This is a genomic window from Streptomyces yerevanensis, from assembly GCF_000716805.1.
Classification (GTDB): domain Bacteria; phylum Actinomycetota; class Actinomycetes; order Streptomycetales; family Streptomycetaceae; genus Streptomyces; species Streptomyces flaveus.
Map to the genome: position 1 here is coordinate 115,344 of NZ_JNWJ01000026.1, position 51,830 is coordinate 167,173.

At 69.8% G+C, this 51,830-nt stretch carries 44 protein-coding genes and 3 pseudogenes (1 of these 47 only partly in view); 23 read left to right on the forward strand and 24 right to left on the reverse strand.

Annotated features, from left to right (window positions below; translation table 11 throughout):
* Positions 1-350, reverse strand: partial view of a sensor histidine kinase gene (locus tag OP79_RS26265; RefSeq protein ID WP_106972478.1) — the beginning only. The gene continues 898 nt to the left of window position 1, outside the view; only the first 350 of its 1,248 coding nucleotides appear in the window; its start codon is at positions 348-350; its stop codon lies beyond the left edge, outside the window.
* Positions 351-528: 178 nt separating this feature from the next.
* Between OP79_RS26265 and lgt the strand changes: the two genes are divergently transcribed.
* Together lgt and OP79_RS26275 are read left to right on the forward strand one after the other, a co-directional pair.
* The gene (lgt, locus tag OP79_RS26270) at positions 529-1,395 is read left to right on the forward strand and encodes a prolipoprotein diacylglyceryl transferase (protein WP_078492015.1); all 867 of its coding nucleotides are present in this window, start codon (positions 529-531) and stop codon (positions 1,393-1,395) included.
* Positions 1,396-1,425: 30 nt separating this feature from the next.
* Positions 1,426-1,848: a DUF6069 family protein gene (locus OP79_RS26275; RefSeq protein ID WP_033323458.1), complete on the forward strand. Its 423-nt coding sequence runs from the start codon at positions 1,426-1,428 to the stop codon at positions 1,846-1,848.
* Positions 1,849-2,067: 219 nt separating this feature from the next.
* Here the strand turns inward: OP79_RS26275 and OP79_RS26280 are convergent, their stop codons facing one another.
* Entirely contained in the window at positions 2,068-2,667 is a 600-nt protein-coding gene (locus tag OP79_RS26280) for a TetR/AcrR family transcriptional regulator (RefSeq protein WP_033323459.1), read from the reverse strand.
* 490 nt (positions 2,668-3,157) lie between these two features.
* Here OP79_RS26280 and OP79_RS26285 point away from each other — a divergent pair, with 490 nt between their 5' ends.
* Together OP79_RS26285 and OP79_RS58875 are read left to right on the forward strand one after the other, a co-directional pair.
* The gene (locus tag OP79_RS26285) at positions 3,158-4,603 is read left to right on the forward strand and encodes a pyridoxal phosphate-dependent decarboxylase family protein (RefSeq protein WP_033323460.1); all 1,446 of its coding nucleotides are present in this window, start codon (positions 3,158-3,160) and stop codon (positions 4,601-4,603) included.
* 410 nt (positions 4,604-5,013) lie between these two features.
* A pseudogene (locus OP79_RS58875) lies at positions 5,014-5,196 on the forward strand (hypothetical protein); the annotation flags it as partial.
* A gap of 8 nt (positions 5,197-5,204) precedes the next feature.
* Here the strand turns inward: OP79_RS58875 and OP79_RS57145 are convergent.
* Positions 5,205-5,384 (reverse strand): annotated as a pseudogene (locus OP79_RS57145) (DUF1918 domain-containing protein); the annotation flags it as partial.
* 98 nt (positions 5,385-5,482) lie between these two features.
* Positions 5,483-6,424: a DMT family transporter gene (locus OP79_RS26295; protein WP_033323462.1), complete on the reverse strand. Its 942-nt coding sequence runs from the start codon at positions 6,422-6,424 to the stop codon at positions 5,483-5,485.
* Here OP79_RS26295 and OP79_RS26300 point away from each other — a divergent pair.
* Together OP79_RS26300 and OP79_RS26305 are read left to right on the forward strand one after the other, a co-directional pair.
* The gene (locus OP79_RS26300; RefSeq protein WP_033323463.1) at positions 6,423-7,856 is read left to right on the forward strand and encodes an aminotransferase-like domain-containing protein; all 1,434 of its coding nucleotides are present in this window, start codon (positions 6,423-6,425) and stop codon (positions 7,854-7,856) included. The two genes, OP79_RS26295 and OP79_RS26300, sit on opposite strands and share 2 nt — an antisense overlap.
* A 63-nt stretch (positions 7,857-7,919) precedes the next feature.
* The gene (locus OP79_RS26305) at positions 7,920-8,504 is read left to right on the forward strand and encodes a histidine phosphatase family protein (RefSeq protein WP_033323464.1); all 585 of its coding nucleotides are present in this window, start codon (positions 7,920-7,922) and stop codon (positions 8,502-8,504) included.
* On the opposite strand, the gene OP79_RS26310 is transcribed toward OP79_RS26305, so the two are convergent.
* Positions 8,486-8,929 (reverse strand): DUF6314 family protein, encoded by a 444-nt coding sequence (locus OP79_RS26310; protein WP_033323466.1) that lies wholly within the window; start codon positions 8,927-8,929, stop codon positions 8,486-8,488. The genes OP79_RS26305 and OP79_RS26310 overlap by 19 nt on opposite strands.
* A 159-nt stretch (positions 8,930-9,088) precedes the next feature.
* On the opposite strand from OP79_RS26310, the gene OP79_RS26315 reads away from it, so the two are divergent.
* The 3 genes from OP79_RS26315 to OP79_RS26325 all read left to right on the forward strand — a co-directional run bounded on the left by OP79_RS26315 (position 9,089) and on the right by OP79_RS26325 (position 15,371).
* Positions 9,089-11,572 carry an alpha-L-arabinofuranosidase C-terminal domain-containing protein gene (locus OP79_RS26315; RefSeq protein ID WP_033323467.1) on the forward strand — a complete coding sequence of 828 codons (2,484 nt, stop codon included), beginning with the start codon at positions 9,089-9,091 and terminating at the stop codon, positions 11,570-11,572.
* A gap of 155 nt (positions 11,573-11,727) precedes the next feature.
* Positions 11,728-12,099, forward strand: a complete 372-nt coding sequence (locus tag OP79_RS26320; RefSeq protein WP_033323468.1) for a trypco2 family protein — start codon at positions 11,728-11,730, stop codon at positions 12,097-12,099.
* Complete coding sequence (locus OP79_RS26325; protein WP_063741992.1) at positions 12,096-15,371, forward strand: serine protease; 3,276 nt, start codon at positions 12,096-12,098, stop codon at positions 15,369-15,371. The genes OP79_RS26320 and OP79_RS26325 overlap by 4 nt, the downstream gene beginning before the upstream one ends.
* Before the next feature lie 104 nt (positions 15,372-15,475).
* On the opposite strand, the pseudogene OP79_RS58590 reads toward OP79_RS26325, so the two are convergent.
* From OP79_RS58590 to OP79_RS26335, 3 genes and pseudogenes are all read right to left on the reverse strand, one after another.
* Positions 15,476-15,659 (reverse strand): annotated as a pseudogene (locus tag OP79_RS58590) (hypothetical protein); the annotation flags it as partial.
* A gap of 326 nt (positions 15,660-15,985) precedes the next feature.
* The gene (gene tnpB, locus OP79_RS26330) at positions 15,986-17,446 is read right to left on the reverse strand and encodes an IS607 family element RNA-guided endonuclease TnpB (protein ID WP_033323469.1); all 1,461 of its coding nucleotides are present in this window, start codon (positions 17,444-17,446) and stop codon (positions 15,986-15,988) included.
* Complete coding sequence (locus OP79_RS26335) at positions 17,443-18,021, reverse strand: IS607 family transposase (RefSeq protein ID WP_033323516.1); 579 nt, start codon at positions 18,019-18,021, stop codon at positions 17,443-17,445. The genes tnpB and OP79_RS26335 overlap by 4 nt, the downstream gene beginning before the upstream one ends.
* 289 nt (positions 18,022-18,310) lie before the next feature.
* On the opposite strand from OP79_RS26335, the gene OP79_RS56460 reads away from it, so the two are divergent.
* Positions 18,311-18,475, forward strand: a complete 165-nt coding sequence (locus OP79_RS56460; RefSeq protein ID WP_211270866.1) for a hypothetical protein — start codon at positions 18,311-18,313, stop codon at positions 18,473-18,475.
* Positions 18,476-18,488: 13 nt separating this feature from the next.
* On the opposite strand, the gene OP79_RS26345 is transcribed toward OP79_RS56460, so the two are convergent.
* From OP79_RS26345 to OP79_RS26365, 5 genes are all read right to left on the reverse strand, one after another.
* Entirely contained in the window at positions 18,489-21,245 is a 2,757-nt protein-coding gene (locus tag OP79_RS26345; protein WP_033323470.1) for a glycoside hydrolase 5 family protein, read from the reverse strand.
* Between the two features lie 71 nt (positions 21,246-21,316).
* Entirely contained in the window at positions 21,317-22,192 is an 876-nt protein-coding gene (locus OP79_RS26350) for an AAA family ATPase (protein WP_051744933.1), read from the reverse strand.
* Between the two features lie 21 nt (positions 22,193-22,213).
* Positions 22,214-23,797 carry a MocR-like pyridoxine biosynthesis transcription factor PdxR gene (gene pdxR, locus OP79_RS26355; RefSeq protein ID WP_078492016.1) on the reverse strand — a complete coding sequence of 528 codons (1,584 nt, stop codon included), beginning with the start codon at positions 23,795-23,797 and terminating at the stop codon, positions 22,214-22,216.
* A gap of 69 nt (positions 23,798-23,866) precedes the next feature.
* The gene (locus OP79_RS26360) at positions 23,867-24,571 is read right to left on the reverse strand and encodes a B3/B4 domain-containing protein (RefSeq protein ID WP_033323519.1); all 705 of its coding nucleotides are present in this window, start codon (positions 24,569-24,571) and stop codon (positions 23,867-23,869) included.
* A gap of 2 nt (positions 24,572-24,573) precedes the next feature.
* Positions 24,574-25,179 carry a LysE family translocator gene (locus tag OP79_RS26365; protein WP_033323472.1) on the reverse strand — a complete coding sequence of 202 codons (606 nt, stop codon included), beginning with the start codon at positions 25,177-25,179 and terminating at the stop codon, positions 24,574-24,576.
* A gap of 152 nt (positions 25,180-25,331) precedes the next feature.
* Between OP79_RS26365 and argC the strand changes: the two genes are divergently transcribed.
* The 5 genes from argC to OP79_RS26390 are packed head-to-tail and all read left to right on the forward strand — an operon-like array spanning position 25,332 to position 30,177.
* Entirely contained in the window at positions 25,332-26,360 is a 1,029-nt protein-coding gene (gene argC / locus OP79_RS26370) for an N-acetyl-gamma-glutamyl-phosphate reductase (RefSeq protein WP_033323473.1), read from the forward strand.
* Positions 26,357-27,508 (forward strand): bifunctional glutamate N-acetyltransferase/amino-acid acetyltransferase ArgJ, encoded by a 1,152-nt coding sequence (gene argJ, locus OP79_RS26375; protein ID WP_033323475.1) that lies wholly within the window; start codon positions 26,357-26,359, stop codon positions 27,506-27,508. The genes argC and argJ overlap by 4 nt, the downstream gene beginning before the upstream one ends.
* Positions 27,505-28,434, forward strand: a complete 930-nt coding sequence (argB, locus tag OP79_RS26380) for an acetylglutamate kinase (RefSeq protein WP_033323476.1) — start codon at positions 27,505-27,507, stop codon at positions 28,432-28,434. Before argJ ends, argB begins: the two co-directional genes overlap by 4 nt.
* On the forward strand, positions 28,431-29,630 hold the full coding sequence (locus OP79_RS26385) for an acetylornithine transaminase (RefSeq protein WP_033323477.1): 1,200 nt from the start codon (positions 28,431-28,433) through the stop codon (positions 29,628-29,630). Before argB ends, OP79_RS26385 begins: the two co-directional genes overlap by 4 nt.
* 10 nt (positions 29,631-29,640) lie before the next feature.
* Positions 29,641-30,177, forward strand: coding sequence for an arginine repressor (locus tag OP79_RS26390; RefSeq protein WP_033323478.1), 537 nt, complete (start codon positions 29,641-29,643; stop codon positions 30,175-30,177).
* A 196-nt stretch (positions 30,178-30,373) separates the two neighbouring features.
* On the opposite strand, the gene OP79_RS26395 is transcribed toward OP79_RS26390, so the two are convergent.
* The 7 genes from OP79_RS26395 to OP79_RS26425 form a co-directional block, all read right to left on the reverse strand.
* Positions 30,374-31,111, reverse strand: coding sequence for an FAD:protein FMN transferase (locus OP79_RS26395; protein ID WP_211270868.1), 738 nt, complete (start codon positions 31,109-31,111; stop codon positions 30,374-30,376).
* A 52-nt stretch (positions 31,112-31,163) separates the two neighbouring features.
* Positions 31,164-32,315, reverse strand: coding sequence for an FMN-binding protein (locus OP79_RS58295; protein ID WP_033323479.1), 1,152 nt, complete (start codon positions 32,313-32,315; stop codon positions 31,164-31,166).
* 19 nt (positions 32,316-32,334) lie between these two features.
* Positions 32,335-33,714, reverse strand: coding sequence for a ferredoxin reductase family protein (locus OP79_RS26405; protein WP_033323481.1), 1,380 nt, complete (start codon positions 33,712-33,714; stop codon positions 32,335-32,337).
* A gap of 184 nt (positions 33,715-33,898) precedes the next feature.
* Complete coding sequence (locus OP79_RS26410) at positions 33,899-34,591, reverse strand: L,D-transpeptidase family protein (RefSeq protein ID WP_033323483.1); 693 nt, start codon at positions 34,589-34,591, stop codon at positions 33,899-33,901.
* A gap of 147 nt (positions 34,592-34,738) precedes the next feature.
* Positions 34,739-36,532 (reverse strand): peroxidase family protein, encoded by a 1,794-nt coding sequence (locus tag OP79_RS26415; protein WP_078492017.1) that lies wholly within the window; start codon positions 36,530-36,532, stop codon positions 34,739-34,741.
* Between the two features lie 280 nt (positions 36,533-36,812).
* Positions 36,813-37,400 carry a pyridoxamine 5'-phosphate oxidase family protein gene (locus OP79_RS26420; RefSeq protein ID WP_033323484.1) on the reverse strand — a complete coding sequence of 196 codons (588 nt, stop codon included), beginning with the start codon at positions 37,398-37,400 and terminating at the stop codon, positions 36,813-36,815.
* 138 nt (positions 37,401-37,538) lie between these two features.
* A complete protein-coding gene (locus tag OP79_RS26425) occupies positions 37,539-38,435 on the reverse strand; it encodes a hypothetical protein (RefSeq protein ID WP_033323486.1) in 897 nt (298 codons plus the stop codon).
* Between the two features lie 254 nt (positions 38,436-38,689).
* Between OP79_RS26425 and OP79_RS26430 the strand changes: the two genes are divergently transcribed.
* Positions 38,690-39,886, forward strand: a complete 1,197-nt coding sequence (locus OP79_RS26430) for an argininosuccinate synthase (RefSeq protein ID WP_211270867.1) — start codon at positions 38,690-38,692, stop codon at positions 39,884-39,886.
* Between the two features lie 111 nt (positions 39,887-39,997).
* Positions 39,998-41,425: an argininosuccinate lyase gene (argH, locus tag OP79_RS26435; RefSeq protein WP_033323489.1), complete on the forward strand. Its 1,428-nt coding sequence runs from the start codon at positions 39,998-40,000 to the stop codon at positions 41,423-41,425.
* A gap of 48 nt (positions 41,426-41,473) precedes the next feature.
* On the opposite strand, the gene OP79_RS26440 is transcribed toward argH, so the two are convergent.
* From OP79_RS26440 to OP79_RS26455, 4 genes are all read right to left on the reverse strand, one after another.
* A complete protein-coding gene (locus OP79_RS26440) occupies positions 41,474-41,722 on the reverse strand; it encodes a hypothetical protein (protein WP_033323491.1) in 249 nt (82 codons plus the stop codon).
* Between the two features lie 152 nt (positions 41,723-41,874).
* Positions 41,875-43,413, reverse strand: coding sequence for an MFS transporter (locus OP79_RS26445; RefSeq protein WP_033323492.1), 1,539 nt, complete (start codon positions 43,411-43,413; stop codon positions 41,875-41,877).
* On the reverse strand, positions 43,410-43,958 hold the full coding sequence (locus tag OP79_RS26450) for a TetR/AcrR family transcriptional regulator (protein ID WP_033323494.1): 549 nt from the start codon (positions 43,956-43,958) through the stop codon (positions 43,410-43,412). The genes OP79_RS26445 and OP79_RS26450 overlap by 4 nt, the downstream gene beginning before the upstream one ends.
* Before the next feature lie 124 nt (positions 43,959-44,082).
* Positions 44,083-45,054, reverse strand: a complete 972-nt coding sequence (locus OP79_RS26455; RefSeq protein WP_033323496.1) for an aldo/keto reductase — start codon at positions 45,052-45,054, stop codon at positions 44,083-44,085.
* 297 nt (positions 45,055-45,351) lie between these two features.
* Between OP79_RS26455 and OP79_RS26460 the strand changes: the two genes are divergently transcribed.
* From OP79_RS26460 to OP79_RS26485, 6 genes are all read left to right on the forward strand, one after another.
* Positions 45,352-46,356, forward strand: a complete 1,005-nt coding sequence (locus OP79_RS26460) for an AAA family ATPase (protein ID WP_245685448.1) — start codon at positions 45,352-45,354, stop codon at positions 46,354-46,356.
* Positions 46,353-47,276: a DUF58 domain-containing protein gene (locus OP79_RS26465; RefSeq protein WP_033323497.1), complete on the forward strand. Its 924-nt coding sequence runs from the start codon at positions 46,353-46,355 to the stop codon at positions 47,274-47,276. The genes OP79_RS26460 and OP79_RS26465 overlap by 4 nt, the downstream gene beginning before the upstream one ends.
* A gap of 88 nt (positions 47,277-47,364) precedes the next feature.
* Positions 47,365-48,315, forward strand: a complete 951-nt coding sequence (locus OP79_RS26470; protein ID WP_033323526.1) for a VWA domain-containing protein — start codon at positions 47,365-47,367, stop codon at positions 48,313-48,315.
* Positions 48,316-48,493: 178 nt separating this feature from the next.
* Positions 48,494-49,666 (forward strand): S1C family serine protease, encoded by a 1,173-nt coding sequence (locus tag OP79_RS52140; protein WP_245685449.1) that lies wholly within the window; start codon positions 48,494-48,496, stop codon positions 49,664-49,666.
* A 19-nt stretch (positions 49,667-49,685) separates the two neighbouring features.
* Positions 49,686-50,378, forward strand: a complete 693-nt coding sequence (locus OP79_RS26480; protein WP_033323499.1) for a response regulator transcription factor — start codon at positions 49,686-49,688, stop codon at positions 50,376-50,378.
* The gene (locus OP79_RS26485; RefSeq protein ID WP_078492020.1) at positions 50,375-51,631 is read left to right on the forward strand and encodes a sensor histidine kinase; all 1,257 of its coding nucleotides are present in this window, start codon (positions 50,375-50,377) and stop codon (positions 51,629-51,631) included. The genes OP79_RS26480 and OP79_RS26485 overlap by 4 nt, the downstream gene beginning before the upstream one ends.
* The last annotated feature ends 199 nt before the right edge of the window (positions 51,632-51,830 follow it).

The following is a 51,830-nucleotide window of genomic DNA, read 5'->3' on the forward strand; positions in this document are numbered from 1 at the left end:
ACCAGCACCCCGCCGGCCGACCACCAGGCCCGTCGCAGCCAGTACGGGGTCAGCACGGCCACGGCGACCGGGAGCAGCGCGGGGTCCACCACAGACATGGCCACCCACGCCGCCAACGCCCCGACGAGGTAGGGCAGCGGAGGGCGACCGGTGCCGCCGCGCAGCGCGATCCAGTACGCGTACCAGGCGGCGAGTCCCACCGCAGGGCCGATCCGCAGCAGTGCCGTGCCGGTCGTCAGATCCGTCCCGGCCAGCGCACCCAGCACGGACAGGGTGAGCACGACGGCGAAGAAGGCGTGTTGGCCCACGGCCTTCCACCGTGCCCTCTCGCACACCTGTTGCAGCGTCATGGTCCGCAGCGTACGCGCAGCCTAGTAGCCGGAGGATCAGCCGGCCGGTGCGAACGCATCCACCGATCGGTGGGCGGATGATGCGTCGATCGGTCGATGTGCCAGGCCCGTGCGGGCGGCGAGGATCGGCCCCGCACCCGGCCGCCCGAGCTCCACCGCACCCCGTGAGGAACCACCAGTGCCCCTGGCCTTCATTCCCAGCCCGTCCATCGGCGAGATCCACCTCGGCCCGCTGCCGCTGCGCGGCTACTCACTGATGCTGATCCTCGGAATCGCCGCGGCGGTATGGCTGGGCGGCCGTCGCTGGGCCGCCCGCGGTGGAGAGAAGACCGTCGTGACGGATGTCGCGCTGTGGGCGGTCCCCTTCGGTGTGGTCGGCGCCCGCCTCTACCACGTGGTCACGTCCAGCGAGCCGTACTTCGGCAAGGACGGCGATCCGCTCAAAGCCCTCTTCATCTGGGACGGGGGCATCGGCATCTGGGGCGCCATCGCCGGCGGTGCCGTCGGAGCCTGGATCGGCTGCCGCCGCAACGGTGTCCCCCTGCCCATGTTCGCCGACGCGGTCGCCCCCGGTATCGCCCTGGGCCAGGCCATCGGCCGCTGGGGCAACTGGTTCAACCAGGAACTCCACGGGCGGGCCACCACCCTCCCCTGGGCGTTGGAGATCGACCCCGCGAACCGGCCCGAGGCCACCTCCGACCTGGCCACCTACCACCCCACCTTCTTGTACGAGTCGCTGTGGTGTCTCGGTGTGGCCGCCCTGGTCATGTGGGCGGACCGCCGCTTCCGCCTCGACCGGGGCCGCTCGTTCGCGCTGTACGCCGCCGCCTACTGCGTAGGCCGCTTCTGGATCGAGTACCTGCGGGTCGACGAGGCCCATCACATCCTCGGCCTGCGCCTGAACGACTGGACCGCCCTGCTGGTTTTCGCGGCCGCCCTCGCCTACCTCATCGCTGCGACACGACACGCGTTCGACAGCCCTGGCGACGCCGACTCCGACCGTCTCCTTCCGCGCATGGACGCGACCAGCAGTCCCAAGAGCTGACCATCTCCCCTTTCACGAACTGGAGTTGCCATGTCCGCTGTCTCCGAGACACCCCTTTCACGGCGGGGCCCGCTGGTGGTGGCGGGAGGTGTTTTCATCGCCTTCCTGCTCGCCTCCTTGGTGAACGCGTCGATCGCTGTGCTGGCGCACGCGATGAGCGCGCCGGACGACTTCAACCCGCTGGAGCCCCCGGCGTATGTCTTCCTGACCGCCCTGGGTGTGCTGGCGGGAGCCGTCGGATGGGGCATCGTCCGCAGACTTTCCCAGGATCCCGAACGCCTGCTCCGCCGACTCGTCCCATCGGTCGTCGTCATCTCCCTCGTTCCGGACTTCTTCCTGTTCGACGAGGGCGAGGTGACCGGTGTGGTGGCGCTGCTCGTGATGCACCTCGCGGTCGCGGTGATCGCGGTGATCGCGTACCGCAGGGTCATGCCACTGGGCTCGGTGCGGTGACCGTAGCGACCTTCGGGCCACGTACGAAGAACCCGCCGGCAACCCCTGCCAAGTCATGAATCCTGCTGTGATCGCTTGTCATCATCACGCTGACTTGGTTGCACTTGAATTCGGTCGCGTTCTCCCTGAAACGAGACTCCGTTCCGCCCCCTTCGGCACGAGGGGCGGGTTGGATGGAACTGATCCACACGTGAGTACTGCTGCGCCTGCGTGCTCAGATCATGAGGTGCCGGTCTGCAACCCCGCGATGAGTCCGTCGAGTACCTGCAACTGGCGGGTGGGTGTGGTCAGGCGAGCCGCGAAGATCGCGTTGATCTGGAGTCCCATCAACGTGGCCATCACAAGGTCCAAGAACGCATCGAGATCGCAGGACGGGTTGATCTCTCCCGCTTCAGCCGCAGTGCGCAGATACGAGAGCATCTGATCGCGCCAGCGCGACATTGCCTGGTCGTAGACGTCGATCAGTTCCTCATCGGCTACCGCGTAGTTCCAGAAGCCGATGACAACGCGGGCCTCGTCGAGACGCACGTCGTCCAGGGGCATGATCTCGATGCAGAACTTGCGGAACGCGTTCACGCCGTTGGTGCCGGCGATGGTGCGGGCGGCCCGCTGCTCGGTGGCTGCGTTGGCGTGCTCCAGCGCGGCCCGCAGAATTGCTGCTTTGGTGGGAAAGTATCGTGCGAGCGCACCGTTGGTGAATCCCGCTTCGGCGGCGAGATCCCGCATGTTCAGCGCCGCGAATCCTCGCCGCGCGACAAGGCGCCATACAGCTTCGATGATCTCTTCACGCCGCGCGTCGTGGTCCACGATCTTGGGCATGGTGACACCTTACCAACGGGTAGGCGTCTGCATGCTGGTGGCTGTGGTCAGCACCATTGCGGCCGAACTGAGAACGTTCAAGGGCTGGGCAAGGCGCCGTGTCGGTCCCACGTGAAGAGGTGGACGGCCGTACGGCTCAGCGACGCTGGATCCGGCTGGCCGGCCGAGCTTGCACAACTCGCGGGCATCACGGCGGATGAGCCTGGTTCACGCGGGAGGAGCGCACGTGGCGCGGGACGAACAGCTGTCATTCCCGGTGGCCGTGAGAGCGGTCCACATGGCGCCCCTTTCCCGGCAACCCGGTGAGGGGCTACATTGGAGCTATTAATCTACAACTGTAGACGGAAAGCTCTGGTGCGGCACCAGCCGGTACGCGGCATCGAGGCCCTCTGAAGCCGGTACCGGCCACCTCACCCTGGGCACCTGGTCCCCGGCGCCCAGGTAGGCGTCCAGCCCTCGTCATGACCATCACGACCTCATAGGACGAAGCGTGCCTGATCTCGAGCCTGATGAATTCCGCCGCCAGGGCCACCAACTGGTCGACTGGGTCGCCCAATACCGCACTTCGCTCCCCTCCCTGCACGTGCAGCCGAATGTCTCACCGGGCTCCGTGAAGGCTCAGCTTCCTCGTGAACTGCCTGAGAAACCGTCCGAGGCGCTGGGCGATGATCTCGTCGCCCTGCTCAACGACGTGGTCGTTCCCTCGTCGCTCCACTGGCAGCACCCAGGATTCTTCGGCTACTTCCCAGCGAACGCGTCGCTGCTGTCGCTCCTCGGTGACATCGCATCGGGCGGGATCGGAGCGCAGGGAATGCTCTGGTCATCATCGCCGGCCGGGACGGAGATCGAGCAGGTCCTGCTCGACGGCCTGGCGGACGCGCTGGGTCTTGGTCGCGAGTTCACTTTCGCCGGGGGCGGAGGCGGTTCGCTGCAGGATTCGGCCTCGTCGGCATCTTTGGTGGCGCTGCTGGCTGCGCTGCAGCGCAGCAACCCGGACTGGCGCGAACACGGTGTGGACGGCACCGAGACGGTGTACGTCACTGCCGAGACCCACTCGTCACTGGCCAAGGCCGTGCGTGTGGCCGGGCTCGGCGCACGAGCATTGCGGATCGTCCCATTTACGCAGGGCACGCTGTCCATGTCGGCGGATGCCCTGGCAGACATGCTGGCCAAGGACGCAGCCGCCGGAAAGAGGCCGGTCATGGTCTGTCCGACCGTGGGAACAACCGGCACGGGTGCCATCGACCCCGTCAGAGACGTCGCCCTGGCGGCGCGTGAATACGAGGCGTGGGTGCACGTCGACGCCGCGTGGGCGGGAGTCGCGGCGTTGTGTCCCGAGTTCCGCTGGCTCCTGGACGGCGCGGACCTTGCCGACTCGTTCTGCACCGACGCACACAAGTGGTTCTACACCGCCTTCGACGCCTCTTTCATGTGGGTGAGGGATGCCCGAGCGCTGCCGACAGCGCTGTCCATCACGCCGGAATACCTGCGTAACGCTGCGACGGAATCGGGCGAAGTCATCGATTACCGCGACTGGCAGGTCCCGCTGGGCCGTCGTATGCGTGCGTTGAAGATCTGGTCGGTGGTGCACGGCGCCGGACTGGAAGGCCTGCGCGAAAGCATCCGCGGCCACGTCGCCATGGCCGACTCCTTGGCCGGCAGGATCGAGAGTGAGCCGGGCTTCGCCCTGGCCACCCCGCGGTCACTCGCACTCGTATGCCTGTACCTCGTCGACCGGGACGGCCGCCCCGACGACGCCGCCACCAAGGCGGCAATGGAGGCGGTCAACGCCGAAGGGCATTCCTTCCTCACGCACACATCGGTCAACGGTCACTTCGCGATTCGCGTCGCAATCGGCACGCCGACGACGCTGCCCGACCACATCGACACTCTGTGGGACTCGCTTCGCAAGGCCGCTCGCCAGAGTGGTGCGTGACGTAAGAGCTACGCCTGGACCAGACCCGTGTGGCAAGGCAAGCCCGCATCCTCGTCTGTCGACGGCGAGACTCGTCTCGCCTTGCCGCACCCCCTATGTGCTCTCCAGATGGCATGTGCTGCACGGCCCGCGCGGAGAGCTGGGCGGACAGGTCGCGAGCCCGGCCCGCACGACGACAACCGAATCTCCCGCAACCGCCTCGGGGTGCTGCAGCGCTCGCACCTGGGCGTGGCCGGTGACTGCGCGGTGGCGACCATCGAGGACCGTCGCTTCACCCACGAGATCTGCGAGCTGGGCGTGCAGCCCGTGGAGCTGGGCGAGCCGGAACTCGGCGACAAGGTGTTCAAGAGCGGGCGGACCACCAGCGTCACCGCTGTTCAAACAAGGCAACGGCAAGCCGGGCACGGTCATGGCCGGACTGCACTTCGCCGCAGATCTACTGGAACATCGGCTTCGCTGCCGCCGACTACGCGAAGCTGCTGCCCTGGTGGGCAGAGGTCGCCGAGGGCAGCAGGACGCGGTTGTATGTGGGGGAGGCGCTGTACAAGGCCGGGGATCCCGCGCAGCCCGAAGCCTGGCAGGAGCCGGCCGAATCGCCGACGTGATGCTGGACTGTGGTGTCAGGGCCGGGGGACATCACGGTCTCGTGGCCGTCTTCGAAGCGGACGCGGAACGGCGGGTTGCCGTCCGGCCCCAGTACTTCGACGACTTCCCCGACCCGGTCGTGCTGTCCGACGATCCTGCCGTGCACCAGCAGGTGGTCGCCTTTGCTTGCACGCATCTGGAGGGCCTCCTCGTCTCGCACGTGAGCAGCGGTCCGTGGGACTCAGTCTAGGGCGGTTGGAGCCGGTTGCCACCGGTGTGTGCCGTGTGTACCGGTCAGGCGCGTGCTCGCTGGGCGACCGCGATGCAGGCCAGTACGGCCGCGGCGGCCAGAGGTGCGGCCGGTGTGAGCTGCTCGCTGAGGAGCAGCACCGACCACACCAGTGTGAGCAGGGGCTGAGCCAGCTGCAACTGGCTGGCCTTCGGGATGCCGATCGCCGCCATGCCCCGGTACCACACCACCAGACCCAGGAACTGTGAGCCGACCGCGACCCAGAGCAGCCCGGTCACGCTGTGTGCCGTCAGCTGTACGGGCTCGTACGCGAGCGCCACCGTGGCAGCCGGAACCGTGAGCGGCAGGCACAGGACCAGCGCCCAGCCGATGACATGCCAGCCGGGCATCACACGGGCCAGTCGGCCTCCCTCCGTATAACCGGCCGCGCAGACCAGCAGCGCTCCGAAGAGGTAGGCGTCCGCACTGGTCAGGGCGCCGCCGCTCTGCGTCACGGTGAACGCGATCACCACGGCGGAGCCCGCGAGCGCCGCCGCCCAGAAGGCACGGGAGGGGCGGGAGCCGACGCGCAGGGCCGAGAACAGCGCGGTGGTCACGGGGAGCAGGCCCACCACGACGGCGGCATGGGCGGTGGTCGAGGTCTCCAGGGCGAGGGTGGTGAGCATGGGGAAGCCGAGTACGACCCCGGCGGCCACGACGGACAGGCCCGCCCAGTGGCGGCGGGCGGGCAGCGGTACGCGCAGGGTGAGCAGACAGGTGCCGGCGATGATCGCGGCGAGGACACTGCGTACGGCTACGAGCGACCAGGGGCCGAACCCTTCCAGACCCCAGGCGGTGGCGGGGAAGGTGAGGGAGAAGGCGGTCACTCCGAGGGCGGCCTGGAGGATGCCGCGGGGTGACGCCTGTGGGCTTTCGGTGGCCGGTCGGGCCCGGGCGGCGGGGACCGCTACTGAAGGGGGCGTAGTAGCGCTACTCTGTGCTCTCATGTATGAGCGTAGCAGTGTGATGGAGCTGGCGGATCGGCTGCGGGGTGAGTTGGACCGCTACTCTCCTGGTGGAAAGCTGCCGTCGAGCCGGGCGCTCGTCGAGCGGTTCCGGGTGAGCCCGGTGACCGTCTCCCGGGCGCTGGCGCAGCTGACCGCCGAGGGGCTGGTGGTCACGCGGCCCGGAGCCGGTGCGTTCCGGGCTCGGCCGCGGGCCGACGGTCCTGCCGCGGGGGACACCTCCTGGCAGGAGGTCGCGCTCAGTGCGGACGCCGCCGCCGAACTCGTGCCGCGTACTGTCGACGCCTCCGGAGTGCTGGTCACACTGGCCGCCCCGCCGCCCGGAGTCATCGAGTTCAACGGCGGCTATCTGCACCCTTCGTTGCAGCCGGAGCGGGCGATGGCCGCGGCGCTGGCCCGGGCGGGCCGCCGCCCAGGCGCCTGGGGACGCCCGCCGGTGGACGGGCTGCCGGAACTGCGCGAGTGGTTCGCGCGGGGCATCGGCGGCGCGATCACCGCCGTCGAGGTACTGATCACGGCGGGCGGCCAGTCCGCGCTGACCACCGCCCTGCGTGCCCTTGCCCCGCCCGGCGCACCGGTGCTCGTCGAATCGCCCACGTATCCCGGCATGCTGGCGATCGCCCGGGCGGCCGGGCTCCGCCCCGTACCGGTACCGGTCGATGCCGACGGAGTACGCCCCCACCTGCTCGCCGACGCGTTCAGGGCGACCGGCGCCCGCGTCTTCGTCTGCCAGCCGCTGTTCCAGAACCCGACCGGTGCCGTACTCGCCCCCGAGCGGCGCGGTGAGGTACTGCGGATCGCGCGCGAGGCCGGCGCGTTCGTCGTGGAGGACGATTTCGTACGCCGTCTCGTGCACGAGGACGCGGGGCCGTTGCCGCGTCCGCTGGCCTCGGACGACTCCGACGGAGTCGTCGTGCACGTGTGCTCCCTGACCAAGGCGACCTCGCCGAGCTTCCGGGTGAGCGCGCTCGCCGCCCGCGGGCCCGTACTGGAACGGCTGCGGGCCATCCAGGTCGTCGACACCTTCTTCGTGCCGCGCCCGCTCCAGGAGGCGGCCCTGGAACTCGTCGGCTCGCCCGCCTGGCCCCGTCATCTGCGGGCCGTCGCCACGGAGCTGAAGAACCGCCGCGACACGATGACGGCCGCGCTGCGGCTGCACCTGCCCGAGTTCGCCCTCCCACACATCCCCGCCGGCGGCTACCACCTGTGGCTCCGCCTCCCCGACGGCACGGACGAACAGGCCCTGACTGCCACCGCCCTGCGCGCGGGCGTGGCCGTCACCCCCGGCCGCCCCTACTTCAGCGCCGAACCGGCCGCCGCGCACCTGCGGCTGAGCTTCGTGGCGGTGGCGAGCACATCCGAGATCGACGAGGGCGTACGCAGACTGCGCACCGCCTTCGAGCAGGTGTCATAGACCCCGGGTAACTCCTGAGTAACGTCTCTTGCCATTGGCATTTTTTCGGCCCACCATCGCCGCATGCAGCTTCGGGTCACGTTCGTCGCCGCAGCGCGCAGCTCGCCGTTGCTTGCCGAGCGGTTCGGGGACGACCGGCCGCTCGACCAGGAGGGATGGGACGAGGTGCAGCGCGCGGCGCCGGTGCTGCTGCCGTTGGCGGCGGCCGAGTTGCGCTACTGCTCGCCGACGCCGCGCAGCCGGGCCACCGGGGACGCGCTCGGCTACACCCCGCTCGTCCAACCCGCCCTGCGGGACTGCGACATGGGCCGCTGGCAGGGGTTCACACTCGGCGAGGCGATGGCCCGCGAGCCCGAGGCCGTGGACGCCTGGCTCGCCGATCCCGGCTCCGCCCCGCACGGCGGCGAGTCACTGCTGGCCTTCATCCAGCGGGTGGGCGGCTGGCTCGAGACCCGGCCCGCCGACGACAGCTGCAAGATCGTCGCGGTGGCCGAGCCGGCGGTCGTACGCGCCGCGCTCGTCTACGCGCTGAAGGCGCCCCCGTCGACGTACTGGAACATCGACGTCCGACCCTTGTCGACGGCCACGCTCATGGGCCGGGCGGGCCGCTGGAACCTGCGGCTCGACGGTCAGTGGGCGCGTGTGTAGTCCGTCGTCAGCGTCAAGTCCTTGGCCGGGCCGCCCACTCGCCACACGGTCCGCCAGTGGCTCGCGTCGTACACGGTGAACTCGCCCCGGTAGAGGTCTGCGGCGCACGGATGGTCGGCGATGTGCCGGCCGGAGGCCAGGTCCAGGCCGTGGAAGGGGCGGCCGTCGGCGAACCGTACGTCGGCGCGACTCGGCGTAGCGCCCGGCAGGAACCGCAGTGTCCGCTCGGCGGGGCGGGCGACGCCCTGCCAGACGAAGGTGCCGGACTCGTGGTGGAGCAGGCCGCCCTCTGCGAGCGGCTCGAAGTCCGCCGTGCCGCTGAACGTCCCTTCTGCCCCGCTCGCAAGATCCCGTACGGAACGCTCCACGCGCCAACTCCCCGCCAGATACGCCAATACGTCGGCAACCGGCCAGAAATCATCCACGCTGGTCCGCCTCCCTGACGTGTCCTGCGCAAACCATTGACTCACTCCAACCCCCTCCCTATCTTGCCGTTCGAAGTATTGATCATTGTCCGATATTTCGAACCGTTTAGTGCCACTGAGAACAGCCGAGAAAACCGACACCAGAGCCGCGGAGTATCCATGTCACGCACCCGCACCCGCTGGAGACTCGCCCTGACGGCCACCGGCATCATGGCCGCCTCGCTCCTCGTCCCGGCCGCCCCCGGGAACGCCGCCGCCGAGGACACCACCGACTACGCGATCACCGTCGACCCGAAGACCAAGGGCGCGAAGATCGACGACACGATGTACGGCGTCTTCTTCGAGGACATCAACCGGGCCGCGGACGGCGGCCTTTATTCAGAGCTCGTGCAGAACCGGTCGTTCGAGTACTCGACGGCCGACCACGCCTCGTACACGCCCCTCACCTCCTGGGCCACCACGGGTACCGCGAAGACCGTGAACGACGACGGCCGCCTCAACGAGCGCAACCGCACCTACCTCACCCTGGACGGCGGTTCGTCCGTCACCAACTCCGGTTACAACACCGGGATTTACGTCGAGAAGGGCAAGGTCTACAACTTCTCGCTCTGGGCCCGCGCCGACCAGGCCTCCGCCCTCACCGTGACCCTGGCGGACGCCGACGGCGCGCTCGCCGAGGCCCGCAAGGTCACCGCGCGCGGCGGCTGGGCCAAGTACACGGCGAAGTTCACCGCGACCCGTACGAGCACCACCGGCCGCCTCACCGTCGCCGCCGGGAGCCCCGTCGCGCTGGACATGATCTCGCTTCTGCCGCGGGACACGTACAAGGGTCATGGTCTGCGCAGGGACCTCGCCGAGAAGATCGCCGCCCTTGATCCGTCCTTCGTGCGCTTCCCGGGCGGCTGCCTGGTCAACACCGGCAGCATGGAGGGATACGACGAGGCCTCCGGCTGGCAGCGCAAGCGCTCGTACCAGTGGAAGGACACCATCGGGCCCGTCGAGCAGCGCGCCACCAACGCCAACTTCTGGGGCTACAACCAGAGTTACGGCCTCGGCTACTACGAGTACTTCCAGTTCTCCGAGGACATCGGCGCCATGCCGCTGCCCGTCGTCCCCGCCCTCGTCACCGGCTGCGGCCAGAACAAGGCCACGGATGACGACGCTCTGCTGAAGCGGCACATCCAGGACACCCTGGACCTGATCGAGTTCGCCAACGGTCCCGTGACCAGCGAGTGGGGCAAGAAGCGGGCGAAGATGGGCCACCCGAAGCCCTTCAACCTCACCCACCTCGGGGTCGGTAACGAGGAGAACCTGCCGAACGAGTTCTTCGAGCGGTTCAAGCAGTTCCGCGCCGCCATCGAGGCGAAGTACCCGGACATCACCATCATCTCCAACTCCGGCCCGGACGACAGCGGTTCGACCTTCGACACCGCCTGGAAGCTCAACCGCGAGGGCAACGTCGACATGGTCGACGAGCATTACTACAACAGCCCGCAGTGGTTCCTGCAGAACAACGACCGCTACGACTCGTACGACAGGAACGGCCCCAAGGTCTTCCTCGGCGAGTACGCCTCCCAGGGCAACGCCTTCAAGAACGCCCTCTCCGAAGCCGCGTTCATGACCGGCCTGGAGCGCAACGCGGACATCGTGAAGCTCGCCTCGTACGCCCCGCTGCTCGCCAACGAGGACTACGTGCAGTGGCGCCCCGACATGATCTGGTTCAACAACCACGCCTCCTGGAACTCGGCCAGCTACGAGGTCCAGAAGCTGTTCATGCGCAACGTCGGCGACCGGGTCGTGCCCTCCAAGGCGACCGGTACGCCCTCGGTGAGCGGCCCGATCTCGGGTGCGGTCGGTCTGTCGACCTGGGCGACGAGTGCCGCGTACGACGATGTGAAGGTGACTGCGGCGGACGGTTCGGCGCTGCTGACCGACGACTTCTCCGGTGACGCCTCGAAGTGGACGCACACCGGCGGCGGCAGCTGGAGCATCCAGGACGGGCAGTACGTGCAGACCGACGAGGCCGCCGAGAACACCATGGTGTCGGCGGGCGACCCGGCCTGGCACGACTACGACCTGCATGTGAAGGCCACCAAGAAGTCCGGCAAGGAGGGCTTCCTCGTCGCTTTCGGCGTCAAGGACACCGGGAACTACTACTGGTGGAACCTGGGCGGCTGGAACAACACCCAGTCCGCCGTCGAACAGGCCTCGGACGGCGGCAAGTCGACGCTCATCTCCAAGGCCGGATCGATCGAGACGGGCCGCGCGTACGACGTCGACATCAAGGTCCGCGGCCGTCAGGTGACCCTCTACCTCGACGGCAAGGAGTGGGGCAGCTTCACCGACGACAAGCCGGCCGAGCCGTTCCGCCAGGTCGTCACGCGCGACGCGAAGACCGGCGATGTGATCGTCAAGGTGGTCAACGCCCAGGCGGCGGACGCCCGTACGGCGATCGACCTCGGTGGTGCGAAGGTCGCGTCGAAGGCCCGGGTGACCACGCTCACCGCCGCGCCGGACGCGGTGAACACCGAGACGGACACGGCCGTCGCTCCGGTCACGTCCACGTTCTCGGGGGTCGCCGACAAGTTCACGTACACGTTCCCGGCGAACTCGGTGACGTTCCTGAGGATCAAGAAGGGGTGACCCGGCGGGCGGCTCAGGCCCCGAAGCAGGCCTGGGCCGCCCGTACTCCTTCTGCCACCGCTGTCCCCCTACCGGCCGAAGTCACCATCTCTTCCTGGCAACGCACAGTAAAATCAAAAGAGTTGGCCAAAGTCCTGGGCTTCACGGGGGAAACTATGGACGAGACTTCACGCCCTGCCTCAGACCTTGATGGCATCGAACTCGCCGATGCCATCGCCTCGGTCCGTGATCAACTGATGGAGGCCGCTACCCGCGCGACGGACCAGCCCGTGTCGTTCGAGGTGGGCGCTGTCGACATGGAGTTCACGCTGGAACTGCGCAAGGAGGCGAAAGCCGGCGGCAAGGTCAAGGCCTGGGTCGTCGAAGCGGGATCCGACGCCACCCGCGCCATGGGCCGTACGCACCGTGTCGCCTTCACCCTCACGCCCCTCGATGCCCGTACGAATACGCCGTGGAAGGTCGGCAACGGGCAGCACGGCAGCACGGCAGCCTTCGGCCAGGTACCCAACCAGCCCGCCGCCCCGTGATCCCCGCCGACAGCCCCGCGGACCGGTCTGTCGTCGTCCTGGGGGAACAGCAGGGCAGCGGCGTCGCGCTCAACAGCAGGCTCGTCCTCACCTGCGCGCACGTCATCGGGACCGACACCGTGCCCGAGGTCGCCCATCCCCGCCTGGCGCACCGCACCACCGCCAAGGTCATCTGGCGCCATGCCGGACTGGACGCCGCCCTGGTCCTCACTGACGGCGACCTTCCCTGCAGCTCCCACGTCCGGGTAGGCCACCTCGACACCGACAGACCCCTGCCGCAGTGCGAGACCATCGGCTACCCCGATGTCCAGCGCCACGGCACGGAGGGCCACCTCGCCGCCGACCAGTACGCGGGTACGGTCCTGCCTGCGGCCGCCCGCCCGCGCACCGTCCTGACGTTCGCCTTCGACCAGCCGCCTGCCATGGAACACCCGGACGGCACCAGCCCGTTGGCGGGTCTGTCCGGCGCCCCCGTCTTCGCGGGCGACGTGCTGCTCGGCATCGTGACCGACATCCCGCGCGGCCGCGCCCACCTTCGTGCCGAGGGCACTCTGATCAGCGAACTGACAGACCTCCCGTACGACCTCCCGAACTCCGAGGCGATCAGCCATCACCACCCTTTGGACCGCGCTTACGAGCGGGAGTACGCGCACGCGGTCGGCGATGCCCACCGCAGGTCGAAGCTCTTCGGACTCGACGACCTCAACCGCCGCGAGTCCGAATGGGACCTGGACACCGCGTACTTGAGCCTGGAGGCCGCGGTCCGCGTCTCGGAGTCCGAGGCCAGGAACCTGAACACCACGACGACCCGGCAATGGTCTGTCGTCGGCCGCACCCCCCAGCGGGTGGACATGCTCCTGTCCACCCGCCCCCGCGTCCTGCTTCGCGGCGACGCCGGCGCCGGCAAGACGACGCTGGTCTGGTGGCTGGCCGCACACGCGGCCGAGGGCACCCTGAGCCCCAGTCTGGCGGGGCTGAACAGCCTGGTCCCCTTCGTCATCCCGCTGCGCAGCCTGCGCGCGCACGATGGCGCCCTCCCTTCGCCGTCCCAGCTCCCGCGAGCCGCACGCCTGGTGATCGACGAGCCGCCCGACGGATGGGTGGGCCGGGTCCTGCGGGCGGGCCGCGCCCTCCTCCTCGTGGACGGTCTGGACGAAGTGCCCCAGGCCGGCCGTGAGGAGGCGCACCGCTGGCTGTCCGCTCTCCTGCGGCGCTACCCGCGTACACGCTGCGTCGCCACCGTGCGGCCCCTCGCCGTCGAGCCGGACTGGCTCGAATCGGAGCAATTCGAGGAACTGCGCCTCCTGCCGATGCGTGACGACGACATCCAGACCTTCATCGCCGGGTGGCACCGCGCCGCCCGCCTGGACGACGACGGCCACCACGACCAGCTGCGGGAACTGGAACGGGACCTGTCCCAGCAGTTCCGCCACAATCCCGCCCTTAGTGACCTGGCCCGCACGCCGCTCCTGTGCGCGGTGATCTGCGCCCTGCACCGCCGCCGCCAGGGATTCCTCCCGGAAACTCGCTTCAAGCTCTACCAGTCCGCCCTGGAAATGCTCCTCGGCAACCGTGACAGACGCCGCCGCGTGGACGCTCCCGACGGCATCGCCATGACGGTGGAGGAACACCATCAGATCCTCCAGCGCATCGCGGTCTGGCTGGTCCGCTGCGGCCAGTCCGAATTCTCCCGCGCCCAGGCCCGCCCCCTGCTCGAAGCGGCGGTGGCGGGCATGGAGCGCGTACGCGCCCAAGGAAGCCCCGAGGATGTCCTGACCCACCTGCTCAACCGCTCCGGACTCCTCCAGGAACGAGCCGACGACTCCTACCAGTTCATCCACCGCACCTTCCAGGACTTCCTCGCTGCAAAGGAACTCGTCGAAAGCGGATCACTGCAAGAACTCGTCCGCAATGCCGAGGACGAACTTTGGCAGGACGTGATTCTGCTGGCAGCGGGCCACTGCCGCCGGGAAATCGGGGAGTTGCTGGACGGCTTGCTGATGAAGGCGGACGCACCGAACCTCACAGAAGCCCTCCGCACACAACTGCACGTCCTCGCCGCGCTCTGCGCGGAGCATGCCGCGTGGCTGGAGCAGGACCGGCTGCATCGCGTGCGGGGCCACATCGCCGACCTTGTCGCGTCGCTGGAGATGAGCCGCGTGCCTCAGCTGGCCCGCCTCGGCCCCTATGCCCTGCCGTTCCTCCCCGGACCGGAGACGCTGACCGTCAGCCAGCAGCGCGCGGCGGCACAACTCGTCGGCAAGATCGGTGGAAGTGAGTCCATCCCCTACGCACGGCGTCTCGCGAGCGCTCCGAACGCCCAGCCCACGGCCATCCTCCTGCTCGTCAACGCGTGGAACAATTTCCCGGCCGAGTCCTTCGCGCGTGAGGTCCTCGCCAATCTGCGCCTGGACGCCTACGGCCTGCCGGTGACCACCAAGGAGCAACTGGCCGTGCTGCACCTGGTGCCCACCGCCAGTGGCCTCACGCTCAGCGGGCCCTTCTCGTCGAACGACCTCCGCGCGGCGCGACTCCCCCCAATCCGCAGTCTGCGTCTGGACAGGCTTCCGCATCTGAAGGACCTGCATTTCCTGCATCCGCACGCCAACCGGATCAGTACCCTGACCGTGGCGGACTGCCCTTCGCTCACGGACATCTCCGCCGTGTCCCGGATGACATCGCTGCACAGGCTTTCCCTGCGACTGCTGCCGCACTTGCCGATCGACGCGCTGCGTCACTTTCTCGGCGCCCCGGAACTCACGTCCCTGACGCTCACCGCGCCCAACCTGACCGCGGTGAGCTCCGTGCCGGTCCACCTTGCCGTCGCTCACCTCGCACTGCCTGCGCGGCGGTTGCTGGACACGGCGGGCCTTGAGGCCTGGGAGTCCCTGACAGAGATCTCCGTACCCCACCCCCTGTCTCCGAGCAGGTTCTGGCAATTCATCCGTGATTCAGGCCGGATCACCCGCGTCACCACGTCGGCGGATTCCCTGCCCGATCTGCGCCGCGGGGGCGCGGTCCCCAGCGTGACGGACCTGCGGATCAACGAGTTCACCGACGGGCGCGACCTGGAGGTACTCCCCACGACGTTCCCGGCACTCACGCGCCTCACCCTCGGCCTCGAGATGGAGGATGCGAACACGGAAGTGGATCTACGCCCCCTGCACGCACTGCCGGACCTGACCCTGAGGCTGCGCGGCACGACGGGCAGAGATGTCGTCATCGTCGGTGGCGAGCTCTTCGATATCCCCTCCGGCCCCGCCGCGGACTGACGCGCGAAGGGGGCCGACCCAGGACCGAAGTCCCGGGGCAGCCCTTTTCGCGTCACCCGAGCTGGGCGGCTACGTCTCTTTGAGCTGGATTCGGGTGATAGCTGCGGGGCGAGGCTGACCCTGCGCAGGGCCTTGAAGGTGACCTTCAGCAGGGCGTTCGCGCGCTCTGCCATACCATGCACCCCCTCGGATCAGCGTGTTGAACGTTCGGTCCGGCGACACCCACAGCAGCCAGCTGTCCGGGGCGGTGATGACCTGTACGTTCCCGCCTTGATGCCGGTGTTTGCCAAACTGGGCGCCCGGGACCGGGTTCAGCTCGTGATCACCGCCTATGAGATGGGACTTGTCACGCTGCCTCGCTGAGCACTCCCTGACCCCATGGTGAAGGGGGAGGGGGCGCGTACCTTACGGTCCGTGTTCCGCGCCTCGCGGGCTCCCTGGTTCGGAAAAAGGTCTTGCGGGTCTCTGCCCGCCCCCCGTCATGCTCCTCCCCATGATGATTCGAGAGGCGAACACCGCCACCCTCTCTGTGAGCGTCGTGTCGGATCCGTTGCTTTGATCATCGAGTGATCTCGGCAATCCCGGCGTTTCTGCCGGAATGGTCCGTGACGGTGTCACCAGAGCGCGAGTTGCGTCCTGGTGGCCTGTCGACGGTCTCCCGTTTCCTTCCCGGCCCGGGGGCCGGGGATTGTGCCGCCTGCCCGCCCCGCCTGCGCGTTGCGGCGCGGGCGGGTGGTGCGGGTCTTACGGTCGGCTCCACGGGGCTTCGACTCCGCCTGGAGGGCGGGGTCCAGGTCTCCGGCCACTCCGGTACCTGTGGTGCGGGCCGCGAGGGTGACCAGGTTGTGTCCCGCGTTGGCGTCCCGGTCCAGGACCAGGCCGCAGTTGTCGCACTCGAAGACCCGTACGCTGAGGGGCAGTTTGGCTTTCACCGCACCGCAGCGCGAGCAGGTCTTCGAGGAGGGGAACCAGCGGTCGGCGACGACGAGGCGTGTGCCGTGCAGACGGGTTTTGTAGGTGAGCTGGCGTCGGATCTCGCCGAACGCGGCGTCGGCTACGTGGCGGGACAGGCGGCGGTTCTTGCCCATTGCGGCGACGTTGAGGTCTTCGACGACGACCGTGCCGTACTCGGAAGCAAGGCGGGTCGTCATCTTGTGCAGGGTGTCCTCCCGGAGGTTCGCAACCCGGTGATGGATCTTGTTCCGCGCCTGGTTGGCCTTCTCCCAGCGCTTCGACGCCTGCTGCCCGGTGCGCCGGTCGGGGCCCTGGCGGCGGGAGACCGTGCGGTTGGCGTGGCGCAGCTGTTTCTGTGTGCCCTCCAGGTGGCGGGGGTTGGGTTCCTCCCCGAGGACACCGTCGCTGTCCGCGAGGACCGCGAGGGTCTTGATACCGAGGTCGATACCGACCGCCGCGTCCGGACGGGAGACTTTCCGCAGTTGGTGCTTCTGCTCGACCTGGAGGGACACCAGCCAGCGGCCCCGGTGAAGGCATGCGGTCGCCGACAGGATCCGCAGATGCCCCGCGTCTATGAGGGCCCGCAGACCGGCGCAGTTCTCGTGGAGGCGGATGGTGCCGATCCTGGGCAGGGTGACATGCCGCCCGTCAGGCTCGATGCGGATCGTGCCGGTGGTGAACTTGCAGGTCAGGCGCGCTTTCCGTTTCTGCTTGAAGCGGGGGATGCCCATCTTGGGGCCCTTGCGCTTGCCGCTCTTGGACTTCGCGTAGTTGTCGAACGCCGCCGACGCGCCTGCCAGTCCGGTGTTGTAGGCCTCCTTGGAGTTCTCCTGCCACCAGCCGGCGAAGCGCGGGTCGGTGTGCTTGGCCTCGTTGAACGCCTTGCGCAGCGAGGGCAGCGACCACGACCGCCACTCGGTGAGCTGCTCCTCGGGGATGCCGTAGGACTGCTCGGCCCTGCGCTGCCACCACGACGCGGTGACGTGAGCGATCGCCCAGTTGTACGCGGCCCGCGCGGCACCCGCGTGCGAGTGCAGGCGGCGGCTGGCCGTGGCATTCGGGTCCAGCGCGAGCTTGTGCGCGCGGAGGGTGAAGCCCGGCCGCGGCGTGAACTTCTTCACCCGGCCGCCTCCGGCTCGGTGGCGACGGCGATGGCCAGGGCGGCGCGATGCTGCGCGGTGCGGCGGCCGTACCGGCGGGCGCACATCCAGGTCAGGACCTCGGTGAGGTCCCGCACGAGGTCGTCGGCGCTCTGTGCCGGGTCCAGGACCACCAGGCGTCGCCCGGCCGCGGACAGCGCGGCTTCCAGGTGCTCGACGCCGCAGGGGGCGAGACGGCCTGGGTGCTCGACCACGATCGTCCCCACCCCCGGATCGGCGAGCAGCCGGTGCAGCTTGCGGCGGCGCCCGTCCAGGCCGGAGCCGACCTCCCGCACCACGCCGGCGACCGCGAGCCCCCGGTCCGTTGCGCCCTGCACGGTACGGGCGACCTGCCCTTCCAGGTCCGCTTTCTGCTCACCGGAGGAGACACGGCAGTACGCCACGACCCGCCCGGCGGCCTGCGGGGCGGGCTGGGTCACCAGCCATGTACCGGACGGCGTCTGGACGACCGGGACCGGCATACGGCCCTCTTTCGCCCAGGTCCACGCGGTCTGGTAATGCACGCCGTTGCGTGCCGCCCACTCGGAAAGCTTCACCACGTCAGGTTATTCACTGAGAATACAGGATATCCACTGAAAGAAATGGGAACTATTGTTCCCTTATTGTCGACGGCCTCCATCCTAGGGCGACCTGATCGTCATCCCGTACGCGTTCGTCGAGCACAGCGTCTCCACGCATGAGTACACGCGCTGGCAGGACGTCCCCGCCGCGGGCATCGAACTGCTGCGGAGCGCCGCGGGCGGCAATCCGCACTCGCTCGTCGCGGACCCGGGCATCTGTCGCATCACCGGTGACCTCCGCGACCCGACCCGTCTCGCCCTCGGCATGATCGACACCTCGGCGGTCGCTTACCTCATCCACCTGGAGCACGGCGGCACCGGCATCGCACCCGGCCGCTATGTCGTACGCCGTCAGCGGGAGCGCAACACTGAGCGCAGGGGGTGGTTCGGCAACCGAATGATCGCGGACTGGGCGGACTGGGCGGGCTGATGGGCCCGCCCGGCTACTCGCGTACCGTCACCGACACGGATGCCTGCGCCGGGGCGTGTGCCCTGTTGTACGCGCGGACCCAGATCTCGTGGCGACCCGGCCGGAGACGCAGGGCGGCCGTCAGCCGTCCGGTGGCCGGGTCGTAGTGGCAGGGTGTGCGTCGGCCGTCGACCTCGACATCGACGCGCGCCGCGTCCACGCCCGACAGTGCGTCGGTGATCCGGGCCTGCACACGGACCTCGGGATCGTCGACCGTGGCCCCGCCGGCCGGTGTGAGCCGGGTGATGGAGGGCGCGAGCGGGATCGGCCTGCCGCGCCTGCGGGACCTGCGCTGGATACGGGAGACGGAGGGCGGGACGGTGCGGTCGCCGTCCGCGGTGGGGATCGTCGCCTCGAAGACCAGCGGGTAGTCCACGCCCCGGCGCACTCCCTCCCCGGCGACGACCGTGAACTCCACGCTCGTACGGCCCTTGGGCGGCACGGTGATCCGATCCTGTGGCCGGGTAGGCCGTACCGTCCAGCCGCCGAAGGCGCGGCCGGTCAGCTCGACGGTCTGGGGCGTGGCGTTGAAGTTGTAGACGTCGACGGCCATCCGGGTCGTGGTGAACAGCCGGTAGCCGAGGGGCGGTTCGGCGTCGCCGTCGGCCTTGTTGGGCGCGGCGTTCGCGAGGTCGAACCGCTGGCCGAGCACGATGCGCTCGGCGACTGACAGGTTCCGGGTGGCGGGACGGGAGTCCGGGGCCTCCTCCGGCAGCACTTCCCGTATGCCTTCTTGTACGACATAGACCAGGTCCTGCGAGACCTTCACCCGCCCCTCGGGCCCGACCGCCCCCACGCGGCGGCCCATGATGTCGTACACCTCGGCCGTCACCCCGGACACCACCGGAATCTCCACTTCCGACACCGCCTCCGCCGCCGGTCCCCAGGCCACCGTGACGCGCCGTCCCGCCCCCGCCGCGAACACGTAGCACGTGTCGGACAGCCGCTCCAGGAAACGTGCCTCGCCGAGCAGCGAGGTGAGCGCGGCATGGGCGCTGTAGGCGGGCCAGGGCTGGAAGTCGCGGCTGAGCAGCCCGAAGTACACGCCCTCGTCGTGGATCGGCGGTGCACCGAACCAGAACTGCTTCTCCGTCCCTGCTGCCAGGCTCAGCACCGTGGCGCGGACGAGATAGCGGGCCTGGACGGCCTGTTGGGCCGGGGTGAGGTCCTTGCCGGGCCGTGCGTGGAGCATGACCCCGGACTCGGTCATCCACATCGGCAACCGCGCGGCACCGTAGAGACGGCGCAACTCCCTTTGCACGTCGGCCGATTCGGGGACCTCGGGTTCGTCCTGGTCGCTCGGGTCCGGGTAGCCGTGGAAGCCCCATGCGTCGGCGTAGCGGGCCACGTCGTTCTGCAGCATGAGGATCTGGAAGTGGCTGCCCGCGTCGGCGATGCCGGGCAGCACGGTGACCGTGGTGGCCGGACCCGCGTCCGCGATCCCGAGCGCCGCCGCCTTCACGAAGGCCGCGTGCTGGTCACCGGTGGAGCTGGTCGTGTCGACGTCGGGCTCGTTCGACAACTGGATCGCGTCGGGCGAGGCGGCGGCCAGCCGGGCGGCGTAGCGGTACGCGTCGCGCAGATCGGCGGCCAGCGGCAGCGAGGCCTGAGTCATCGCCCACTCCGGGGCGGTGGTCAGTACGTCGAGCGTGGCGAGCCCGTGGCGGTGGAAGGCCCGCCGGACGCCGTCGTACAACCGTGTGTCGTACGCGCCCCGGCGGGGCTCGGCCGCGGGCCAGGACATCCCGTCGCGTACGTGTCCGGCGCCCATGTCCCTCATCGCGGCGGCGAAGGCGTCGAGACGGGAGGGCGGGACGAGGGAGAAGACGTAGGTGTTGACGCCGAAGCGGTTGTCCGGGCCGGTGACAGGCCGTCGCTCGGGCAGCCGCGCGAAGCAGCCGGTGATGCCGGCGGCCGTCACCCGGTAGTGCCCCGGGGGCAGTTGGCGCAGTTGTGGGAGCGTGATCGATACCTGCGCCTGGCCGGCCGGGACGGTCGCCCGCCCTCGCGCGACCTCGTTCCCGAAGTAGTCGGTGACGGTGAAGGACAGAGTGCGGGGCCGTTGTGTACGCCCTGTCAAGAGGAAGGCCAGTTGCGGGAGTTGGGGCTCGTCGCCTCGATACGTACCCGGGTTGTGGGCCGGGTCCCCGAGGTGGATGCCGAGCGGTGCGACATGAGCCACGGGTGTCAGCGTGAACCGGTCGAGAAGCAAGCGGTAACCGGTGGAGTCGGACAGCACGGTCGGCTCGTCGACGACGAAGGTGATCGTGTTCCGGCCGCGCTCCAACTCGACGACACCCAGGGCGAGTTCCGAGAGATCGCCCCACGCGGGCGCGGATTCGTACCAGTACGGCTGCGAGCGGGCGACCGGCAGCGGGGGAGCGCCGCCCACCGCGACCTTGAAGTAGGAGCCGACCTCTTCGATGTGCGGCTGCTCGACCGGGACCGTGGCCACCGCCGTCAGCCGGTACGGCCCCTCGGCGGGGACGTCGACCTCGTATGTCGCGTACCAGCCCTGCTTCGGCGGACGCCGAGCGGTCGCCAGCGCCAGTAACGCGCCGCCCGAGGCCCGGCGGTCCCTGGCCGTCGGGATGTTGGTACGGAAGGCCGACTCGCCCTGCACGGTGATCGCCGCCTTGCGCTCCTTCGGGCCGCGTTTGACCCCCAACGAACCGAGCCCCAAGGAACCGAGCCCCAACGTCTGCACCGCCGTTCGCCTGTTCATCGCCATGCGATCCAGCGGACCACGCAGCCGGGGCCGCGGGCGTCCTGCGAACGAAGGGGCCGATCCCCGGGGCCACGTCAGGGAACGGCTCCTTCTGCGGACGGAGGGCGACCCTGAGAGGCGGGCCACACACCCTGGTGGCCCAGTGCCAGGACCGGCGGAGAGCTCTCATCGGGGAGCCCCGGAAAGTCGGCGACGGCCAGTTCCACGTTCGCCGTGCACATGTCGTGCCCGCATTCACATGCGAACGCGTACATCGTGCTCAGCGCGCCGTCCGGTGCCCAGGGGCGGGCGTCGAACTGCTGGTGCTGGGAGACGGCGGCTCTGTTGGCGTACCGCAGAAGCCGTCGGCGCTCGGCCGCCGTCGCCGCCACGGGACCTTCGGCCAGGGCCTCGGCGAACAGCGCCTCGACCTCCGCGACGGTGTCCGCCACGCTCTGACGCCCGTCGACGATCAGCTTGCGCCCGCCGTACTCCTCGACCTGCGTCTCGATCTCCCGCCGCAGCGCCTGATACAGCCGGAAGGCGCCCACGCCCGGCGCCATACCCCGCTCGACGAGTCGGTAGTGCTGGACCTCGGCAGTCGGCAGCAGCCACACCGCCCGGCCGGACGGACCCGTGACGGACGGTGTGACGGGCGTGCCCTCCGCGATCACGAGGGGCGAGCGGGGAAGTGCGCGTATGTCGTCGACGATCATCCGGCCACGCTCGTGATGAAGCGACATCGCGAGCATGCCCTCGACCGGTGCCGTCCACCGCTCGGCGCGCGGCATCCGCTCCCACGTGATCGCGGCCGTGTGCCCGGCCGCGATCGCCCGGTCCCGGTGCTCCCACGTGTGGGCGTCCGCGTTGTACCACCGCAGCCCGTGCCGCCGTGCGAGCACTCGGGCCACGGTCGACTTGCCGGCCCCGGGCGGCCCGCCCAGCCACAACACCGGAGGCGTCTCGCGCATCACGGAACCCTCCAGAGTTCTTCAGGCCAGTTCGCGCAGTGCCTCGCCGAGTATCGCGATTCCTTCGGCGATGGCGCCGGCCGGGGTGGCCGCATAGCCGAGGACGAGGCCGGGGCGTCCGGGCAGCTGACGGTGCCACGACAGTGGCTGGCACTTCACGCCGCGGGCCAGTGCGGCGGTGGCGAGCTCGGGGTCGGGGACTTCTGCCCGGTAGGTGATGGTCAGGTGCAGACCGGCCGCTGCGCCGTGCACGACCGCGCCCGGCAGGTGTTCGGCGATGGCATTGATCATCGCGTCGCGGCGCCGCCGGTGACGGCCGCGCAGCAGCCGCAGATGCCGTTCCAGGTCTCCGGAGTCCATCAGGCGGGCGAGCACCAACTGGGGCAGCACGGCGTTGCCCAGGTCGGTGAAGCGTTTTGCGTCGACCAGGGCGTCACGGTGGCGGCGCGGCGGTATCACCCAGCCGATGCGCAGCGCCGGTGCGAGCAGTTTGGACACGCTGCCCATGTAGCACACGTGGTCGGCGAGCAGCGCGCGGAGCGCGGGGACCGGCGGCCGGTCATAGCGGTGTTCCGCGTCGTAGTCGTCCTCCAGAATCAGCCCGCCGTCCTGGGCCCAGCGCTGCAGTTCGCGGCGGCGCTCGCCGCTGGTCACCACGCCGGTGGGAAATTGGTGGGCGGGCGTGAGCAGTACCGCACGAGCACCGGTGGCGCGCAGAGCCTCCACGCGCACACCGCTGTCGTCGAGGGGCACCGGTGGGGTGGCCAGGGCTCCGTTCTGCAGATGCTGGCGGGTGCCGAGTGAACCCGGGTCCTCAACTGCGACGCCGTCGATGCCGTCCGCCCGCAGTACCGGGTGCAGCAGGGTGAGCGCCTGCGCGGTACCGGCGACGACCAACACCTCGTCCGGGTCCGCCCGGATGCCGCGGCTGCGTGCCAGCCAGCCGGCGATGGCAGTGCGCAGCTGCGGGGTGCCGCGAGGGTCGCCGTAGCCGAGGTTCTCGGCGGACAGCTCGGTGAGCAGGGTTCGTTCCGCTCTCAGCCAGGCCGCTCGGGGGAACGCGGTCAGATCGGGCTGGCCGGGGGTGAAGTCGATGCGGGTACGGACGGCACGCAGCGCGTCGAAGATGTCGTTGCCCGGTTCGCCGACGAACAGCGGGCTGGGCACGGCTCTCTTGGCGGTGGCCGGGGCCGAGGGCCGTGAGGTTCCGGCCCCGGTTCCGGGACCGGGAGGTGTCATGGGTGACACAGCAATGGGAACCGCGACCACTACGGTTCCGCCACGTCGACGTCCTTCGACGTGACCGTCCTCGGTCAGTCGCCGGTATGCCTCAGCGACCACCCCACGAGACACCCGCAACTCGGCGGCGAGTACCCGGGTGGGCGGCAGGCTGCTGCCCACCGTCAGCCGGCCATCGGCCATCGCCTCGCGCAGGCGCCCGGCCAGCCAGTCCGACTTGCCACCCACGGGCGCTTCCCCAGCGTCGAGCTGCAGGAAATCCGAGCCATAGGCCGAGGGGGAGCCGCTGTTCGCCGACGTGGTCTGCGTCGCACGTACGGCGGCCGGTCCGCCCGTTTCCTGTCTCCCCTGGTTCACCAGGCCCATGGTGTCAGGCGCCACTTCGGCTCCTGCTCGCCGCCGGGGAGATTCTCAGCAGCCAGATCAACAGCCAGATCAGCAGCCAAAGACGAATTCCCGTGAGGATGAGGTGAGGACGGCGGCCGTGGGGTCGGCCGAAGGACAGTGCGTGGCCAACTCTTCGGCGACTGTCTTCAGCAGCTCCGGCACGGCCTGCGCGCCGTCGTCGTGCATGGCCTCCGCCACTACGAAGAACGTGCTGGTGTGCTCACCAACCGCGGAATGGCCGCTTTGCCGGTTGGTCCAGCGACGGGCATGGGCCCGTCCGGCGGAGTCGGCGAAGATCACCTCACCGGGTGCCGGGTGCTCGGTGGCGCCGCCGAAGGTCGTGTAGTGCTCGTCACCGCGGGCGTGGCGCACCTCGAGCAAGGGGCCGGCGATGCGGTCGGCGTCGAGGACCGCGACCGGGACCGCGTAGGCGACCGAGATCGCGTTGCACAGGTCGACCACCGGATGGATGCGCGGCAGTGTCCCCTCCTTCCGCAACCGCCGCAGCAGCGACTCCGCAGCGCACCGGTACTGAGTGGGCTTGAGCCCCATGCGGGAAAAGGCCCGCCTCCAGGCCAGTACTTCGGGGAAGGCGCTCTCAGTGGCACCGGCCAGCCGGGCCGCAGCGCGGGCGGTGTATGCCGTGGCGCGCGGGCCGACGTCGACGCCGGCACCGACTCCGGTGGCGTACAGAGCTCCAGCGGTGAGCTCGGGGTAGTCGGACCAGATGGCATCCACATGCCGAAAGTGCATGATCACGCCACCGCCAGCCGCGCGCTCAGGGCCACGAAGCAGGCTGCGAACACCTGACGGATGCCGGTCATCACCCGCGGCCGGGCCAGTACGCGGCTGCGTACGGCGGCGGCGCACATCCCGTACGCGACGAAGACGACGAAGGTGAGCCCCATGAAGACAGCACTGAGCCGGAGCATCGCGCCAAGAGAGCCGGATGCGCCGGCGGGCACGAACTGCGGCAGGAACGCGACGAAGAACATCGTGAGCTTCGGGTTGAGCAGATTGACCAGCACACCGGAGGCGATCACCCGGACCACCGGCCGCGGCTCGGCTTCCTGCGCGACCGCCAACGCTTCCTTGTCCCGCAGCATCGCCCATGCCATGAACAGCAGATAGCCGACACCGAGGTACTTCACCGTCTCGTAGGCGACCGCGCTGGTGTGCAGCAGTGCGGCGAGGCCGGTGATCGTCGCTGCCAGGTGCGGCACGATGCCGAGGGTGCAGCCGAGCGCGGCGACCACGCTCGCCCGGCGGCCATGGGACAGCCCGGCGGCGAGGGTGTACACCACTCCCGTGCCCGGGGTGACCACCACAACCAGGGTGGTCAGCAAGAACGCGATACTCAAAGGGGACCTCCGCGAAGTTCGGCGTCCCCTCACCCTGCTGCGGCCATGGTCCGACTGACAGGTCCAAAGCTGTACCCGTTCGGTGGTCCATACCCTGGATTGCATAAACGTGCAGCGAAACGTATAGTCATGCCATCAAGGAGGAGGGTTCCATGGCGGTACGTGCGGCGGTGGCCGGAGCGAGTGGGTACGCGGGCGGGGAACTGCTGCGGCTGCTCCTGGTGCACCCCGAGGTCGAGATCGGTGCTCTGACCGGCAACTCCAACGCGGGGCAGCGCCTCGGTGCGTTGCAGCCGCATCTGCTGCCGCTCGCCGACCGTGTGCTCCAGGAGACCAGCCCCGACGTCCTCGCCGGGCACGATGTCGTCTTCCTCGCTCTGCCTCATGGGCAGTCCGCTGCCGTTGCCGAGCAGCTCGGTCCGGACGTCCTCGTCGTGGACATGGGCGCCGACTTCCGGCTCAAGGACGCGGGGGACTGGGAGAAGTTCTACGGTTCCGCGCACGCCGGGACCTGGCCCTACGGGCTCCCCGAACTGCCGGGTGGCCGCGCCGCGCTGGAGGGGTCCAAGCGCATCGCGGTACCCGGCTGCTACCCGACCGCCGCCTCGCTCGCGCTCGTTCCCGCGTACGCGGCAGGGCTCGCCGAACCCGAGGCCGTGATCGTCGCCGCCTCCGGGACCTCCGGCGCGGGCAAGGCGCCCAAGCCGCATCTGCTGGGCAGCGAAGTCATGGGCTCCATGTCGCCGTACGGCGTCGGCGGCGTCCACCGGCACACCCCCGAGATGATCCAGAACCTCGGCGCGGCAGCCGGCGAGCCCGTCACCGTCTCCTTCACACCGACCCTCGCCCCGATGCCGCGCGGCATTCTCGCCACGTGCACCGCCAAGGCCCGCCGCGGCGTCACCGCCGAGTCCGTGCGCGCCGCGTACGAGAAGGCGTACGGCGACGAGCCCTTCGTACATCTGCTGCCGGAAGGGCAGTGGCCGGCGACCGCGTCCGTCTACGGTTCCAACGCCGTTCAGATCCAGGTCGCGTACGACGCCGCCGCGCACCGCATCATCGCGATCAGCGCCATCGACAACCTCACCAAAGGCACCGCGGGCGGCGCGGTGCAGAGCATGAACATCGCCCTCGGGCTGCCCGAGGAGCTTGGGCTTTCCACGATCGGAGTCGCACCGTGAGCGTCACCGCTGCCAAGGGCTTCACCGCCTCCGGCATCGCAGCAGGCATCAAAGAGAACGGCAACCCGGACCTGGCCCTCGTGGTCAACAACGGGCCCCGTCTGGCCGCCGCGGGCGTCTTCACCTCCAACCGTGTGAAGGCCGCGCCGGTGCTGTGGTCCGAGCAGGTCCTCAAGGGCGGCCTCGTCTCCGCCGTGATCCTCAACTCCGGTGGCGCCAACGCCTGTACGGGACCCAAGGGCTTCCAGGACACACACGCCACCGCCGAGAAGGTCGCCGAGGTTCTGGGGCACAACGCCGGGGAGGTCGCCGTCGCCTCCACCGGGCTCATCGGACTGCTGCTCCCGATGGATAAGCTGCTGCCGGGAGTTGAACTGGCCGCCGCCCAACTCACCGAGCACGGCGGCGAGAAGGCCGCCATCGCCATCAAGACCACCGACACCGTGCACAAGACGGCTGTCGCCGGAGGAAACGGCTGGACCGTCGGCGGCATGGCCAAGGGCGCGGGCATGCTCGCCCCCGGCCTCGCCACCATGCTCGTCGTCCTCACCACGGACGCCGACGTCGAGAGCGACGTACTGGACAAGGCCCTGCGGGCGGCCACGAAGGTCACCTTCGACCGCGTCGACTCCGACGGCTGCATGTCCACCAACGACACCGTCCTGCTGCTCGCCTCCGGCGCCTCCCGAGTCACCCCGGAATACGCCGAGTTCGCCGAGGCCGTACGCGCGGTCTGCGACGACCTCGGGCAGCAGCTCATCCGGGACGCCGAGGGCGCCAGCAAGGACATCAAGGTCGAGGTGATCAACGCGGCGAGCGAGGACGACGCCGTCGAGGTGGGCCGCTCCATCGCCCGCAACAACCTCCTCAAGTGCGCGATCCACGGCGAGGACCCCAACTGGGGCCGCGTCCTGTCCGCCATCGGTACGACCCAAGCAGCCTTCGAGCCCGACCGGTTGAACGTCGCCATCAACGGCGTATGGGTCTGCAAGAACGGCGGAGTCGGCGAAGATCGCGGCAAGGTCGACATGCGCTACCGCGAGGTCCACATCGTCGCGGACCTCGCAGCCGGCGACGAGACCGCCACGATCTGGACCAACGACCTCACCGCGGACTACGTCCACGAGAACAGCGCATACTCGTCATGAGCAATGCGACGCGGAAGCACACCGCACTGCCCAAGGCGCAGATCCTCATCGAGGCGCTGCCCTGGCTCACCCGGCACAACGGCAAGACGGTAGTCATCAAGTTCGGCGGCAACGCCATGGTGAACGAGGAGCTGAAGGCCGCCTTCGCGCAGGACGTCGTCTTCCTGCGGCAAGCCGGCCTCAAGCCCGTCGTCGTGCACGGCGGCGGCCCGCAGATCAACGCGCAGCTCGATCTGCACGGGCTGGAGAGCGAGTTCAAGGCGGGGCTCAGAGTCACCACCCCGGAGGCCATGGACGTCGTACGCATGGTCCTGGCCGGACAGGTCCAGCGCGAGATCGTCGGGCTGCTCAACCAGCACGGACCGCTCGCCATAGGGCTCACCGGCGAGGACGCGCACACCATCACCGCCACTCAGCACCGGCCCGAGATCGACGGCGAGCTCGTCGACATCGGGCGGGTGGGCGAGATCACCGCAATCGACACAGGCGCGATCGAGGCACTGCTCGAGGACGGCCGGATCCCGGTCATCTCCTCGATCGCCCGTTCCCAGGACGACGGACATGTCTACAACGTCAATGCTGATACGGCGGCTGCGGCACTCGCTGCGGCACTTGGCGCCGAAACCCTCATGGTCCTCACGGACGTCGAGGGACTCTACGAGGACTGGCCGAACTCCGACGAGGTGATCAGCCGGCTCACCGCGAAGCAGCTGGAGAAGCTGCTGCCCGAGCTGGCCAGCGGCATGGTGCCGAAGATGGAGGGCTGTCTGCACGCCGTCCGCAACGGTGTGAACACCGCCCGTGTGATCGACGGGCGTGTCCAGCACTCGATCCTGCTGGAGATCTTCACCGACGAGGGCATCGGCACGATGGTCGTGCCGGACGCAGAGAACGACGTAGCGAACGACGCAGTGGGGGAGTCATGACCAACCAGGAGCTGACCACGCGCTGGCAGGGCGCGCTCATGGACAACTACGGCACCCCACGGCTACCCCTTGTCCGCGGCGAGGGCACGAAGCTCTGGGACGCCGACGGCAAGGAGTACCTCGACTTCGTCGGCGGGATCGCGGTGAACGCCCTCGGCCACGCCCATCCCGCGATCGTCGAGGCCGTCAGCAAGCAGATCGCCTCCCTCGGCCATGTCTCCAACCTCTTCGTCGCCGAGCCGCCCGTCGCGCTCGCCGAACGGCTGCTCCAGCTCTTCGGGCGTGACGGCCGCGTCTACTTCTGTAATTCCGGTGCGGAGGCCAATGAGGGCGCCTTCAAGATCGGGCGGCTGACCGGGCGTTCACACATGGTCGCCACGCAGGGCGGCTTCCACGGCCGGACCATGGGCGCACTCGCGCTCACCGGGCAGCCGGGCAAGCAGGAGCCGTTCCTGCCGCTGCCGGGTGACGTCACGCATGTCCCGTACGGCGACGCGAAGGCGCTGGCCGCCGCCGTCACCGAGGACACGGCACTCGTGATCGTCGAGCCGGTGCAGGGTGAGAACGGCGTGGTCGTACCGCCCGCTGGCTATCTCAAGGCGGTCCGCGCCATCACCGCCGCCACCGGCACCCTCCTCGTCCTCGACGAGGTGCAGACGGGCGTCGGTCGGACCGGGCACTGGTTCGAGTACCAGGCCCACGAGGGCGTCCTGCCGGACATCGTCACCCTCGCCAAGGGCCTCGGCGGCGGACTGCCCCTTGGCGCGACCGTCGCCTTCGGCCGCGCCGCCCAGCTGCTGAAGCCCGGTCACCACGGCACGACCTTCGGCGGGAACCCGGTCGCCTGCGCCGCCGGGCTCGCCGTCCTCGACACCATCGAGGCCGAGGGCCTGCTGGAGAACGTGAAGCGGACGAGCGAGAAGCTGCGCGGCGGGGTGGAGGCACTGGGCCACCCAATGATCGACTATGTCCGTGGCTCGGGCCTGCTCCTGGGTATCGTGCTCACCGAGCCGCTCGCGCCCCAGGTGCAGCAGGCGGCTCAGGACGCCGGCCTACTGGTGAACGCGCCCGCCCCCGATGTCGTACGGCTGATGCCGCCGCTGAATCTCGGCGATGACGAAGTGGACGCGCTGCTCCAGGCCCTTCCCGGTGTCCTGGACGCGGTAGCCAACGGGGACGGACGAGCCAAAGAATGAGACGACGACGATGAGTCAGGCGCAGGATCACGAGCACGCCGGGCCTGCCGTGCCGCAGACCCGCACCGCACGCCACCGCCGGATCGTGGACATCCTCAACCGGCAACCGGTGCGCTCCCAGAGCCAGTTGGCGAAGCTCCTCGCCGACGACGGGCTGACCGTCACACAGGCGACGCTCTCCCGGGACCTGGACGAGCTGAACGCGGTGAAGATCCGCAACAACGACGGCGACCTCATCTACGCGGTACCGAGCGAGGGCGGCTTCCGCACCCCGCGCGCACCGCTGGGCGAGTCGGCGAAGGAGGAGCGGATGCGGCGCCTGTCCGCGGAGCTGCTGATCTCCGCGGAGGCGTCCGCCAATCTCGTGGTCCTGCGTACGCCGCCGGGTGCCGCACAGTTCCTCGCCTCGGCCATCGACCAGGCCGAACTGCACGACATCCTCGGCACGATCGCGGGCGATGACACGCTGCTGCTGATCAGCCGTGATCCGTCGGGCGGTCAGGCGCTGGCGGACCATCTGCTGCGGCTTGCCCAGAACAATCACTGAGCCGCGCCTCGTATGGGGCGCGCCCGTGCCCCATAGGGGCGCGGGGCTGTATCGATTTGCGGCTCAGCCGCGATGGGGGTTCCCCCGCTCTGGGGCCCTCAGGCCCTTAAGGCACTGGGGGAGCAGCCGAGAGTGGGGGAGCGACCTGCCACCGACGGCCCGCAGATGTCGTACCGCACTTGCCCTCGCGGCGCCCTTACCCGAGCCGGGCGGCCAGCCCACCCGTACAACGGACTTCGTCGCCCGCCGTGATGAGCAGCGCCTCGACGTCCGGCAGGGACTCCAGCCAGCTGAGGGCGTGCCGGGCGCCCATCGCGAAGGCCGCCGTCGCCCAGGCGTCCGCCCAGGTGAGCCGAGGGCTCACCACGGTCACGGCCACCAGGTCGGTGACCGCGGACTTGCCGGTGCCCGGGTCCACGATGTGGACGCCGCGCTCGGCGGAACCCGAGGTGGCGATGGCCAGTTCGTCGGCGCCCGCCGCGGAGACGACCGCCGCGAGGGAGCCGGGGCGCAGCGGGTCCGAGACACCGACCCGCCAGGGCCGCTCGGGCCCCGGCGTGCCGAGCAACTGCACGTCGCCACCGCCGTTCACGCTGACGCCGCTCGCCCCGGCCGCCATGAGGTGCCGGGCCGCGCGCTCGACCGACCAGCCCTTCACCAGACCGGTCGGGTCGACGACGCCCGCGTACTTCGTGCTGAACCAGCCGTCGCTCAACCGCTCGGCCTCGGCGCACAGTTCGAGAACCTCGGCGACCTCCGGGTCGCAGTCGTCGACGGCCAGCTCGCCCCGGCCGAGCCGGGAGATCTGGCTGTTCTCCTTGTAGGTGCTGAACACCGCGTCCACCACGTGGAGTTGGGCGATCGCCTCCTCCAACGCGGTCTGCACGGCCGTCGCTTCGCCGCCGCGCACGTCGAACGAGACGACCGTGCCCATCACCTCCTCCGCGTGACGCACCGCGGGGAGCGCCTGCGCGGGATCCGCCACCTCAGCCACCGACCTGGTCCAAGGCGTTCTGGAGGGACTTCTTGTAGCCGGCGCTGGTGTAGGAGGCGCCGGAGACGGCATCGATGTCGGCACTGCTCGCGGCGACGGCTGCCTGGTTGAGCTTCGGGATCGAGTTGGCGCTGACCTGGTCGCTGCGTCCGCCCTTCGGCTTCTGCACCGCCTCGGCCTTGGTGATCTTGCCGCCGTTGTAGGTGATACGGACCTGGACGGGGCCGTACTCGGTCTCGGCCACGCTGCCGGTCACGACGCGCGCGTCGGCTGCCACGTCGGCGGACCCGCCACCGCCGCCGGCATTGTCAGAGCCCGCGGACCCGCTACCGCTATCGCTACCGCCACTGCCACTGCCTGCACCGGCCTGGCCGGATCCGGCAGCAGACCCGCCACCGGACTTGGGAGCCTTGTCGATGGCCGACTGGAGGGACTTCTTGTAGCCGGCGCTGGTGTAGGTGGCGCCGGAGACGGCGTCGATGTCGGCGCTGCCCGCGGCGACGGCCGCCTGGTTGAGCTTGGGCACGGAGTTGGCGCTGATCTGGTCGCTGCGCCCACCGGTCGGCTTCTGTACGGCCTCGGCCTTGGTGATCTTGCCGCCGGCCATGGTGACGCGGACCTGGACAGGGCCGTACTCGGTCGTGGCCACGTCTCCGGTGACCGTCTGGGCCTGGGCCGAGCCGGACGAGGAGCCGCCACCACCCGACTGCGCGGCCTTGTCGATGGCGGACTGGAGGGACTTCTTGTAGCCGGCGCTGGTGTACGTGGCGCCGGAGACGGCGTCGATGTCGGCGCTGCCCGCGGCGACGGCCGCCTGGTTGAGCTTGGGGATCGCGTCGGCGCTGATCTGGTCGCTGCGCCCGCCCTTGGGCTGCTGCACCGCCTCGGCCTTGGTGATCTTGCCGCCGGCCATGGTGAGGCGGACCTGGACGGGACCGTACTCGGTCGTGGCCGCGTCTCCGGTGACCGCGCCGTCCTGGACGGCCGACTGCTGCGCTCCGCCCTGTGGTGACGCTCCGCCGTCCTGCGCGGATGCGGACGATGACGGGTCCGACGCCGGCTTCAGCGACAGAACCAGCACGATCCCGGACACGGTGGCGGCGGTTGCGAGCATGACACGCCGGATGGGGTGACTCTTCTTCATCGCTCCTGACTCCCGTCGCTCACATCTCGAACGACTCGTGATGGATGCGGCGGGCCGGTACGCCCGCGCCGCGGAGTGCTTCGTAGACCTGCTGTGCGAAGCCGGGAGGCCCGCACAGGAAAACGTCATGGCTGTCGACGTCCGGCAGCTTTCTGCGCAGGGTCTCCGCCGAGATGTCGGGGCGCTCCCCGTCCGGGCTGTTGACCGCGTACATGAGCCGGGCGCCGCGCTCGTCGGCGATGGCGGCCAGCTCGTCCCACAGAGCCAGGTCCTGGGTGCTGTTGGCCCGGTACAGCAGCGTCAGATCGCCGGGCGAGCCGGGCAGCGTCTCGAACAGCGCCCGCATCGGGGTGATGCCGACACCGCCCGCGATCAGCAGCACCTTGCCGCTCCTGCGCCGGGAGGCGGTCATCGCGCCGTACGGGCCCTCGGCCCAGACGCGGGTACCGGGCTCCAGCTCGCGCAGCCTGGAGGTGTGGTCGCCGATCGCCTTCACCGTGATGCGCAGCATGTTGGGGCGGGGCGCCGCCGACAGGGAGTACGGGTGCGAGCTGAAGCGCATGCCCGGCGCCATGAACCGCCACCGGAAGAACTGTCCGGCCTCGGCGCCGATGCGGTGCAGCCGCCGCCCCGAGATCAGCACCGAGACGACCCCGGGTGCCTCCTCGACGACGTCCGCGACCCGCATACGGTGCCGCATGTTCAGCCGGATCGGCACGAGCACCCGGTACCAGAGCGCCAGCGCGGTCACGGTCCCGTACAGCGCGTACCAGGCTGTGGTCGCGGCGGGCTGGACGGCGAAGTCGTTGCCCGTGGACAGCTGGTGCCAGAACGACAGGTACACGGCCGCGTACGTGAGCAGATGGATGTGGTACCAGGTGTCGTACGGGATCCTGCGCCGGATCCCGCCGATGGAGATCAGGCCGATGAACAGCAGCAGACTCGTGCCGATCGCCGCCTTGCCCATGTCCGGCAGCGTGTTCACCGAGTCGATGGTCTGCTGGACGATCCCGGAGAACCCGAGGCCGGCCTGCAGCGCGTAGCCGTACATGGTCAGGATGAGGTGCGCGAGGACCAGGCAGAGCGTGTAGCGGCCGCTCATCGCGTGCCAGCGCGCCACGCGGTCCGAGCCGACGCGGCGCTCCAGCGCGGGCACCCGGGCCATCTGCAACACCACGAGAGCCATCAGGTAACCGGCCAGCAGGCCGGTGATCCGGCCGGCGTTGAGTATCCGGTCCGTGTTGTTGGCGATGGCCGGAGTGTTGCTCCACCACAGCCAGACCACCCCCACCGCACCCGCCCAGACAGCGAGCAGCAGCGGGACTGCGGGGTTGCGGCGAGGGCGGATGCGGCGCAACGTCTGGCGCCGCGCAGCGCGACCGCCGGCGATCGTACTCACGGTTCCTCCGTGGGACTGGCGAGAGGGGGAGTGGCCCTTGGCCCAGTGGTACGTCCCGGGACGGCAGCTTGTTCAATGCACCAGGGAGTAAGGGGTGAACTGCTGCGACTCGCGGTAACCCGGCGGCGGCGCGAAGGGCTGAGCGATCTCGGCAACCGACCTCGGCAATCGACAGCGATCGACCTCAGTAGCGGACGATCGAGGTCGGACCGCTCTCCGTCCCGATCGCGATGTGCGGCCTGCGCGCCGGATCCGCCCAGTCCAGGATCCGCCGCATCGCGTCCCGCGGCACGGACACACAACCGGCCGTCGCCCCACGCCCGTTGACATGAAGGAAGATCCCGGCGCCCCGCCCGGGCACGGGCCGCTCGTAGTTGAAGCTGATGACGAGCGCGTACGCGTACTGCGTTCCGTACGAGATCAGGTGCTCGGACTCGGCGGCCCGGCAGTCGGCCGGGCGCGGCTCGGTCCAGCGGTTGTAGGAGCGCGAGTCGTTGTCCTGGCACCACCAGGAGTTCTGGCGCACGCGGCGGTACGGGGCTTTGGTCCCACCGGGCGCGGCCTTGATCCCGAACGCGTACGGAAGGTCGTAGAGCCCGGTGGGTGTCGTGTTCGTCCCCTGTCGGCGCGAGCCGCCCTCGACCAGCCCCTTGGCGCCGAAGCGCGCGGCGGACGAACCGGTCTTCACCCAGCGCCCGTCGCGCCGGTCCCACCAGGTGAGGGTCCCGGTCGTCGAAGACGTGCGCGAGGCCTGCGCGGTGATGAGCTGGGTGCCGCCGCCGGTGTCCGCCATCCGCTCGGGAAGGGGAGGCGGGCCGCTCGGAGCCAGGGTGAGGAGGGACGCTGACACGAGGAAGGCGGCGGCTCCGAGACGCATGAATCGGACGCTACGGGGAGGCAGCGGCAGGAGCAGCCCGGGTGGGCCGTACAGGCGCCGTCCGTTGGTGTACTCGCCGGTGTTCCCGTGGGCTCCGAGCGGCCTGCCAGGCCCGCCCGGAACCCACGGTGTCCACGGGGTCCGCGCTCACAGACCCGGCGGGGGACCCAGCGGGTTGAGAAGTTCGGCCTTGCCCTCGAACGCGTAGAGCAGCAGATCGCTCATCCGGAAGGTGCTCTGGTCCACAGCGAGGGTGGGACGCCACTCGGGATCACGGACGATGGAGTGCTTGCTGCCCTCCATGGCCCGGTGGAAGACCTCGGCGACGATACGGCCGCCGACCCCGGTCAGCCGGCCGCCGCCCTTCACCTCGGCCTCCCTGAGGATGTAGAACCACAAGGGAGTTTTGGTCCTGACCAACTCCCGTTCCTCCGGGCTCAGTTCCGCCAGCGACGCACCGCCGCTGCCGTGCTCGATCTCGTCCTCGGTGAGCCGCTCGTCCTCGTCGAGCTTGAAGAACTCCGCCATCTCCTGGCCGGTCGCGAGCTTGAGCATGTTGGCCCGGGTGAGGTTCCGGAAGGCGAGATTCCGCTCGATCTCCGGGACCGTGGCCCCCCGGGCGCCGAACGACCCGAGCGGGAGCTGCTTGAGCACGTCGACCAGCAGGGTGTCGATCCGCTTCGCCAGGTTGAACTGGTCCGCGGTCCGCATGAGCTCCTTACGGCCGGTCTCGCTGAAGTCGAAGAGCCGGGGGAGATCGGCGACCCAGTTGGTCGGCAGACGCTCCGCGGTGCCCGCGTCCGGGTTGTCGTCCTGACTGGGCGGGCCCGGCAGAAAATTGCCGCTGGTCGCGGAGAAGACGAAGAGCAGCCGCAGCGTCGCGGGAACGATGACGCCGGGGCCTTGCCCGCTGTTGAACACCCGGTTCCACTCGTACTCGGCGCGGACCATGCTGTGGCCCAGGCGGAAGGCCGCCACCGAGAACTCGATGGGCATGGTGGGCGCGTCGCCGGGCTGAAGGGTTCGGTACGTGTCGTCTTCGACAGCGCCGTCGTCGTACTTGATCTCGGGCGCCACATCGAAGTACCTGCGACCGTGGGTGAAGACGTCGTCCACGATCTGGTCGTCGACGATCTGGATCAGGTAGTCCGTGCGCAGCATCCACTGGTAGTGCTTGACGACCAGTTCGCGCGCGGTGTCGAAGAGCACCGCGCTGTCCGTCCCCTTCGCGGCCAGGTCGCTGACGACCTTGTTGTGGAAGCGGATGAAGGCGCAGTGGATCTGGGCGACGGCGAGGTTCTCGTCGTTGCGGGGATCGGGGATCAGCGCCGCCCGCCGTTCCCCGATCGACGAGCCGATGCCGACCCGTGGCAGGTCGAACCCGTCCAGTTCCTGCTGCGGGACGTCGTTGACACCGTCCGCTCCTCCCACCGGCTGGGTCCTGCCTGTACGCAACCGGATTCCGTCGGGCCCGTAGAACTTCCGGTCCTGCGGCTTCTGCGGCCCTCGCCCGTACAGGCTGTCGAGGTCCAGGGCGGGAGAGCGGCCCTGGATGAGTTCCTCCACGGTGACGTCCTGCTCCAGGTCCCGGATGGTGGCGTCGAGCGTCAGATCGTGGTCGACGAACTGCCCCAGGTAGGTGAATCCCGCCGGAATGGCGGGGCGGGAGGAGTCCGGCGACTCTCCGGCCGGGCCGGCGGGGTCGGGCGTCATCGCCTTGGCGAGCGCCTCGCGCAGTGCCCTGCTCGTCACCGTGGTCCCGGGCACGGGGCTCAGACGGGAGAAGCGGAACTTGCGCAGCGAGGCGATGGTCGACGGCGTCGACGGTTCGATCGGGGTGTCGCTGCTCGTGCCCGGATCGTTGAAGATGCCCTCGCCGAGGACGTAGTAGGAGCTGCGGATATGGCGTTTGCTCTGAGGTTCGCGTGCGGGTCGGAACATGGATCCCCCATCTGTTCCTGATGTCGTGCTGTCCCTGTGTTCCTTGTGGGCTCAAGCCCCGGGTCCGGACACTGTGCGACTTCTCCGGACGTCCCCTGGCAGCGCCTTGGGTGCGTGACAGCGCCTTGGGCGCGCTGGCGCCGAGCGTAGGCGCTGCGAACGGCGGAGGGGAGAATTCCGTCAAATGTCTCAACAGCCTTGTGTGGCAAGAAGATCCGCAAACCATGCGCACACGGGCATGAAGGTACGGAATGTCGCAAGGTTCTCAAGGTGTACGAGATCAGGCCGGGGTGGGTGGCAGGGGCAACGGCAGCCCGGGTAGCCCGTCCAGGCTGGTCGCCACGTGCTCCTTCTTCTGGAAGTACGCGTCCAGCGACACGTCGTCCTCCCGCGCGAAGCGCTTGGCGTGCAACTCGCGGTCTTCCTCGTACGCCATGAAGGGCACCGCGTAGCCGCAGGTATCCCGGATGAGTTCGGCGGTCACGACGATGATCGCGCGCAGGCCGTGCGGGGTCGGGTCGATGTCCGGGAAATGGGCGAGCAGTTCCTTGAAGCGCGGATCGTCACGGAGGACGGGCTCGCCGCGGCCGTGTACGCGGACGATGTTCGGCGGGCCCTGGAAGGCGCACCACATCAGGGTGATCCGGCCGTTCTCCCGCAGGTGGGCGATCGTCTCGGCGTTGCTTCCGGCGAAGTCCAGGTAGGCGACGGTGAGTTCGTCGAGGACCGCGAACGAGCCCTTGAGGCCCTTGGGGGAGAGGTTGACCGTGCCGTCGCCGGACAGGGGCGCGGTCGCGGTGAAGAAGAGGGGCTGCGCCTCGATGAACGTACGCAGTCGGCCGTCTATGCGCTCGTAGGTCTTTCCCATGCCTAACGATTATTGGCGCAACTCCTTTGTCTGTCTAAGGAATTGCGCCCCCATTGCGCACCTTGGGGCCCGCGGGCCCCGTGGCCGCCCCGGCCCAGCGCTCGGGGCGGCCACGGAGGGCATACTCGGTGGCGTCGGTTACTGGTTGAGCTCGCAGGCCGCGAGCGCTTCGAGACCCTCGGGCTTCTCCGCAGCACGACCGATGGCGGTCTCGATGCGGTTCAGCGCGGCGACGCGCTTGTCCTCCAGCGGGCCGAGGATGGCGTTCTGGACGAAGTTGGGGCCGCCCTGGCCGACCGTGTCGATGATGCGCTGGTTGGCCTCGGCGATCTGGGTGTCGAGCTGGGCGAGGTTGCTGTCCACCTCCGCCTGAGCGGAAGCGGGGATCTCGGCGGGCAGGCTCGGCTCGACGTCGGGGCAGCTGATGGTGCCCGCGGCGCCGGCATTGCCCGCGTCCTCGGCGCCGCCCGCGTCCTCCGCGTTTCCGGCGTCGTCGGCCGCGTCACCGGCAGCGTCTTCGTTCCCGCCCGCCGCGTCGGTGGGCGCCTCGGTCGGCTCTTCCTCGGCCTCGCCGCCCGCGTCGGCCGCCCCACCCGCGTTGAGCTCGCAGGCCGCGAGCGCTTCGAGGCCCTGGGGCTTCTCCGCAGCACGACCGATGGCGGTCTCGATGCGGTTCAACGTGGCGATGCGCTTGTCCTCCAGCGGGCCGAGGATGGCGTTCTGGACGAAGTTGGGGCCGCCCTGGCCGACCGTGTCGACCAGTCTCTTGTTGGCCTCGGAGATCTGGGTGTCGAGGAGCGTGAGGTTGCGCTCCACCTCGGCCTGCGCGGAGGCCGGGATCGCGGGGAGGCTGCCCTCGACGGCCGGGCAGTTGACCGTGCCGGGCGACGCGTTCGTGGCGGCCTGCTCGCCGTTGTTCGACGTCTCTCCGGCCAAGGCCGATCCGGCGATCACGGCGCCGGACAACACGACAGCGGCGGCGCCGCCGATCATCGCCACGCGGCGCTTGTGGTACTTCGGGAGAGCCCTGGACATGCGGAAGCCTCGCTCTGGTCGGGGGTGGGCCGCCCGTGGTCCCTCGGGCGGCGTGCTGTCTGTGCGGTACAGCGGTCTTGCGGTGTACAAACGCGGCGCCTGCGTTCAGCGGGAGATACGCGAAAGCGGTTTCACCTGTTCAAACAAAACCTGAGATTTGTTCGCCATGCCCTCCAGCGGACCCCGAGATTGACGAACCATGCAGAGTGCTGCATACTCATGCATGTCAGCGAATGCACTGTGAGGAGAAACCCGTGACCGAGCGCGTCGTACTCGCCTACTCGGGCGGCCTGGACACCTCCGTCGCCATCGGCTGGATCGCCGAGGAGACGGGCGCCGAGGTCATCGCCGTTGCCGTGGACGTCGGCCAGGGCGGCGAGGACCTGGACGTCATCCGCAAGCGCGCGCTCTCCTGCGGTGCCGTGGAGGCCGAGGTCGCGGACGCCAAGGACGAGTTCGCCGAGGAGTACTGCCTCCCGGCGATCAAGGCCAACGCCCTCTACATGGACCGCTACCCGCTGGTCTCCGCCCTCTCCCGGCCGACGATCGTCAAGCACCTCGTCGCCGCCGCCCAGAAGCACGGCGCGAGCACGGTCGCCCACGGCTGCACCGGCAAGGGCAACGACCAGGTCCGCTTCGAGGCCGGCATCGTCGCCCTCGCCCCCGACCTCAAGTGCATCGCCCCGGTCCGCGACTACGCGATGACCCGGGACAAGGCGATCGCCTTCTGCGAGGAGAAGGGCCTGCCGATCGCCACCACCAAGAAGTCGCCGTACTCCATCGACCAGAACGTCTTCGGGCGCGCCGTCGAGACCGGCTTCCTGGAGGACATCTGGAACGCCCCGATCGAGGACGTCTACGAGTACACGCAGAACCCCGCGCTCCCGCGTGAGCCCGACGAGGTCGTCATCACCTTCAAGGCGGGCGTCCCGGTCGCCATCGACGGCAAGCCCGTCACCGTCCTGCAGGCCATCCAGCAGCTCAACGAGCGCGCCGGCGCCCAGGGCATCGGCCGGATCGACATGGTCGAGGACCGCCTCGTCGGCATCAAGTCCCGTGAGGTGTACGAGGCTCCCGGCGCCATCGCGCTGATCACGGCCCACCAGGAGCTGGAGAACGTCACGGTCGAGCGCGAACTCGCCCGCTACAAGCGGCAGGTCGAGCAGCGCTGGGGCGAGCTGGTCTACGACGGCCTGTGGTTCTCCCCGCTCAAGCGCGCCCTGGACGGCTTCATCAACGAGGCCAACCAGCATGTCTCCGGCGACATCCGGATGACCCTGCACGGCGGTCGTGCCGTCGTCACCGGCCGCCGCTCCGAGTCGTCGCTGTACGACTTCAACCTCGCGACGTACGACACGGGCGACTCCTTCGACCAGTCCGCGGCGAAGGGCTTCATCGACATCTACAGCCTGTCGTCGAAGATCGCGGCACGGCGTGATCTGCAGGCGTAGCCTGACGGAGACCTGGCGTAAGCCTCGCCCGTACCGACCTGACAGCCGCCTCCTCACCTGCAAGGGTGGGGAGGCGGTCGCACATTCACCATTCTCCGAGGAGCAGAGCAAGTGAGCAGCAACAGCGGTGACGTACGGCTCTGGGGCGGCCGTTTCGCCGACGGTCCCGCCGAGGCCCTGGCCAAGCTGTCCGCGTCCGTCCACTTCGACTGGCGGCTCGCGCCGTACGACATCGCCGGTTCACGGGCCCACGCGCGTGTGCTGCACAAGGCGAACCTCCTCACCGACGACGAGCTGGAGCGCATGCTCGCGGGCCTCGACCAGCTCGAAGCCGATGTGGCGGACGGCACGCTCGTCGGGACCATCGCCGACGAGGACGTGCACACGGCGCTCGAGCGTGGCCTCCTGGAGCGGATCGGCCCGGACCTCGGCGGCAAGCTGCGCGCGGGCCGCTCGCGCAACGACCAGGTCGCCACGCTCTTCCGGATGTACCTGCGCGACCACGCCCGGATCATCGGCGGCCTGATCGCCGACCTCCAGGACGCCCTGATCGGCCTGGCCGAGGCCCACCCGGACGTCGCCATGCCGGGCCGTACGCACCTTCAGCACGCCCAGCCGGTGCTCTTCGCACATCACGTACTGGCCCACGCCCAGGCCCTCTCCCGGGACGCCGAGCGGCTGCGTCAGTGGGACGAGCGGACGGCCGTGTCGCCGTACGGCTCGGGTGCACTGGCCGGCAGCAGTCTGGGACTCGACCCGGAGGCCGTCGCCCGCGACCTCGGCTTCGAGCACGGCAGCTCGGGCAACTCCATCGACGGGACGGCCTCGCGGGACTTCGCCGCCGAGTTCGCCTTCATCACCGCGATGATCGGCGTGAACCTCTCCCGGATCGCCGAGGAGATCATCCTCTGGAACACGAAGGAGTTCTCCTTCGTCACCCTCCACGACGCCTTCTCCACCGGCTCGTCGATCATGCCGCAGAAGAAGAACCCGGACATCGCGGAACTGGCACGCGGCAAGAGCGGCCGACTGATCGGCAACCTGACCGGCCTGATGGCGACGCTCAAGGCGCTGCCCCTCGCGTACAACCGCGACCTCCAGGAGGACAAGGAGCCGGTCTTCGACTCCTGCGACCAGCTGGAGGTCCTGCTCCCCGCCTTCACCGGCATGATGGCGACCCTGACCGTCAACCGCGAGCGCATGGAGGAGCTGGCCCCGGCCGGTTTCTCGCTGGCCACCGACATCGCCGAGTGGCTGGTCAAGCAGGGCGTGCCGTTCCGGGTCGCGCACGAGGTCGCGGGGGAGTGCGTGAAGGTCGCCGAGGCCGAGGGCAAGGAGCTGGACCAGCTGACCGACGAACAGTTCGCGAAGATCTCCGCGCATCTGACCCCCGAGGTACGCACCGTCCTCAACGTCCCCGGCGCCCTCGCCTCCCGCAACGGCCGCGGCGGCACGGCACCCAGCGCGGTCGCGGTCCAGCTCGCCGAGGTCAAGGCGGACGTGGCGGACCAGCACGCGTGGGCGAACGCCCGCAAGTAAGCGGGTGAGTGCCCGTGAGTGCCTGAGGTCAGCGGGGGAGTGCGGCGGTCACAGCGCGTCGGCCGGATCGCCCGTGGGCTCGGACGGGGTGCCGCCGCCCCCGTCCTTCTCAGGGCAGTCCTCTTCGCTCCAGGCGCTGGTTCCACTGTTCGACGTGCCTTCCTCGACGACGAACTCGACCTTGTCGCGCGGCGGTCGGTCGCCGTCGGCGGCGATGGCGACACCGCCTCCGGCCAGGCCTGCGGCGGCCAGCACAGTGGCGGCGACGACAACTGTCTTACGGGTACGACGTGTCATGTCGGTGGCTCCTTCAGCCGAGTGGGACGACACCGGGTACACGGCCAAGAGCATCAGGTGAGGGCGAAAACGGGCTTAAAGCGGCCGGTGGCCTGGGGATTTGGGTGACTTGGGCACCCGTACGCCACCAGGCCACCACGGCGCGCGGCGGGCTACGGGTGCTCCGCCCCGCCCTCCAGCCGCTGCCCCCGCAGCAGGAACCACGCCGCCACCGCCGCGCCGAGCAGCACCGCCGCGCCGGCGCCCGCCGCGAGCGTGAGCCCGTCGACGAAGGCCGCGCGGGCGGCGCTCAGCAGCGCCTCCGCATTCGGCAGGCCCGCCGTCGCCTCCACCGCGCCGCCCAGGGACTCGTGCGCCGCTGCGGCCACCTCCGGAGGCGTACCGGCCGGAGCCGTGAAGCCGCCGTAGACGCCCGTGACGATGGAGCCGAGGAGCGCGATACCGAGGGCCGCGCCGAGTTCGTACGCCGTCTCGGAGACCGCGGACGCGGCGCCCGCCTGCTCCTTCGGCACACTGGAGAGAATCACGTCGGCGGTCACGGTGAACGAGAGACCCGCGCCGACGCCCACGAACAGCAGTGCGCCGCCGAGCAGTGGATAGCCGGTGGACGGGCTCAGCAGCGTGAGCGTGGCCAGCGCGAGGCCGATCGCGGCGAGCCCGCCTGCGACGACGGCCCGTACCGAGTATCGGCGCGCCACCGAACCAGCGATCAATCCGGCCACCACCGCGCCCACCGCGGCGGGCAGTTCGGCGAGACCCGCCACCAACGGCCGCATGCCCTGGACGAGTTGCAGGTACTGCGAGAGGAAGAAGACCAGACCCGACAGGCCGAGAATGGTCAGCAGATCGGCGAGCACGGCCGCCGAGAAGCCGCGATTGCGGAACAGTCGCATGTCCAACAGCGGCGTTTCCAGCGCGAATTGACGGCGTACGAAGCCGAAGAGCGCGGCGGCACCGAGCAGACCCGCGGCAGCCGCCTCCCCGCTCACCCCGTGTGCGGCGGCCTCCTTGACCCCGTACACGATGCCGACCATCCCGACGAGCGACAGGACGACACTGATCAGGTCCCACGGGCCGGGCTCGGGATCACGGGACTCGGGCAGCAGCTTCATGCCGACGACGACGAGGACCGCCATCACGGGGAGGTTGATGAGGAAGACGGAGCCCCACCAGAAGTGCTCCAGCAGGAAACCGCCGGCGATCGGCCCGATCGCCATGCCCGCGGAGGCGGTCGCGCCCCAGATGCCGACGGCGAGACTGCGTTCGCGCGGGTCGTGGAAGAGGTTGCGGATGAGGGCGAGCGTGGCGGGCATCAGGGTCGCGCCCGCGACGCCGAGCAGCGCCCGCGCCAGGATCATCAACTCCGCAGTGCCCGCATAGGCGTTGAGCACGGAGACCAGGCCGAACGCGACCGAGCCGATGAGCAGCAGCTTCTTACGGCCGATACGGTCGCCGAGGCTGCCCATCGAGACGAGCAGACCGGCGATCACGAACGAGTAGACGTCACCGATCCACAGCAACTGCGTACCGGACGGCTTCAGGTCCTCGCTGATGTACGGGGTGGCAAGCCCGAGCACGGTCGCGTCGACGGCCACAAGCAGCACGGCGAGGACGAGCACGGCCAGTGCGAGCCAGCGCCCGGGGCGCTTCTCCACTTCCGTCGCCGCCGTCCACTGCTGTGTGCTGGTCATGATTCTCTCCGTAGTGCGCCGCCGAGCAGCAGCTCGACGATCATGTGGTGGAAGTCCTTCGCGGCGACCTTGCCGTTCAGTACGACCCAGGCGCAGGACGCGATCAGTGCGAACAGCGCCTCGGTGAGCCAGGCGGGCGTGAGGTCGATACGGAACTCGCCGCTCTCCTGGCCACGCCGGAACAGGGCGGAGATACGGGCGTCGAGCCGGGCCCAGCCCTCGTTCTGCTGCTCACCCTCGAAGAGCTGGTTCTCCGTGTAGAGGAACGAGAGCAGTCCGGCGGCGGGCTCGATCTCGCGCACCAGTCGGCGTACGGCATCGCTCGCGGACCCCTCGTCGAGCCGCGCCGCGTCCAGCGCCGCCTCGCACTCCTCGATGCCGAGCTCTTCGAGCGCTCGCACGAGGGCGTCGCGCCCGGCGAACTGGCGGTGCAGGGTGGCCCGGCTGATCCCGGCGGCCTTGGCGACCTCGTCCATGGTGGAGGTGGACTTCCGGGTGAGCAGCGCGGCGGCGCTGCGAAGCACATGTGAGCGATCGACAGCCATGAGACAACCATAGCCCACATGAGACATGAGTGTCTCATTCAAGGCGTACGCGGCTCATCCATGCCCGCTCAGTCATGCCTGCCTGCGGTGCCCGCAGTGTTGGACTCCGGTGATCAGCGGGTGCTCAGTGCCAGGGCAGCTGCCCGCGCCGCTCCCAGTACGTGCCCGGCTCCTCGGCGAGCGCGGCCAGCCGGGCCACTTGTTCGTCGTCCAGGTCCACCACCGCGGCGTGCAGGTTCGAGGTGAGCTGGTTGACGGTGGCCGCGCCGGAGAGGACGACACCGGCCCAGGGCTGCCGCAGGACGAGGGCGAGGGCGACCGCGTCGGCGCCGAGTTCCGCCGCCTCGGCGATGGCGCGCACCGCCTCCGGGGCGTGCGGACCGGCGAGGCGGCCGTTGGCCATGGCCTCCTTGACGATCACGGTGAGCCCGGCGTCATGCGCCTCGGCGAGCGCGGGCGCGGCGGAGGTCTCCAGCGCGTTGTAGGTGGCCTGGACGGTACGGAAGAGGGGCTCGCCCTCGACCGTCACGGCGAGCGCGGCCCGGATGGCGTCGGCCTGGGCGGGTCCGCTGGTGGAGAAGCCGATCGTGAGCCCCTGGGCCGCGGCTTCCGCCAGCTTGGCGTGGAGTTCCTTGTCGGTGAGGGCCGGGCTGTCCGGGGTCACCGAGTGGATCTGGTACAGGTCGAGCCGGTCGCCGAGCAGTTCGGCGGACTCGGCGCGCTGCCGCTCGTACGTGGTGACGCTGTGGTCCTTGACCTCGTGCTCCTCGGCGTCCGCCCGCCAGCCCGCGGTGTAGGTGTAGCCCCACTTGCTGCCGATGACGACATCGTCGATCTCGGGCCGGGCGCGCAGCCAGTCGGCGAGGAACTCCTCGGAACGGCCGTACGAGCGGGCCGCGTCGAAGTAGCGGACGCCCTGGGCGTAGGCGGCGTCGAGGAGTTCATGGGATCGCTCGCGCAACGCCTCGACGCTGCGTTCGGCCGGGAGGTCGCTCTCGCGGCCGAGGTTGATATAGCCGGGGCGGCCGACGGCGGCGAGGCCCAGGCCGATGTGGCAGGTGGGGGTCGTCGCTGAGGCGAGTCGGGCGAAGGGCATGGGGGCTCCGTTCGGTCGCTCTTGTGCGGCTCCGGACCAACGTAACCGTTCCTCTGGCCATTGGCCGCTGTGCCCACCCGCGATGACGAGGTCCCGGAACTCCCTCTGCCTCGCGTTGCCGCCGTCCTTAAGCCGGTTTTCGCCCCCGCCTGATGGTCTTGCTCCCAGGCAACGCCTCACAACGGCCTCGCCCGCCCCGTACGACGGGCGGAGCCGCAGCCCGACGGCGCTAAGGAGCGACAAGACCATGACACGTACGCCCCACACGGTCCTCGCATCAGACAGCGCGGAGGCACGGTGACCACGAACCACGAGACAAGCGACGGCAAGCTTCTCGAAGAGGCGCTCTTCGAGGTCAAGCGGGTGATCGTCGGCCAAGACCGCATGGTGGAGCGGATGTTCACCGCGGTCCTGGCCCGTGGGCACTGCCTGCTGCAGGGCGTGCCGGGTGTCGCCAAGACGCTCGCTGCGAAGACCCTCGCCCAGGTCGCGGGCGGAAAGTTCGCTCGGCTCCAGTTCACCCCGGACCTCGTACCGTCCGACATCACCGGCACCCGGATCTACCGGCAGTCCAGTGAGACCTTCACCGTCGAACCCGGCCCCGTCGTCGCGAACTTCGTCCTCGCCGACGAGATCAACCGCGCCCCCGCCAAGGTGCAGTCCGCGCTCCTCGAAGTGATGGGCGAGCACCAGGTCTCCATCGGCGGCACCACCATCCCCGTCCCCCAGCCGTTCCTCGTGCTCGCCACCCAGAACCCCATCGAGTCCGAGGGCGTCTACCAACTCCCCGAAGCCCAGCGCGACCGCTTCCTGCTCAAGGTGGAGATCGCCGCCCCGAGCGAGTCCGAAGAGCTCGCGATCCTCTACCGGATGAGTGTCGACCCACCCCGGGCGCGCCCCGTCCTCACCCCGGAGCGGCTGATCGCGCTCCAGCGCGCCGCCGACGAGGTGTTCGTGCACCACGCGATCGCCGAGTACGCCGTACGGCTGATCGTCTCGACCCGTGAACTCGCGGGCCGTGACGGCCGGTTGGCGCACGGCGCGGGACCTCGCGCCACCCTCGGCCTGGTCGCCGCCGCCCGCGCGCTCGCCCTGTTGCGCGGCCGTGGCTACGTCCTCCCCGAGGACGTGCACGATCTGGCCCACGAGGTCATCGCGCACCGGCTGGTGATGTCCTTCGACGCGCTCGCCGACGGCATCACCGGAGCCGAGATCCTCGACGAGGTGCTGGCCGCGGTGGAGCAGCCACGGGTCAGTCCGCGCCACGACCTCGGGCCCGACCAGGAGGAGAATGCGGCATGAGCGGCAGCAGCCCGAGCCTGCGTGAACTCACTCCCGAACAAGCCCTGAAACACCTGGAGTTGCTCTTCACCCGCCGCCCCGACGGCCTGCTCCAGGGCGACCACACGGGGCTGGTGCCCGGTCCCGGCAGCGAGGTGTCCGAGACCCGTCCGTACGCCATCGGGGACGACGTACGCCGGATGGACTGGAGCGCCACCGCGCGCACCACCGTCCCGCACGTCCGGCTCACCCTCGCCGACCGTGAACTGACCACCTGGATCGTCCTCGACGCCTCCGCGAGCATGGACTTCGGCACCGCCCAGATGGAGAAACGCGACCTGGCCGTCGGCGCCGCCGCGGCCGTCGCCTTCCTCACCGAGCGGGCCGGGAACCGGATCGGCGCCCAGATCACCGGCCCCGACGGCATCCGGCGGATCCCGCCGCGCACCGGCCGCGGCCACCTCCTCAGGGTGCTGCGCGCCGCCCTGGACCGTCCCCGCGTGGCACCCGGCCAGGCCGCCGCCGGGCAGAGCCTCGCCGACGCCCTGTACGCGCTGCGCACCCTGCCCGGCAGCGGCCTCGTCGCCGTCGTCTCCGACTTCCTGGAGACCGGCTGGGAGCAGCCGCTGCGCACCATCGCCCACCGCCACCAGCTGCTCGCGGTCGAGACGGTCGACCCCCGCGAACTGGAGCTGCCCGACGTGGGGTTGCTCACCGTCGTCGACCCCGAGACCGGCCGCAGGCGTGAAATCCCCACCAACGCACGGCGGTTGCGCGAGCGGTACGCCGCGGCGGCGCTGGAACAGCGGGCGTTGATCAAGACGTCCATACGCCGGGCGGGCGCGGCCCATCTGCGGCTGCGTACGGATCGTGACTGGGTGCGTGATGTCGTACGCCATGTCGCGGCCCAGCGGCGCAGGGCGGGAGGCGGTGCCGCGTGAACGCCCGGCCCGTGCAGGTGAGTGCCATGTCACCGCCGTCCTCATCCGCATCCCCGTCCCCGTCCCCGTCCGTCCACCGGGAGCTGCCATGAGTCTGCGTTCGCCCGGCTGGCTGCTGCTCCTGGTGCCCTTGCTCGCGCTGATCGCCGTGTATCTGGTGGTGCAGCGCCGACGCGGCCGGTACGCCGTCCGGTTCACCAACCTCGATCTGCTGGACAAGGTCGCGCCCAAGCAGCCGGGCTGGCGCCGGCATGTCCCCGCAGCCGCTTTCTGCGCCATGGTCGGCCTGCTGATAGTCGGCTTCGCCCAGCCCACCACCGAGGTGCAGGTGCCGCGCGAACGAGCCACGATCGTCGTCGCCTTCGACGTCTCGGCCTCCATGGAGGCCACGGATGTCGAGCCGACCCGCTTCGAGGCGGCCCAGCAAGCGGCCCTCGCCTTCGTCGACCGGCTGCCCGAGCGCTTCAACGCCGGGCTCGTCCCCTTCAGCGGCACCGCGAACGTGGCGGTGCCGCCGACCACCGACCGGGCCGCGCTGCGCACCGCCATCGAACGGCTCACCACCGGCGAGGGCACGGCGATCGGCGAGGCCGTCGTGGCCTCGCGCGACGCCGTCCGCATGCTCGACCGGGAGGCCGAGCGGCGCCCGCCGCCCGCGCACATCGTGCTCCTGTCGGACGGCTCCAACACCACGGGCCGCTCCATCGAGGAGGCGGCCGAGGAGGCGGCCGGCGACCAGATCCCGGTCTCGACCATCGCGTACGGCACGGAAGGGGGCACCATCGAGCTGCCCTCGGGCGACAGCATCCCCGTCCCTGTGGACGGCCCCGCTCTGGAGAACCTCGCCTCCAGCACCGGCGGCGACTTCCACGAGGCCGCGACCGGGGAAGAACTCCAGGCGGTGTACGAGGACATCGGCAGCTCCGTGGGGCACCGCACGGAGGAACGCGAAATCTGGCAGTGGTTCGTCGCGGCGGGGCTGCTTGCGGCCTTGGCCGCCGCAGCGACCTCACTGCTCTGGTTCTCGAGGCTGCCGTGACGCGGTGGCGCTCCACTGGGGGTGCGGTTCGAAGCTGCGGGTTCGTTGTGGCTGGTCGCGCCCGCGCGGCGGAGCCGCAAATCGACACAGCCCCGCGCCCCCTACGGGGCGCTGGTGGAGCCGCAATTTGATGCAGCCCGTGCCCCTGAAGGGGCGCGGTGACCAAGGAGGAACTCTCGTGTCCGACAACCGATACACCGGCCACCCCGGCCCCGCGGCCCCTCCGGGCCCGGGACCCGACGGTCGTGATCCGGCCACGGGCCGCGAGCATCCCTACGGTGACACCGGAGCTGACGACGGCTGGTCGAGGCCGGACGCCGACGACCCGTACCCGGGTCTGGCCGCGGCGCGCGGCGGCCCGTTCGACGGCGCGGGCGCCAGGCACGCGGACCCTGTCGCGCCGTCGCACGATCCGTACGGCGGTGTGAAACCAGGTGCACAGGCCAGTGACCCGCACTCGAGTGGGCCGTCCGCCGAGCCTCCGTACGCCGGACTTGGAGAGCCCCGCGGACCGGCGTTCGTGCCGGGCCGACCACCGCCGACGTTCGGGTCGCCTGCGGCGGGGGCCCGGCCGGTGGAGGCGTATACGTCCCCGTACGCCACCCCGCCGGCACCGGTCCAGCGTGGCCCCCGAAAGCCCCGCCCGATCGTCGCGGCGGTTCTCGCCGCCGTGCTCGCGGGCGGAGCGGCGGGGTACGCGGCCGGGGGCTTCGGTGAGTCGGGCTCCGACGAGCCAGCTGCCGCGCAGGACGTCGGTGGGCTCGAAACCGTCGCCGCGCGGGTGCTGCCCAGCGTGGTGTCGATCCAGACGGACGACGGGCAGGGCTCCGGGTTCGTCTTCGACGAGCGTGGCCGGATCCTCACCAACGCCCATGTGGTGGCGGGCAGTTCACAGGTGTCGATCGAGCTGCAGGACGGCCGGAGGCTTCGTGCGGACGTACTCGGCGACGATCGTGCCAACGACGTGGCCGTCCTCGAACCCGAGACGTCACGCGGTCTGCGTGCCGCCGATCTCGCCACCGGCGCCCGGCCCGGTGTGGGCGACACCGTCCTCGCCATCGGCTCCCCGCTCGGCCTGAGCGGAACCGTCACCTCCGGCATCGTCAGCGCCCTCGACCGCTCCGTACGGCTCGGTGAGGGCGGCGAACGACGCCCCGCCCTGCAGACCGACGCGTCGATCAACCCGGGAAACTCCGGCGGACCCCTGGTGGACGCGAGGGGGCGCGTCATCGGCATCAATACGGCGATCGCGACGTTGGACCAGCAGCGTGGTGGTTCCATAGGCATCGGTTTCGCGATCCCGGTCGCCGACGCGAGGGAAGCCGCGCAGGCGATCATCGACGGAAGCTAGCGGCGAGGGGTGAAACACCATGAGACTCCTGGTGGTCGAGGACGAAGAAGACCTGGTCGTCGCGCTCAAGGTCGGCCTCGTCAGGGCCGGGTACGCCGTCGACGTCGCCCCGGACGTCGACACGGCCACGGAGAAGCTGGCCGTGAACGACTACGACCTGGTCCTGCTGGACCTCAATCTGCCGGACGGCGACGGGTTCTCGGTGTGCCGGGCGGTACGGGCGACCCAGGGCGGCCCGCGCATCCTGATGCTCACCGCCCGCGACCGGCTCGCCGACCGGGTCCGCGGCCTCGACGAGGGCGCCGACGACTACCTGGTGAAACCCTTCATGCTGCCCGAACTCCTCGCCCGTATCCGCGCCCTGCTGCGCCGCGAGGACGGCGGCACCTCGGTCGTCGAGGTCGGCGAACTCCGCCTGGACACCGCCCGCTTCGAGGCCTTCCGTGGGGACCGCCCACTCCACCTCACCCCCAAGGAGTTCGGCGTCCTGCACTATCTGATGACCCGCCCCGGCCGTGTCGTACCGGCCGAGGAACTGCTCGAACACGTCTGGGACGAGAACGCCGACCCGTTCACCAACACCGTGCGGGTCACGGTCGGCTCCCTGCGCCGGAAGATCACCGGAGACGAGGAGCCCCTCATCGAGACGGTGATCCGGCAGGGCTACCGGCTCAAGGAGGACAACGAGCCCAGAGAGGACGCCGCGGGATGACCGGCCACCATCGCCGGGGCGGGCTGAGCGCCGCACTCCGGCTCGTACGGGCGAAGCTGCGCCTGCCCGCCTTCACCCACACCATCCGCTTCCGGCTCACCGTCCTCTACTCCGGCCTGCTGTTCGTCCTCACCGCCCTCGTCCTCGGCGCGACGTACTTCGTGGTCGAGCGCAGCGGCGAGGCGCACCCCGTCAGCGATCAGTTCCGGGCGAAGAAGTACGTGAACGGCGTCTACTGGGGCGAGGTCGACGCCGTGAAGCTCAAGGAGGTCGAGGCCGCCGTCAACTACGCCACCTTGGACAACCTCCGCAGCTCCTCCTTCGTCGTACTCGGCGGCCTCGGCGTCACCAGCCTCGCCATCGGCTGGATCCTCTCCGGCCGCGTACTGCGTCCCGTACGGGCCATCTCCCGTACGGCCGCCGACATCCAGGCCACCGACCTCTCGCAGCGCATCCGTCTCGACGGGCCGAAGGACGAACTGCGCGACCTCGCCGACACCATCGACTCCATGCTCGACCGGGTCGACGAGGCCTTCCGCGCCCAGCGCCAGCTCATCGACGACGCCTCGCACGAACTGCGCAGCCCGCTCGCCATCATCCGCGCCAACCTGGACGCGGTGCTGACCACCGAGGAGTCCGACGAGGCGGAACGCAGGGCCGCCGCGCGCAGCGTGGACCGTGCCACGACCCGTATGACACGGCTGGTCGAGGACCTGCTGGCCACGGCCCGCCGTACCGCGCCCGCGCTCGCCGACGCCGACGTGGACCTGGCGGCGGCGGCCGGCGAGGCCTGCGAGGAGTTCGTGCCACTCGCAGCGGAGCGCGGTCTCGTCCTGCACCGCCGCCTCGCCACCGGCCTGACGGTCATCGGCGACCACGACGCGCTGCGACGCGCGATCGGCAACCTGCTCTCCAACGCCGTACGGCTCGCCCCGCCCGGCACCCGCATCACCGTCTCGACGGGCCGCCAGGACGGCTGGCTGTGGACGTCCGTCCAGGACGAGGGCCCCGGCATCCTCGACGACGACCAGGCCCGGGTCTTCGACCGCTTCTGGCGCGCGAAGGGCAACGGCGGCGGACGCGACCGGCACGCGGGCCTCGGCCTCGCCATCGTGCGCCAGATCGTGGAGTCCCACGGCGGCCAGATCCGCCTGTTCTCCCGGATGGGAGAGGGCTCGACGTTCGTCCTGTGGTTCCCGGCACCGGGTGCCGAGCAAGTTGATGGTGGGCCGCCGGAAGAAAGGCCAACCTGACTACGCGACGTTCAGGGGCGCCCCGTAAGGGGCGCGGGGAACTGCGCGACAAGCCACGACGGACCCGCAGTCGACAAAGCACCTTGTAGGGCCCGGCGCTTAGGACTTGTCCGGTCGATCATGCTGCTGGTTAGGCTGCAAGCGTGTCCAAGACGTGCGTGAGTAACGAGACCAGCAGCATGGTCTGCCTATGGGTCGA

Bases quoted from the DNA above. Each gene is read 5' to 3' on its own strand.
- OP79_RS26275 (WP_033323458.1), top strand. From the start codon at position 1,426: ATGTCCGCTGTCTCCGAGACACCCCTTTCACGGCGGGGCCCGCTGGTG.
- OP79_RS26280 (WP_033323459.1), bottom strand. From the start codon at position 2,667: ATGCCCAAGATCGTGGACCACGACGCGCGGCGTGAAGAGATCATCGAA.
- OP79_RS26300 (WP_033323463.1), top strand. From the start codon at position 6,423: ATGTATGAGCGTAGCAGTGTGATGGAGCTGGCGGATCGGCTGCGGGGT.
- OP79_RS26295 (WP_033323462.1), bottom strand. From the start codon at position 6,424: ATGAGAGCACAGAGTAGCGCTACTACGCCCCCTTCAGTAGCGGTCCCC.
- OP79_RS26305 (WP_033323464.1), top strand. From the start codon at position 7,920: ATGCAGCTTCGGGTCACGTTCGTCGCCGCAGCGCGCAGCTCGCCGTTG.
- OP79_RS26315 (WP_033323467.1), top strand. From the start codon at position 9,089: ATGTCACGCACCCGCACCCGCTGGAGACTCGCCCTGACGGCCACCGGC.
- OP79_RS26320 (WP_033323468.1), top strand. From the start codon at position 11,728: ATGGACGAGACTTCACGCCCTGCCTCAGACCTTGATGGCATCGAACTC.
- OP79_RS56460 (WP_211270866.1), top strand. From the start codon at position 18,311: ATGATCGACACCTCGGCGGTCGCTTACCTCATCCACCTGGAGCACGGC.
- OP79_RS26345 (WP_033323470.1), bottom strand. From the start codon at position 21,245: ATGGCGATGAACAGGCGAACGGCGGTGCAGACGTTGGGGCTCGGTTCC.
- OP79_RS26350 (WP_051744933.1), bottom strand. From the start codon at position 22,192: ATGCGCGAGACGCCTCCGGTGTTGTGGCTGGGCGGGCCGCCCGGGGCC.
- pdxR (WP_078492016.1), bottom strand. From the start codon at position 23,797: ATGGGCCTGGTGAACCAGGGGAGACAGGAAACGGGCGGACCGGCCGCC.
- OP79_RS26360 (WP_033323519.1), bottom strand. From the start codon at position 24,571: ATGCACTTTCGGCATGTGGATGCCATCTGGTCCGACTACCCCGAGCTC.
- argC (WP_033323473.1), top strand. From the start codon at position 25,332: ATGGCGGTACGTGCGGCGGTGGCCGGAGCGAGTGGGTACGCGGGCGGG.
- argB (WP_033323476.1), top strand. From the start codon at position 27,505: ATGAGCAATGCGACGCGGAAGCACACCGCACTGCCCAAGGCGCAGATC.
- OP79_RS26385 (WP_033323477.1), top strand. From the start codon at position 28,431: ATGACCAACCAGGAGCTGACCACGCGCTGGCAGGGCGCGCTCATGGAC.
- OP79_RS26390 (WP_033323478.1), top strand. From the start codon at position 29,641: ATGAGTCAGGCGCAGGATCACGAGCACGCCGGGCCTGCCGTGCCGCAG.
- OP79_RS26395 (WP_211270868.1), bottom strand. From the start codon at position 31,111: ATGGGCACGGTCGTCTCGTTCGACGTGCGCGGCGGCGAAGCGACGGCC.
- OP79_RS58295 (WP_033323479.1), bottom strand. From the start codon at position 32,315: ATGAAGAAGAGTCACCCCATCCGGCGTGTCATGCTCGCAACCGCCGCC.
- OP79_RS26410 (WP_033323483.1), bottom strand. From the start codon at position 34,591: ATGCGTCTCGGAGCCGCCGCCTTCCTCGTGTCAGCGTCCCTCCTCACC.
- OP79_RS26415 (WP_078492017.1), bottom strand. From the start codon at position 36,532: ATGTTCCGACCCGCACGCGAACCTCAGAGCAAACGCCATATCCGCAGC.
- OP79_RS26420 (WP_033323484.1), bottom strand. From the start codon at position 37,400: ATGGGAAAGACCTACGAGCGCATAGACGGCCGACTGCGTACGTTCATC.
- OP79_RS26425 (WP_033323486.1), bottom strand. From the start codon at position 38,435: ATGTCCAGGGCTCTCCCGAAGTACCACAAGCGCCGCGTGGCGATGATC.
- OP79_RS26440 (WP_033323491.1), bottom strand. From the start codon at position 41,722: ATGACACGTCGTACCCGTAAGACAGTTGTCGTCGCCGCCACTGTGCTG.
- OP79_RS26445 (WP_033323492.1), bottom strand. From the start codon at position 43,413: ATGACCAGCACACAGCAGTGGACGGCGGCGACGGAAGTGGAGAAGCGC.
- OP79_RS26450 (WP_033323494.1), bottom strand. From the start codon at position 43,958: ATGGCTGTCGATCGCTCACATGTGCTTCGCAGCGCCGCCGCGCTGCTC.
- OP79_RS26455 (WP_033323496.1), bottom strand. From the start codon at position 45,054: ATGCCCTTCGCCCGACTCGCCTCAGCGACGACCCCCACCTGCCACATC.
- OP79_RS26465 (WP_033323497.1), top strand. From the start codon at position 46,353: ATGAGCGGCAGCAGCCCGAGCCTGCGTGAACTCACTCCCGAACAAGCC.
- OP79_RS26470 (WP_033323526.1), top strand. From the start codon at position 47,365: ATGAGTCTGCGTTCGCCCGGCTGGCTGCTGCTCCTGGTGCCCTTGCTC.
- OP79_RS26480 (WP_033323499.1), top strand. From the start codon at position 49,686: ATGAGACTCCTGGTGGTCGAGGACGAAGAAGACCTGGTCGTCGCGCTC.
- OP79_RS26485 (WP_078492020.1), top strand. From the start codon at position 50,375: ATGACCGGCCACCATCGCCGGGGCGGGCTGAGCGCCGCACTCCGGCTC.